Raw genomic sequence first — 50856 nt, forward strand, 5'->3', positions numbered from 1 at the left:
CGCGATCAACAACCTGTTTGACTGCTTCAATTTTAAACTCTTCGGGATAACGCTTACCGCTCATGGGCACCTCTCTTTAAGCCATCTTAAATGACTCTGAGGTGTCTGTTAAACCCGTGGCGATTCATTTCATTTAGCCATCCCTTACTCCCTCGAGTTATGAACCAGCCATTATTTGAACGTATGTCGTTGTTAGCCGTTATTGTATTTCCTGCGGTGACGTTTGAACCGGCAGTAACATTCTGTCCTGTAACAGTTCCATTCGCAGTTATATTTCCAGTGGCCGCCACATCGCCACTGAAATTACCCGTTACGGCATTAATCGTGCCTGCGTTATTAAGATTGTTACCTCCCATATCAATACTGGTATGCATCGTGTTGAGGTCTGGCTTGCCGGTTACCGAAAAACGATAAAGGCGATCATTTTCACCGCGAGCAGCGCCCAGTTCATCTGTGGTCAGTAAAGCCGCAATATGTCCCTGAGTTGTACTTATCCCAAACTGTGAAAGAGGAATAGTCCAGCTGCCCATAGCGCCGGTAGCAGTTCCTGATGTCCATATATAGCCGCCCATACCAGAGGTGATATCCATTGATATCTGGCGCAGTGCGAGAAAAGGCAGTGCCGCGCCGTTTTGAGTGTAAACCAGTGCCTGCAGCTGATCTGTATTAGTGGCATTACGAACAACAGCAGCCAGGTAAGCCTGTCCGTCTACTGTCGTCTCGCTGAACCCCTGCTCCAGAAATCCGGTGTTTTTCAGCATAGCGGGTGTAACCGTAACCGGGGTCGTGGTGGTGGCACTTGAAAGCAAAGTATCGTAATAACGGCCAGTGTAGCTCTTCACAGCTTGTGTGAAGCGAGATACCTGTGACGCGGTATTCAGCCAGGTCCGTTTTTGCATCCAGTCACTGATAAGGGTAAAGCCCCAGACGCTGACCACCAGGAGAATAATCAATGAAGCACCAGTGCTGAGGATAGCCCAGCCCCGGTCAGTCGTTTTATATGTGAACACAGGCATCACCATGTAATAAGCGGTTGATACAATTTAAACAGGGTCACAGAAATCGCGCCGGCGCACAGCCAGGGTCCCATCGGCCCTCCTTCAGTTATGCGACGAACAGATATCTGCCAGAGCACAAAGAGCACCACGCCGATCAGCAGAGCATAAAGCCCCTCTCGCCCTCCCAACCAGGCCGCAATAGCACCGGCCAACCAGACATCGCCAAGCCCCAGACACTCACGGGCATGAATCCTAAAGGTGACATAACGCCAGACGCCAAAAATCACCAGCGCAGTGGTAGCTGTGAGGAAGTGCCCTATAAAGCCGGGAGCGATAAGAGCGGAAACAAGACCGGCAATAAGACACCTTATCGTCAATTCTCGGGGCAGAAATCCTGTGAACGCATCGGTAAGCGTCAACCTGAAAAGAAAGAGGCAGAACAACAGAGACATCAGTCGCTCCAGTAGCGGCACAGGGGACAGCATCATGCCAGTTGCCGCTGTAGCGTAAAGCCAGATGAAGCCGGTGGATGCAGGGGCGAAAAAAACAGCAAACCATTCCTGATCATCATCCAATATCATCAGGCTGAGACGAACCAGGCTCCTCATAAAACTGAATAAGCTGAGGCATAGAGGAAAAATGATAATGACAGTTGGCCAGGGCATACTCAGCGTCAGCAGTGTCACAGTTTTATTCCCCGTTCATTAAGTAAAAGCCGACGATAAATGGCATAAATCCGGTTGGCATAGGACTCGCGAGTTTCATGCCGGTCCTTACGAAAACCTGCGTTATAAGAGCCAAGACAGTTCCAGCTTATGCCGCATACCTGAAAATGCTTCGCCAGTATCCAGGTACCTATCTGAACGTTGAGGCACGGACGGTTCAGGAGGTCCTGTGAGCTGCGAATGTAACCCTGCGCTATCAGCGAAGCGATATGCGATGAATTGACCTGCATCAGTCCATAATCGGTACTGAGTGCCTGCCCGGTCTTTTTGTCACGATTAATATTTGTGACATCCGGTCGCAGGCTGCTTTCACCTATGGCTATTGCCTTAACCAGTAGCGGGTCAATGTGGTATTTAGCGCCCGCCGATTCAAAGCAGAATGCATCCACCCGTGGGCAAACCAAAATCAGCAGCAGAAAAGCGGACAGGCGCAGCATGTCATCAGCCGTTATGGGTGAAGACCAGTGTATTGTTACCTGTCATTCCGCTGTCTGATGAGCAGGTTTTGCCTGCCTCTTCTGCACTGACCAGACCGTCACTGTAATCAGTACTGTTAATGGTGATAGCACTGAATGCTCCACCGGAACCGAGCTGTGTAGTGATAGAGATGCAGTCTGCCTGCGGAACTTTCTGCGTTGTAACTGAAAATCCATTGTTAAATCCATTCGATGCCACAGGAGCCAGAACGACCTGACCACCATAACCGTTCCACATCGTAGCGGTACCGGAACTGGCTGTTCCCTGGATAGTCCAGCCAGCCTTTGGTGCGCCCCCCTGCTGGATAAGCGTTCCCGTCATAGTTGTACCGCTCGTAAAGTTATATCCCCCCTGCGCCTGCTTAAGCGACTGCGCGTTTGTCACGACGGTCTGGAGATTTGAAACCTCAACGGCAACGGACTTTTTCCCCCAAAGACTCCAGACCAGAGCACCAACCAGAGCCAGTACGATAATCGTCCCGATCGCAATGGTACCGTGTTCAAGAATGCCCCAGCCCCGGTCAGGCTGATGTTGGCGATGTGGTAATGTCTGAGCTGACATGGCGGTTCCTTAATGTAAGTTGAAAGTGTTCATGTCCTGAATCTGCATCACCATCATCAGGATGAGTAAGAAGAAACTCATAATCAGAACGAGAGAAAAGAGTTTGGTGGCATTCGCCCGACGCGCGACGCGCGCGAGCGCCTGCTCCAGCCAGCGGTCCGCATAATTGGTGATGAGCGAAGCAGCACCATCCCCCTTATCCAGAAGAGAGAGATAGTTCACAGCCTCACGGCTCGGAAAATCATATCCGCTGTTACGCAGAGCTCTGCCAAGTGAATCGCCTTCACTCATGCACTCCATCGCGGCCTCGATGCGTTCCTGCAGCCAGGGCGGTGCAAAACCGTTAAGGATCTGCAAAGCTTTGAGTTCCTGGACACCCGAACCAAGAAGCGCGCCAATATTCATAAGAAATACAGCTCCCTGCAGGTCTTTATAAACAGACCATGGTAGTAACCAGTCAGCACAGCGCCTGAGACGGCCGCGCCAGCGGGGCAGCGACCAGAAAGACAGCAGCACAAGCCCTGCGGCTGTAGCGGCAGAAGCAACACCCCACTCGGAACTCCACTTCGCTACTCCATTCATAAACCCGAGTGCACCGGTCCAGCGAGCTGGATCGGACATTTTGCTCATGGTGGGAACAAGTGCGAGATTGTTGGCCAGTAGTAGCCCCGTACTCAGGATGGCAAGCGCGGCAGGAAATACTGAGGCAAAAATTACCTGCCCAAGAATTCGCCGACGGGCAACAATCAACTTATCAGCCTGCATCAGCGCGGCAGGAATATTACCGGTTTCCATCCCGGCGCTGATAAGCGCGGCCTCTTCGTAAGGTGCCCAGGCAGCCAGAACATCCTGCAGCGCGCGGCCAGGACGGTTGTCGTTCACACCCTCGATGCAGTCCTGAACAAGTTCATAATAAGGATGCCAGCGCCTGCCAAAATCAGTATGTACATCGCCGATCATGGTCAGCGCGTCTTTCAGGGCCTTACGGTTTTCAAGAAGAAAGCGCAGCGTTTCGTAAAATGGCTGGCGGTATTTCCCAGTAAAAGTGGCTCTGACAAGCCGGTAGCGAATCCTTTCAGGGAACGACATTTCCCGGGATGGATAAAAATGGCTGTCACTTTCCATCAGGCACCTCACAATCCATGATGTCATCCTCATCCAGCGGACAGATGAGATCGCCTTCCAGCGGATCAACAAGACCCTCTGCCAGATAACGCAACAGATGCATGCGGCGAGTAATCCCACCCTGGTTTACCCAGTACTTTCTGGCAACTGAAGGCCCATGTGAAAGCCAAAGTTGCATCAGGCGAGCATCTGTCCGGACAACTTCGGCAATAGCTGTTCGCCCTGTAACGCCACGACTGATAATGCGTCCGGTCAGTGGTACCGTTTTCCGGCAGTGTTCACATCCCTCATAGTTGCGGAAGAAGAGATTTTTCGGTTCGCACAAGCCCGCGACAGAACAATATTTTTCGAGACGCGCGCGGGTTTCTTCATCAAGCTCAGGGACTTTGACTTCCCACGGTACCCGGCAGTGTTCACACAACAGCGGCACCAGACGCTGGCCAATCAGGCCAGTGATGAGTGCAGCATCCGCCAGAAGGTGGCGATCAATACCGAAATGCTCCATACGACGCAGGGAGCCGATAGGGCTCTGGGTGTGCAGGGTCGACAGCACCAGGTGGCCGGTTTCACTGGCGAAAATGGCGGCGAGAAGGGAATACAGGTCACGGATCTCACCGTTCAGGATGGCATCCGGATCGAGACGAAGTGCAGAGGCGTTTCCGTTACTCCAGGCGCGGCTGATGGCCTCCGGTGAATTGTCTTCCGGCATAACGGGGGTCTGAATACCACCCGGAATACGCCCCTCGGGCGGGTTTTCCAGCGTGAGCAGGCGCTTTTTACCGCCGGTCAGTTTCAGCCAGATATCACTGAACACGCGCAACGTGGCGCTCTTCCCTGAACCAGTAGGCCCGGTCAGCAGCGTCATGCCTTCCGGCATACGCAGGATCTGCAGGATGAGCTTAATCTGCTCAGGCAAAAAACCCAGTTGCGGCAGCGTCGGTATATTGTCCCCGTCATCCGGGATCAGACGCATGACCACTATCAGCCCATCCGGAGTAGGACGGTGTTCGTAGCGGGCGCCATAGAGGCCGGCGCGGCGGGCGAACTTTGCATCGATGCGCCCTGACTGCTCACGACCGGCAAAGAATGACTGCTCGCGCACGTCGCACATGGAAAGATAAGATGTGGAGGCCAGCGTCATACCCTCCACATCTTTCACTTCATCCACCACCTCCAGCTCGCCGTGAATACGCAACTGAACGATGCAAATCTTGCGATCACCGCTTATTTCCATATGAATATCAGAGGCATTAAAGTCGTTACCCAGCCTCATATAGCTGATGACCTTATCCTGCGACACACTGACGTCACGGTTACTTAGATCCGCCTCGCTCACACCCTGGTTAAGCCCACGGCCCTGACGTTCTGCCACTTCACGCCGCCGGTTCAGTTCGCTGAGTGTAACAAACTCAGTTTTTGCATCAGCCCATGTCCGGGTGACATCCATAACCCAGCGCTGTATGCCAGGGTCTTTTCGCCGGTTGCCGTCGATGAGTAGCGTAACCCCTCCAGACGGATGCTGCTCGGCAAAGACAAAATCCATGATTTCTTTATCAGAAGACATCATCACCTCAAAATGAAAGTTCAGAATTGTCGCTGAGGCGTACGATCGTGGAGGTAACCTCCGTGACCCGCTTTGAGGTTCCGGGAAGCTGATCGCCTTTTGCTACTTCTGTGACTCCGCCATCCGGCAGAACAATGCGTGCACGCAACTGCGAGCCACGGCCGTAAATCTCCTGAAGGCGCACACCACCGGTCCGCTTTTCACCGACTGCACTGGCAGTCTGTTGTGAAGGAGCTGGCTGCGCCATAAGCGGCATGGCAGGCTGGGCGGCAGTAGACAGATAATTCCTGTCAGTACTCTGTCCGGACTGGCTTTCACGCAGCTGCTGCTCCAGACGCGCCGTCTGCACTTTCTGCTCCAGAATGAGGTTGCGCGCCTGAGCTGCTTCAAGTTCGCCAAGCGTAACGTTCGGCGGAAGCGCATCACTGGTTACGGTTGCCACTGCCTGCCCGCAGAACAGAGCGGACAGCAGCAGGCCCGTTCCCGCGGGATTAATTCTGCGCATAAATGCTCCCCTTCATGGTGTAGTCGAACTGCCCCTGCGGGCTCATGGTGATTGACACGCTGTTCAGGCGGAGCCCGGTCGCATCAAAATCCTGCAGCAGACGTTCAGGCTGCAAACGCGAGCTGACAGTAAAAGTGAATTCGCGCCAGTCCTGTACGGGCATGGTTTTCTCTTGTCCTGGCGCGACCGCTGGCGGTTTCACTTCACTGAACTTGACTTCCAGGTTGCGGCGCTGCAGGTGCGAAATGAAACGTATCAGTTGGGCATCCGCGCCAGGCAAGGCCTCGTCGGTATACTCACTTACGCTGTATTTCCGGAAGGGAATGAATACGTCGCCGTTTTTACCTCCTTCCTGAAGGTTGAAAACAGCAGAATGCCCAAGAAGCACCCTTGCGCGGTGGGAGAAATCCTCCACCGTCGCACCAGGTGTGGCGAGGTAACGCAAGCGCAGGCCTTCAGGGACACATTCACCGTCCGTAAAGCGCCAGCCAGCCACCGAGGCGAAAAGTGGTTCGCGTGTCAGCCAGCAATTACCAAGTAAAAGCGAAACTGGTGGCTGAGAGGCCCACGGATGCGGCGCTCGGGCTGGCGCAGCTGGCTTATCAGCAGACATCGCCATTCGGGCGCGAAACTCTGCCATTGCAGCAGCCTGTTCCGCTTTTTGCTGAACGTCGTCGTACCAGTAAATTCCTGCTGCTGCCACGAGTGTAATAAGCGCAGCAGGCATAATGAGAGACATCGTCGTCAGGCGCTTACCCAGGCGGCAACGCTTCAGTTGCGAACGGTTCAGCCTGTCAGTGAGCGAGGTTGCATCACAATTATCATCTGCGGTTGCAGCACAGCGCAGACCCGGTGTATCAGCATCGTTAAAACGCAGGAAGTTTTCTGCTGCTGATTCTATCTTCGCGCGTGAACCGGTCACATCACCCATGACAGAAAGTTGCCCACCGCTGGCTGCAAAGAAAACCCAGAGATCTTCGTTGTGGCTGAGACGGTATATCCCCCATGTATTTCCCCCTTCAGACAGCAGGAATGCTACTGCAAGAGAGTAAGGGCTCCGTCGCACACGCCCGGGGGAAACGACCCCCATCATTGATGCGTTACGCCTGCCGGCAACTACTACATGCGTGTCAGGTGAGGCTTTTCCCCGGAATCGCGTTAACAGTGCGCTCCGCTGCTGCTCCCAATGAAGTCCTGCCATCCAGTCGCGACGGTGGTGGGTGACTCGAATGCCGCTACGGAGTGAAGATTTTTTCTTTGATGACATGGATTACCTCAGCAGAACAGGGGTGATCATAATCACGAGCGTGTTACGACCGCGCGTACCGTTCTGGCCACCGCCCAGGATAAAGTTGTCGGGTGTGAATGTTCCCTGCTTGTTTGCAGAAAGGTTCTGTTGCTCAGATCCGGTTAATACCAGTGTCTGGCCTGAGCGCAGGTTAACTTTACGTGCCAGCCCCTGTGTCGAGGTATTCGGTATATCGTTACGGGTATTCCCGTCCCTACTGATAAATTTCTCTATCTGCGGTGGACTGGTATAGCTAAAAGCGAACTGCAGTTGCACGTCACCGTTTTCCTGGATGAACGGCAGCATGGTCATGAACAAACCGGTGGTGATTGTGGTTACGGTCTGTGAGGAAGTAACCCCGACGTTAGCTGTTGCAGTTGAACTGGAACTTGTCAGAACGCCCTGTTGGTTTGAGAGCTGATAAGCTACCGGCGTCAGATTTGCTGTTGGGTCGGTCTGGTTCAGCGCCATGCTGACGTTGCCCTGCTCGGAAAGCGCTTTAATCAGCAGGCTGGAGCCGGAAAATTTGGCGGCATTGCCTGTTGCCGTGTCGAGAATCGAAATGCCGGCACTGCCTGCTGAAGTCGAAGCATTGGCCATTGAACCGGTCAGAGTGGCGCCAAAATTGTGCAGGGATTTGTATACGAGCCCCCAGTCAAGACCCAGTTGCTCATTACGCGTCTGGTTGACGCTGACAATCTGTATGTTGAGCTGGACCTGCCTGCTTAGAACCTTATTCTGATACTCAATGTAACGACCAATACGATCCAGAACGTCCGGTGTGTCAGTAACACTCAACGTGCCAGTAGCTGCTGAAAGCCAGAAACGACCAGATTTTGGCGTCAGCATCTGCTCGATGGTTTTACGAATGTCGTCGTACAGGTCGCTGTTCATGCCATAATCGGTCTTCTGATTAGAGCTAATGTCTCCGCTCGTCCCCCCCGATGTGCCGCCACCGCTGCCCAGCTGATTGCCAGAGCCGGAGTTAATTGATGCGCTACTGTTTACTTTCGTATTCAGGATAACGAGCTGAAAAGTGCGGGTATCCTGTCGATAAAAATAAACTCCGTTTCCGTCACTGCGCCATGACAGCCCGTACCCGCTGGCTTCGACATCGAGCAGATCACGAACATCTCCCTGGAATTTAAGGCCACGCATGAGCGCCGGTGATGGCTGAACGGAGACGGGCTGAGCTGACGTAGCCCCCATCTGTGCCAGGGGAACCCGACCATTGTCATCCGGCGCCGGCAGTTGACCACTCATCTGAGAAGTTACCACGCTGCCGGTACTCACGTTGCTCAGCGCAGCAAATGCATCTGGTGTGATGGAGACTCGTATACCACATAGCGCAGTGATGCGCTGTCCCAGCTCAGGCAGTGAAATGCCGTCAGGACGATTAATCGTTATCTGACAGGGAGGCAGATTCTTTTCGTCCGGAGTGGAGACCACCGGCGTGACTGGCTGCAGGTTTACCCAGGGCTTATCCATCCAGACAACAGTTGGTTGTGATATGGACTGACGACTCTGCAACACTCGCTGAGCCGTATCGGCCTGCCCAACGGCTTCCTTGTCTATTTTGCTGATTTCATTCAGCGAACATGATGACAGCACAAACGCAGCGGTAAGTACTGTCAGGCAGAAAGGTATACGCGGCATCCGCAGCTCCCTGATTCTGTTAGTTAAGATAAACAATGCTGCCTTCCGTCACACCGGACGGCAGAGACAGGTTCATATCAGTGCCATCCGCCATCCGCAGATGACCGCCGCTTACGGTCAGGGCAAGCGCAGAAGTCACTGAGCGGGCGCGCAACGCGGCATAAACACCGTCTGTTTCAGGTACCCAGATCCACAGGCGACCGTTCTGAATAATGCTTTTGATGCGACTGTCTGGTAACGGCAGCATTCCAGTCAGTGCGGTTGATACGGGGCCATCTGTTATGGACCGCCCGTGACGCCAATTATTTACGACATCAGCAGTCCGAAGCATGTCTGCTGCAAGCTGTTCAGGCTGAGTCTGCTGCAGCGCAAGCCGTACATGCTCTGATGAGTGGTGCTGTGCATCACCGGCTATCAAGATGATGACAAGACAAAGCGCGAAAACTGGCAGCGCATATCCCATATCATTTCCCGTCCTGAATCGGCTTATCGTCCACGAATACCAGGCACTGAAGACGATTTGGTGCTGCATAGAGGGGTTTTTCTGCAGGGCGATATAACCTAAACAGCTGCACGATAATCGACTCGAAATTACCGCGCAGCGTAAATGGTACATCGATGCGGTAGTTCACAGGCGTTGGCCAGATAACTACCCAGGTAGGACTACTGCCACTCTCACAGCGAACCGATGTAGCCCATTGGATCAGAGTCTCTTTTAACGTAGTGCCTGCCTGCGCGGTCCAGGCCTGTCCGTCTGGTAACGAGGAAAGCAATGCTCCCGGAGTGAAAACAGTTTTTCCGCTGACCGGAGCAGTAGGAGAGATGACAGTGGACGGTGGATTACTGTTCTGAACCGTTCCACCTGGTTTCACTGCACCAGATGGAGTTAAAGGCACACCAAGTGCAGCTTTATTCAGAGGTGTTGACGCAACTGACAATGCTGACGGCGCAGGCGCAGGAGCCAACTCTGTTGATGGTTTTACCTTGCCAGATGTTAACTTAGCTGCGGGACCTGCCTGTGTTTTCTGCACCGGAACCGTAGATTTTTCCCCAGGCTCGCTGGCAGAGAACGGGTTACGAGGTGTTTTTGCTGTCGTTGCAACAGATAAAGGGGAAACAGCTTGAGAGGTAACTTTTGGTGTCCCTGGTGACAAAATGGAACTTTCTGGCCGAGCCGGAGGCAACGGATAGCTATTATTTCCAGTACCAGAAAGTCCCTTAGAACTGTTAAGTAGTGTGCCTGTAGAAGCAGATTTCCCTGTTCCATGACTTGCTACACTCGCCTGCAAGGGACCTGTTGTTGAGAGGGCAAGATGTCGATATTCATCACGCAGAACAAAACAAATTTCTCGATTCAGGTCATCTACGCGCATACGCCAGGCAGGCCCGGCGAGGATTTGTAAAGCATCTCCAAGCTTCACAGGTCCTATTGAACGCTGCACAGCCGGTAATGGTTTAACGAACAATTCAGAGAATACACCCGGTTCGCCTGAACACAGTGAATAACCTGATTCAAGCATCACGTATCGCATACCTTCCCCAATGGTATTCACCATCTGCAAAGGCATCCTGATATCGATAATCTGATTCAGTGGGTCACGCTGAGCATCTACAGGTCGCGTACTCGCAAGTATGTAACGATCGTATCGAACAACTTCAGGGGAACGGTTTTGATAAAGATCCTGAACACGGGGAGAGCCCTGAAGCCTGCTCATGGGTTCAGAGCGAGAACTAAAGTCTGTGCAGCCAGCGGCAAGCAGACAAAGCGTGATGGCCCCAAGCCGATAACGTGTCTGCAGGTTTATTTTTACCATCAGGAATCCCCAGGAGTTGTCCGAAACAAGTCGGATATTCTGGCGGGGATGCCTTTTCGGACAATGCAAAACTATTACTGCGAACTGAAGAAAATTTCCTCGGTGGGGCAACCGCGAAAGACCAGGATATCCAGTTTCAAGGGTTATCACCGTATTCGGGCGCAGGGAAAGGAGCTACACGAGACCGATTTATCCAGCCAGTTGGCAATACCTTAAAAAGAAAAGCGCCGGAAAATCCGGCGCCTTAGTCTGCGACTTTATGATTATCAGGCTACGCGATGTGGAACATGGGTCACGTCACCACGGCCAGCGAGCAAGCCATCGACTGAGATATCCTCATCGAGATTATCCCAGTGAATACCACGTTTACTCAGTTCATAGTCATTACGTTCTTTGTCTGTGGCATTCAGCAGACGAGGAAACCAGGCGATTGGTACGCCCATCACCCTGCCATCGTTTAATTCGACCCACATGGTGGTCTCATCAAATCGTACATTTTTAGCTGAAATAGTCATTCCAGGCCTCCACAAACATCGTCTGGTTATGTTGAACCATCTTAGTCAACTCTTTAAGAGTCCGGGCATCGAAGCCATCGTTCCTGCTCAGTTTAACTTCATTTTCAAGCCAGAATTTCGCTTCACCATCAGCGTTACGGACATGAATATGAGCGGGTTCTAGAGGATTTCCCTCGTTCGAGTAAAAGAAAAATTTGAATCCGTTAATTCTCAGTATAACTGGCATTAAAAAAGTACCCCGCTCCTGCCATGATTATCTTGAATAAAAAAGCGCCAGTCAAACTGGCGCCTCTGTAAAATCCAATCAGGAAATGGCGTAGATCGCTTTTCGGCAGATCCCATAACCATGCCCCAGAAACGGTATGTCATCATCAAAATCCATCGGAGGTTCATTAGCAGGATTGTGTGGCGCAGCTGACTGCTGAGGCTGAGGCTGCTGAGGCTGCCCCCAACCTCCTTGCGCCGACCCAGGCTGCTGAGCATTACCGGTACCTGCTGGAGCATTACGACTACCCAGCATCTGCATCGTACCGTTCACACCAACCACAACTTCTGTTGTCCAGCGTTCAACCCCGCCGTTATCAGTCCATTTGCGGGTCCGCAGATGGCCTTCAATGTATACCTGTGAACCTTTTTTCAGATATTCACCGGCTATTTCGGCGAGTTTGCCAAACAACACAACGCGATGCCACTCAGTGTTTTCCTTCATTTCACCGCTTTGTTTATCACGCCATGACTCCGACGTTGCAATACTGAACCCTGTAACAGCTGTGCTATTGGGCATATAACGTACTTCGGGGTCCTGACCGAGATGGCCAACGAGAATAACTTTGTTAATTCCGCGACTTGCCATGATGTAATCTCCTGTACCTAATCATATTCACGCTGCGTCCATTCCCCTTTTTCAAGAGCAATATCGGCCTGCAGACTGGTTTTGTAGTATTCGACTGACTCACGGGACACGGGTCCCATTTCGTTCGCGGTTCCGATATAAAAACCGCGCTGACTGGACAGAACCTGGATCTGTAATTGATACCCAGCTTCTGAAGCCAGTAAACCGAATGGATTTCCCATGCGAGAGCTCCGTTACGTTATCGAGAGAGGTAAATCTCCCGAAAGAGATTTACCGGATGTAAGAAAAAAGAATTAAAACGAGTTCGGATCGTAGTCTTTAGGAGCCGCAGAACCTTGTTCCGGGGTTTGAGATGCATTTGGCGCTGTGTAAACGACTTCCTGGCCTTTCTTAATGAACTCGACCTTAATCAGGCGAGCCTTCAGAGAAGGTCTGGATTCACCGGAATGTTCACCCGACTGAAGGGTAAACACGTCAGCTTTCAGGCCGCTCAGCACAAACCCCAGCAATACTTTTTCCTCTTCATCCACGGCCTTCTGGCAGCGGTTGATGAGTTTTGTAGCCTCTGGGCCCGCAACAGTGACATCGAAACGAGTGTATGACGCATTGTCGGTAGGACCAGTCAGGGCATTAATGACAGCGCAGGTAAATTCACCGTTTTGGCCCTGTACACGACGAATCGAGCTCAGGTAGCCGATACCGCTTACGTTAAGATTGAAATACTCTTTTTTCTGGCTGGCAGAGGAAGAGGTGGTGGAAGAAGATGCAGTTGTAGTAGCAGTCATGATGTTATCTCCGGAGTAAAAACTAAACTGGTAGCGGAGAAACATCTATCCCTTGCGGGATAACGTTTCCCGCAGGGAAGTCAGCAAATTATTGCCGACTGGCTGTATTTGTGAAATGGACCTCAACTCGCCAGGAGTACCTGTTCTCAGAGGTTAAACAGGTTTACCACCCGAAGGCGCCACTCTCAGGTTTTATGTGGCATTGGCATGTGATTACCCGAAGGCGCCCTTCTCAAATCACCAGGGCATTGGCAGTTGTCGATGACAACGATTAGCCTCTTTATCATTTATTCAGACGCAGCAGATGTCAACGCCGGTGTGCGTAAAAAATCATCAATGCCAAAAAATAAAAAAAGCGGCACCTTTCGGCACCGCCTGTGAGGTCTGCACCATTAGACCTGATGTTGACCTGCTTACGCAGTTGCTCCGGGGGTGTGTTCAGGACCCGGCACGGTTTCACGGAGTTTTGTGCCTTTTTGACTCACGTTCAGGTGTGGACGCGGCCAACAAGACTGTATCCTGCAAGCACTGCATTTGATGCTCACAGGACCCGCAGTCACGAGGTGCGGCTTCAGAGCCGTCGCAACAATAGCAAAGGCATCCTGTCCCCGCAATGAGAGACAAGGAATTAATTATTCTTTGGTTTTACAGCCTTAGAGCTACGCGCGCTTTTACGTTTCTGGGTGTCGTTGTTGATGATTCCTTTGCAATCAGGATAACGAGTACACCCCCAAAACTCTCCTTTCTGTCCTTTTTTTAGGCGAGTTTTCCCCCCACATAAAGGGCACGATGGTGTGGGTGGTATTCTAATGCTCACCCGCTGCTGTCCTCCCATGCTGACAAGGTTACGGGTCCATCCGACCTGTCGCTGCAAAAAATCATTCAGGGTAAGGCGTCCTTCTGCTACTTCATCCAGAGCCTGTTCCCAAAGTGCAGTCATTCCGGGGTCGGTTAACTGCGAGGGCAGAGCATCAATGACATCAGCACCAAGATCAGTCGCGCGAAGCTGCTTACCTTTACGCACAATAAATCTGCGGTTCAGCAGTTGCTCAACGATACCAGCGCGGGTGGCTTCCGTGCCTAATCCGGCGTTGTCCTTCAGTACCTTACGAAGAGCAATATCGGTAACAAACGCTGACGCGTTCATCATAGCGCCGATGAGTGTTGCGAAAGTATAGTGAGCCGGCGGACGAGTCATTTGCTGCACGACCTCTGCACCGTTTACTCCGCAACGGTCACCCTTCCTGAGAGGAGGAAGTTCAATACTGAGATCATCATCCCCTGCACTATCCTCTTCCTCCTTACTGAACAGGACCTTCCAGCCCATTACAATCTCCGTCCTTCCTGTTGTGCGGAACAGTTGCCCGCCAATGTCAAACTGCAGACGAGTAATATCAGATTCGTGCAGGGGAAGAAATTGTGCCAGATAATTTCGGCGGATAAGGGTGTATACCCTTCGCTCTGCCTCACTTAACGCAGAAAACTTAAACGCGTTTCGGGTAGGGATAATGCCATGGTGAGCTGTGATTTTTTTGTCGTTCCATATACGCGAAACAAACGAAGTATTTAGACCTGAAAGAAGAGAACTACACTCTGGATCAGACAGACCAATAGCGGAAAGAACCGAGGGGATTTCCTCACGCATAGACTCAGGAAGGTATCCACAATCAGTTCGTGGATAAGTGGTTGCCTTGTGTTTCTCATAGAGGCTCTGTGCAGTGTCAAGCACCTGCTGGGGTGACATATCCCAGAGCAGGCCACAGGCCTGTTGTAAAGTGCCGAGCGAAAAAGCCAGCGGCGCTGCCGCTTTTTCACGCTTCGTCTCACATTCTGTTACGGTCGCTGCTCCAGCCTGCCGGCAAAGATGCGCTACCTGCTGCGCTATATTTTGGTGTACACAGCGTTTTTCTTCGTCGGTATAAACCTTTGCAGGTACCCATTGCGCCGGAAAAGTTCTCCCTCCCGCACTCAGAAGCGCCTTAACCTGCCAGAAAGGTTTTGGGACGAATGTCGCTATCTCCCGATCACGCCGGACAACCAGTGCCAGGGTGGGAGTCTGCACCCGCCCGACAGAAATCACACAGTCGAATCCTGACTGTACTGCAAGCAGTGTATACAGACGGGACAGATTCATTCCAATGAGCCAGTCGGCACGAGCGCGACCAAGTCCCGCATGATACATTCCAAGAGTTTCGGCACCCGGTCGCAGATCCTGGAGAGCTGCACGGATGCTCATTTCATCAAGGGCAGAAAGCCAAAGCCGCTGTACAGGACCGTCCCAGCGGCAGTATTCCAGCAATTCACGGGCAATTACTTCTCCTTCCCGGTCCGCATCAGTGGAGATAACCACATCATCGACCTGGCGCAGCAGCCGCTCAATAACCTTGAACTGAGACTGCGTCTCCTTTTTTACCACCACCTGCCATGGGGAAGGCAGGATCGGCAGAGCAGAGAGCGACCATGGTTTGCCATACTGTTGACCGTATGCTTCAGGCGGTGCGGTCTCCAGCAAATGCCCTACTGCCCAGGTAACAGTGACGCCAGGGCCAGTTAGAAAACCGTCGCCACGTCGGGTGGCACCCAAAACATTCGCAAGATCTCGCCCCTGTGAGGGCTTTTCGCAGATAAACAACCGCATGGTGGTTCCCCGGTCAGGCAGCCCGATATCGCATACGAAGCAGGTTTACGCTCGATTCATTAACCGGCGGTGAGAAAGCTGAGCGCTTTTCACCAAGAAGAACAGACAAATCTGGCTCTCCCGCCACCTCGCATGCTTGTTTCCATGTTTCGTTGTTTTCCACAGCATCAAACCGGGTAGCATCAATACGGCGATAAGATAAAACAGAGCCATAGATCTGACGAATTAATCTGCCACCTTCGCTAAGATGATGATCACGGCGAGAACGTGTAATTAATCCATAATGCGATGCTTGTAGTGCCTTTTTCGCAAACTGATCGAATCCTACTAACAGAAACACACACCTGTAACCCAGAGGGGTTCGTGTAAATACCTGGATATCGAGTGGCTCAACAGATGCAACTTCTGTCAATGTAATACCAGGCGGCAACATTGACATCTCAGCATCAAGTTGCTGTATCAAAGCAGTCATAGAATCTGATGCAACCTTGATCTTTTCTTCCAGGTTAAACATAGCAACATCAGCCCATGGATTATTTCGCAGGGAATCCTGGTTAATCAGAGTCGCACGGTGGAAAAACTGAGGCATACCGATAATTCCATGCCTTGCAGGCTTTTCACCGTCCTGTTTTTCAGGCTGACGCCCCTGCCATAGCCCGATTGCGTAATTCGTATGCAGTGCGATCGTCATTTCAGACTGCAGCGCACCAGTTCTTTTCTCATTTTTTTCTGCCATCGTTGTCACCTGTGCTCAGTTAAGATGAGCAGGCATAGTCCTGAAACACCGGTATCTCCAACAACGCGAAACTCATAATTCCAAGAACGAAATTGTAAGTTGGTTAAAATTTGTACTTGCTGCGCCCCGCAGCAAGCTCGTTTTTTAACCAACAGCAATACTTTCCCGCAAGACCCCAACCACAACACATCGAAACCTGATTCTTTTTTGTACTTGTTGCGCCCCGCAACAAGGTCATTTTTTAACCACTATTGCGCCCAGTAGTTCTGCTCATTTTTTGTACTTGCTGCGCCCCGCAGCAAGCTCACTTTTTAATCAAAAACAGATTTTTGATGCCATAATCATTTCTGGACCTGTTGCCGAATAGCCGCAATCATAGCCCTTACCTGCCCCTGAGACGGGCGTTTCGCAGGTTGAACAGGGACGTTGGCTGTGGGTACAGTACGTGATTCAACCGGGTGGGAAATTGTTCCACCAGAACTGGCAGTCGCCGTATCCTCTGAAATTTTCAGCTCACCACTTCGCGCCCTGCGAAGCATAGAGAACATCCAGCCCACCGGATTGTTGAGCCTTCCAAGGGCCTGTTGCTCACGCAGCATGTCAGCAAGGGCCTTTGCCATTGTCTCCGGAAGCGAAGCCATCTGCGTACTCAGCATCTGCCTGTCTTCACTGTTCAGAGCGTTCAGAAAATCATCTGGCAGGAATTGCTCACCACACGGTACGTACGTTTTTTTATTCACACTGTGTGTGAAAGAACGTACGTTACAGTCCGAATTTCGGACTCCGGCGTAAGTCCTTGATTTTTTACTGAGTCCATTTTCCGGATTCTGTGAATTATCAGGTTTAAGGGAACTGAGTCCGTTTTCCGGACTCAGTGAATTCGGGCTGTTTTTTATGCGTTTTTTACTGAGTCCTGATTTCGGACTCGGTTGCACAGCCTGTCGCTGACGAGCCATTTGTTCTGGTGTGGCAGGTGCACTTAGCCGGCTCTCAATAATGGCCAAGCGGCTGTGACGGTGGCGCATTCCCGGATCATGAAGGATGTCATTGACTACAGCCAGCGCCGTCATACGGACGGCTTTATTCCTGCTCAGGCAACTCTCTTCAACAAGGGTCAGCCAGCCCGGATCAAAAGTCTCAGCATCACGGTAGCCCAGCGGCTCATCATGCTGTGCATAGATATTGCCCCGCACACGACCATGGTCGTCGCGAACACGCTTACACAGGCTGAGCCAGCCTGTAAGACGCAGCATCAGCAGAACGCGGCTGACCGTATCTCTGGAGGCCTTCTCTGAATGTGCCGACGCCAGTTGAACCTGGAGCTCATCATAAGTCGGGAAAACAGCACCTTCATTCTGCTGTGCATACAACCGGATCATCACCCAGGCGGTTTTATCCAGTGGCGAAAGACGGGTATCCAGAAACAGCTGTCGGGGAAACGCATCATGTACATTTCCCATAAAAAGAAGCCCGCTGCGCTCCTGACCGACATCACCAGTGTCTGTACGCCGTTCGAGACTACGCTGCATCCTGGACAGTGTATGAGCAACTATGCTGTCTGCCGGAATGGTCATTTTCTGCTCTCCTCTTCAACCTGAGACAGCACAATGCCGGGACAAACCCGGCACTGTACGGTCAGCAGCGGCATTCCGTTACCGCCGTATTTCACGGTTATAGGTCTCATGATCCATAAGCCACCAGTGTTTACCTCCATCCTTACTGAGGATGCGCCAGAACGGCCCAACATCTATCTTGAGATAGCCGTTCATCGTCAACCGACGGAACACCTTCTCACCGCAGCACACTGCGCTGAACAGCCGTTGCGCCCTGCGACGAACCGAGGGGGAAACGTACTGACGTGAAGAAAAGTCGGTCATCTGCATCATGCTTCCTTGCGCTGTTGTGATTCACTCTTGCGGGATGGAGTTGTCTCCCGGCACCACTGGCAGACCCTGCTCCAGACTGCGGTCAGTGACAGGCCATGCTGCTCAGCGGCAAGCATCATCGCTTCCAGAGCCTGATGAGAGTCCGGGGATGATAGCCCGGCAGCCTTCCACTCGATCCATAGTGCCGAATCCTGTGGCTCCGTCAGAGACTGTGTGCGGCCCTGGCGAGACTCTATCCCCATCAGACGACGCCGTGCGCTAACCTCTGATGGAGACAGGCCGAAGTATTTATCAATCAGTTCCATTGAACCGCCAAGCTCAAGCGCCCGGTCTATCATCAGCATTCGTTTCTGCTCATTACGTGCCTGGTTGAGCATCAGCCAAAAATTTTCGTGATTCAGGCTAACATCAAGCACAGAAACGTGTGACTGGCTCAAATAATGCAGCTCATCAAGGCTCAACTGACTCAGTGCGCGTATCTCCTCGAGTGACATTCCCAGCGACTCACAGCGGCGAATATTGCCGTTTTTAACATCCATCAGCAGTGATGAAAGGATGGCCGTGGTGGCCTGTGAAAGGTTGTGCTGGCTCATAGGGCCCCTCCTGATATCATCTGATCGGCAACAAGCAGAACATCAAAAAGCCAGCCCGACAGGCAGGCACTCCATAAAATAATGTTACTCATGTGTACAGCCTCCCGCCGTAATCTGCTGTTGAGCCTGCGCACCAGTCAGGCCTTGATGAACTTCGGTATCCCGCCCCGCGAGCCAGCCCGCTACGCGTGCTGCTCTGTCGCCACGGCATTTACCGGCCACCCTGACGTTTACAGTCCCCAGGGTGTCGCCGGTGTGACGCTGGGCAAGCCAGCGCTGAAGCATGGAATTCTCACATTCTGAAGGCGCGAATGACTGCAGTACCTGCCAGACGCCAGATACCCACCCTTCACGAAACTGATCGGCTCTGCGACGAAGCGTGTTCTTAAGAATACGGCGCTTCCGGTATCCGGCAATCTGACCGTCAGTGTCTGCACGAAGTTGCCGCTGTAAAACGGTATAGATATAGAGCGCAACTTCGGCTCTCCCGCTGAAACCATAAAAGTGCAGAGATCGGCGAACGCTTTTTACACCACTGCAACTAGTGTGAATATGCCAGCCAAACCAGCAACGGCAGCCCGTGGCCATGCATACCACTGTTGCGAGTGAACTTAGCCAGGCTGGCACTTTTTCTGCATTACTGGTCAGGTTCTGACAGACGGATTCCTGGATATCATGAAGAGAAAGCATGTCAGGGGTCAGGCCATGACGCTGCATCAGCCGTTGAGCCAGAGCCACTGCACGGGCCGCCTCGTGTGGATTACTGTTCCGGGTACCCAGCGCCATCAGTCGCCGGATACGTGCAATCACTTTTGTAGTTTCAGACATGGTGTAGCCCCCTGCAGCCGGCAGCACGGTGAACATCCTGCTTCTCCTTCACATCCTGACAAGCAGCACACAACTCTACGCCCGGCACTGCCAACTGACGGGCAGCGGGAATGTCCGCGCCGCAGCACTCACAAATTTCTTTTGACGGGCGTAACGAGTGCACTTTTGCCCTGATAGCATCGATGCCGCGCTGGGTGAAAATAGCGGTACTGGCCTGAGCCATTTCATCATTCAGGTCCTCAGACATTTTCCCCTCCCTTCACAGCCAGACGCTGCAGCTCACGCAGACGCCGTATAACGCGGATAAGGCGCATTGTTTTTACAACAGTGACATCATCGAAAACGGCAGTATCTGCAGGTTCCTGAGAGCCAAAAAAATTCAGGCAGAACATGAACATATTGAACTGTTTGTTAGGCAGTGAACCTGATAGCCCGGCGAGGAAAAGAGTAAACTCGCTGGCGTTCTCTGAAATGGAGAAACCAGCTGAATGATGGTCTTTATCCTCCCGAACACAGTCCGCGCAGCCCATCGCTTCGGCAATTTCGAAAGTAAGCCGATAAGCCATATCCTGCAGGTGCTCGATGTCGTCCTGTAATGCGGAGATGTGCCAGATATCATTGACCGGTTCCAACCCGGTTGCGGCGAAGGCCACTGAGCTAACTGAAGGTGTGGAAGTTTCATCCTGTTCGCCAAAAGCAGAAACGAGCGCGTTGGCATTAACATCTGACTTAAATTGCCACTCTCCATCGTTATCAGGATTCTCTGTCTGACCGGTAATCACAGGATTTCCGCCAAACAGGTCATTCTGAACTTCACGACGCGGCTCACTTCCAACAGACATACCGCCGGGAAGTGCAGTATTGTCCTGAAGTTCTGGTACAGCTTCCGGACGCCCTGGAGTAGTCAGCGTACCGCTACGCAGACCAGTAACAGGGGGCTGGGATGAAGTATCTGCTGGCAGAGTCGTAACTGGTGGTGTTGTGCGTTCCCGACCACCTGACTGTTCAGACGCGGGTGTAGGTGCTGGCAGTGGAGGCGGCTCGCCAAACTGTTCCCTGCGTTTTTGCTCACGAGGATCAAGTTCAATTAACCAGCGGTCATAATTCAGGCTTGGATGGGGAAGAGCCTTAACCAGTTGACCGATAAACTCATCCCTAAAAATATCAAGGGCATAGCTTTCAGGTTCATCAAAACACCGGCAAACTGCACCAAACACATCATCAAGAGAACATTCTGGGTTTACGTCACCGCTGAAAGATTTCCAGACCTTCATAGCTGAAGAACGAAGGCTCAGGAGTGGTGTTGCCTGACCACGGCTCATGCCACTCTCAAGCAACTGGGGCATATGTGGATACAGGTAATTAAGCGTATCTTCCATCCGGCTTACGCTGGAGTTATCAATAGGATAACCTTCCTTACCCAACAGATCCGAAAGTTCTCGTAAGGTAACACTCCGGCCCAGTTGCTCTTCATAAATTACACGCGCTTTATGAACACCGAATGCCTTTTCTATATAGGTAAGATCCCCCCTGACCTCATTCTCAGCCAGGTGACCAACCAGACATTTTAGACGTCCAGGCCAGGGTTTGAAGATCGTGTGAACGCGATAAAAACGTTCATCACCAGTCTCCTGCCAGAGATCGCAGAGTATCTGATACCGGGTATTTCCCCCGTCACTAAAGATATAAACATCATCACCATCCGGATCACGGGTCACTTTTGGAATCGAATCCAATCCTCGTGCACGGACGGAAGCTTTAATTTCCTCAAAACGAGGATTGCGTCCTTTGCGCGGGTTATCCGGATTCGGGCGAAGCTGGTCAAGGGTAAGAACCATTGCCATTTCGTTTACTGGCTGGGTAACGGTGGGAGTATTATTATCAGCAGCCTGAGCCGGTGATTTTCCACGCTGCAACATGGCGTCGCCAAGGTTAAGACTACGGACGTTGCTCATGCAAACCTCCCGGTATGACCAGGGTTAGCAGAAAAACGCGTATAACGGCCTTCGTATTGCAGTCGGATCGTACCAATCGGTCCCTGACGCTGTTTGCTGACAATAATTTCAGCAACCCCCTTGTCTTCAGTGTTTTCGTGATAGACCTCATCACGATAGATAAAGACAATTACATCAGCATCCTGTTCCAGGGCACCGGAATCACGAAGATCGCCATTGTTCGGCCGTTTATCAGCACGACTCTCTAGTTGACGATTCAACTGCGAAAGGGCAACAACCGGACAACCCATTTCTTTCGCCAGCGCTTTGAGTGACCGCGAGATTTCAGCAATTTCCTGTGTGCGGTTCTCCTGATCCGGACAACGCATCAGTTGCAGGTAATCAAGACCGATGACTGAAGGGTGACCATAACGGCGGGCGTTACGACGGGCGCGAATTCTGAGCATGGCGGGGGTCAATGAGCCAGTGTCATCTATGATGAGGCGGTCTTTAAGGTCACCCATCAATAGTGAAGACGCGTTTGAAACACGCGCCCAGTCCTCATCATCCATCTGGCCATTTTTTAAATGTGTTAAATCTACACTGCCAAGTGAAGCGACCATACGCATGAGGATCTGCTCGGTGGGCTGCTCAAGGCTGTAAAACTGCGCATGTGTATCGGCTTTTTTCAGAAGTGAATTCAAAATCAGGCTGATCAGAAAGGCAGTTTTCCCCATTGAAGGCCTTGCTGCTATAAGTATCAGATCAGCTGCCTGCAGCCCGCTGGTCATGGCATCAAAATCTTCAAATCCCGTAGGCGTACCAGTAATACCATCGGGCACATTGCAACGACGTTCCAGCTCTGTAAGGAGTTTTTCCATGCCGTCAAGCAGCGTCACGGCCTGCTGTGGTTCTGAACGTTCTGCCAGCCGGGTAATTTTTTGCTCTGCGGTTTCCATCACCGCCCCGATATCAGCACCGGATGCCTTAACAGTTTCGGTTATCTCAGCACCAATGGCGACCAACTGTCGCCCCTGGCTGTACCTGGCAACAATGTCACAGTAAGCGACGATATTGGCCGCACTTGGAGTATTTTTTGAAAGTTCGGCCAGATAGGCGAATCCGCCAAGTTGCTCAAGCGCATCCTTACCACGGTTTTCAATGCTCTCAGCAAGTGTGATCAGGTCAATCGGACGCCCTGCTGCAACCAGACGCGCCATTTCATGAAAGATGACCTGGTGAACCTTGAAATAAAAATCATCGGTATCGAGACGGAGCGCCACTTCATCCCAGCAGTCGTTATCCAGCATCAGGCCACCAATGACGCTCTGCTCAGCATCCTGAGAAAACAGCCCCGAAACATTTCTGCGGTTGTTAGAGGTCATTCCTCGCCCCCCGCATTAGCTAACGCATCAAAATTCGTTTTCCACTCTGGGAAAAGTTCACAAGCCAATTGATACATTGACGTAAACGCTGAGTCGCTTTTACGTCGGGTATTTTTTTCAAGACGATGTACCGGTACGCCCTTAACATGCCCAAGAACATAGACAGTCAGGTCATAGATACATGTCTCCAGCAGGTCGATATGAATTTTGTCTGCATGGGCGCTGTAGCGTTTATCTTCAACGATCGCTTTGACTTCAGCGAGGGTCTCAACAGACAGATTGTCGTATTCCATACAGTTGATGAGCAATTTTGTGACTGGAAGCTGAATGCCAAACGCACAATAAGGCAGCAATTCTTCCATCAGCGCGACTGTTCCGCGCATGAACTCCCTGACATCAGGAAGAATCGGTTTGGCAATACCCACCATGGTTCCGGTGGAGGCCAGGATAATTAACTCAGACATCACTGACCGTGAGCCTTGTGAATCGACAATAATCACGCCATATGAATTAAAAAGGGGATGTGAAAGAGCATTTCGGAGGCGAACTCGCCCATCAGGCGCATTCAGCATTGCAGTTGGGAGAAAATTACGAGGATCGTTGGAAACGATAATGTCCAGATTATTGATCGACGTACGGGAGATCAGATTATCGGGATTTGAGAGATCAACTGTCTGCATCAACAGTTCGTACAAACCACCAGGGGCTTCATATTCAAGCGGGAATATACTGCTGGCCGTTGGCTGAGCATGGTCGCCATCAATCAGAAGTGTTTTGATACCTGCATCGGCCAGAAATCCTGCAAGATTAGCTGACTGAGTAGACTTACCCTCGCCCCCCTTAGTGGAAACAACAGGTATAATACGAGGCTTAACACCCAACGTTGGATAATCGATTGATTGTAAATGCATTTTAGCACCTGAAAATTAATCAGGATGCGATTCAACAAATACCGATCATTCTTCTATGGAATTTAACATTTTGTCACAGGGATTGAAAATCCCCGTGTCCTTGGTTCGATTCCGAGTCCGGGCACCACTAATTTATATTAACGGACCTTCACGGAGGTCCGTTTTTGCATTCTAATCCCGCCAGAATCTATGCTTCACATCTAACGCAATTCCACCGTACGCTATCTACTTCGACCCACAATAAGTCGCTTATGCGGGTACAAACGAGTATACAGGCTGATTCGATAATTTGTTGCCCTCACATCACTCAGACTCTCCTGTTATAGCGCTGACTGACGCGAAAAGCCGGAGCACCAAACCGACGTAAACCTCGACAAAAAAGGCGACACCGGCAATATGTTCTTCCTCGCCATTCTAACGGTTACAGATACTGATAATTGCGTTATTGTCACCCTGGGGAAGAGAAAACACTAGCCTCTGGTCAGTATCCGGAAATCTCATTTTCAACGTTCCGTGACAGCCGTGATCCTACTAACTGGAAGAGGGCCCAGATGCACTGCCACCGTTACAGGGGCTGGCCTTCGGGAGCAGTAGCTCCTGTCAATTGAGTTCACCGGAATCTAATCTAACACCGATCGGAAGTCGACAATACGTCGTTCAGTGTCCTGAACACAGGGGTTAATCCTGACCCGCGAGTCCTTTCTTTGAAAGCCTCAACAAGAGCAATACTGCAAGCGCAATAGGAATAAAAGTGAGCCAATTGAGGTTTATCCAACCGAGAGAGTGATACAACTGTCCGGATATCAGCGAGGCGATAGCAGAGGCACCAAAAACCAGCAGGTCATTCAATGATTGTACTTTACTGCGCTCACTTGCATGGTAGCACTCTGTCACCAACGCGGTCGCGCCAATAAAACTGAAGTTCCAGCCCAGCCCCAGTAACGCAAATCCACTCCAAAAAATGAATACGCTGTTGCCGATAAAATAACAAACGCTTGAGAGAGCAATAATTAGAAAACCAAGTATGGTGACAGGCAACTTACCATAGCGGGTCATGATCTTACCGGTAAAAAAGCTGGGGAGATACATCGCTAAAATATGCCACTGTACGCCCAACGTTGCATGATTGATTGAATGACCGGCGTCGACTATAGCCATCGACGTTACCGTCATCATAAACATCATCAAACCATAAGATGTTAATCCGGCAGTCACGGCGACAATAAAGCGGAAACTTTTTATAATCTGCAGAATTGTTCTTGGTTGCCTGGGAACGTTATTTTCCTGTCTTTCGCTTTGCTCCGTGATTTTATCCTCTTCAGGTACAACAAGCCCTGTCGTCAACCGGCCCACAGATAAAATCAAAATTATAGCGATGAGTGCCAGCACGGACTGGCTGAGAAAACTGCCGACCAAAGGAACGTCCAAAATGTCCTGTCCCAAAATAACCAGCTGCGGCCCTAATACAGCAGCAACCAGTCCCCCCTGCATCACCCGAGAAATCGCTTTTGGATGTGCCCATCCAGGAAGATAATCAATAGCTGCAAAACGGTAATTTTGTACGCAGGCGCCGTAGCCTCCCGCCAGGACTGCACCAATACAGAAATTCAGAAAAGAAGCGCTGTAAACGCCATAGGCTGCAAAAAGCCCTCCAATAGCAGCAATCAGCGCCCCCATCAGGTAAGTAGATTGCCGGCCAAAACGAGCAATTAAGTAGCCAACAGGCAAGGTTGCTAGCGCCATCCCTATGCTATAAAGTGAAACGGGCAATGTCGCTAAAGAAGGCGTGCTTGAAAGCTTTGCACCCACCATGCCTCCTAAAGAAATGATAATTGGGGAAGAGGATGCGCCAACTATCTGCATCAGGAATATCAGGTTTACGTAGTGCCATGCTCGTTGATCTATTTTCTCAGTATTATCCATGACCGTTTACTTAAAGTTAACACTTTAGACTATTCCAGATGAAAGTTAACCACAGACAACCGTTTTCAAGAAGTACCAGTTTGAGCAAATTTTAATGGAACCAGTTGGGGAAAGTTCGAATGCTATACATTAAGTTTGATAGAATTCATGGTCATTCTTATTCAAAAAATATTTACAAGGATATACGCGAAAAGATACTTTCTGGTAACTTACGTACTGAAGAAAAACTTCCATCAACACGTGAGTGTTCTAAAAATTTGTCTGTTTCACGAAATACAATATTGACGGCTTATGAAATGTTAATTTCAGAAGGTCTTGTCGTGAGTAAGCCCGGGTCTGGTTTTTTTGTCAGTTCAGACATTATTGCTAAGAAACACCCCTTACAGGTTAGTGATAGTTGTACCGCCTCGTTGTCAGATATATCAATACCCACGAATGCGATTAACTTTGACAGTGGGCTTCCTGCTTTAGATTTATTTCCCAAAAGAAAATGGAGTAAAGCGGCAACAAAAGCGCTAAAAGAGGCGCCGATATCTGCATTAGGTTACGATGATCCTCAAGGTAGGTCAGAGTTTAGAGAAGTACTCAGAAAATATCTTCAACGCACACGAGGCATCGTCTGTGGTGCGGACCAGATTATTGTTACCAACGGAACGAAACAAGGTTTAACATTGGTGGCAAAATGTCTGCTTGATGCACAAAGTGAAATCTGGATTGAAAATCCGACTAACGACAATGTCAGGCAGATATTTTCTTATCACACGAATAATATCACGCCTTTTGAAGTCGATAAGGATGGTATACAACCTTGCTTATTTTTCAAGAACAATAGCCCTACATTGATATTTATGACACCATCTCACCAATTTCCAATGGGGGGGAGGTTACCCATCAAAAGACGTCTGGAAGTGATTAAATTCGCCAGAGAGAATGACTGTTTGATACTAGAAGATGACTATGATAGTGAATTCACTTATGAGGGTTCACCTGCCAATTCATTATTTGAACTTGATCCACAGCATGTGATTTACTCTGGCACGTTTAGTAAAGTGTTGTTCCCTTCTATACGCCTCGGTTATCTTGTAGTCCCGCGTCATCTTGTAAGCAGAATTCGGGAAATTAAACGACTAGCGGATCATCATTCAAATTCAATAACCCAACTAACGCTGATGCATTTCATCGAAAGTAAAGAACTTGAACGTCATATCCGACGAATGAAAAAAGAGTATAGGAAACGACGAGAACAGTTACTTTTTCTCTTACATAAATATTTTGGAGAAAATATTAAAATACACGGCGATCGGGCCGGGATGCATGTTGTGGCAGAATTTAATGGTGTTATTTTTACGCAAAAAACCCTTCAACGATTGCAAGAAAAAGGTGTCTATGTTGTTCCTGTGGAAAAACACTCCATGTTAAAGGGGAAACATCAAAGTAAAATAATTTTGGGTTATGCACATCTTTCCTGTGAGATCATGGAAACCGGATTGAATATAATCAAAGCGGAATTAAACCTCAGCGAGAGTTTATAAATTGCGGATTAAACACTTACTGTTTCAGAGATAATCGTTAGGATCATTCACCTCAAACCCTTCAGGATACATTGATGCAAATCCACTCTCCGGATCAGACAAAATCGATATAGATAAATGAGCCTTATTGCAATTAATTACTCTTTCATTAATTTCTCTTTCATCTATTTATTTTCCATCTATTTGTCATTCATTTAACATGACAACATTGGCAATCGCTATTTTAGTGACTGTGATCATTTACTATGCCTTATAATAATATGATATTCACCTGTACTGTATGGACAGAAAAAATTTAATGCCCCTGGAAACATAACTGTAATCAGGAGAAAGATAAATGGACGAAAAAATATTTTTTATCGCGACCGGGCAACATCGAAGCGAATATCCAGATCCTATCACATTCACAAGAGGAACCCCGCTTATTGTTGGGGAAAGATATGAGGGTAATGAAGGATGGGATAACTGGTGTTTTTGTATAGCGTCGGGTCATGCAGGCGGGTGGGTTCCTGAACAACTGATTGAACGACGTGCCGAGTCGGATCATGGGGTGGCAAAAGAGGACTATTCTGCGAAAGAGCTTGACGTGAATGAGGGTGATGAGTTTCAGGCAATAAAAGCGCTGAATGGCTGGCTATGGTGTCGACGGCTTACAGATAATGATATTGGATGGGTGCCGATGAATATTCTACGGAAAATAGCATGAATTGCATCAGGTAAAAGACGTTGTGAGCGAAACTGCTATCGCTTAGGCCATGTCCGGACACCACGGTAAAAAGAAACCGCAACGCTACGCATTGCGGTCTTTAGTTCCTTACGCGAAATAGCCGAAGGGATCACCCCTTCAGTACTATCAGCGGTTCGATATCGCTCTCTTTCCTAATAACCAGCGATTCGTCGCCGCGCAGACAGGTGCCGCCGTAGTTTCCACCGACGGTAAAGGTGCACACCTGAATATACTTACCGGCAACGTTTGGCAGACACCATAGCTGCTGATAAATGTTTTTCTGTTCAGCAAATTTCCCGCTGGTTTTATCCAACAGCTCTTCCTGATGGCTGACCAAATCGATATTGCTACCACAGCGACCGGCAATCGGTTTCACCGCATACCCGGTTTGCGCCAGTTCATCATTGACGATGAAATCAGTATCCAACAGGTAACGATGATGCGGGAAAAGTTGCCAGAGGATCGGCAGAATCGCTTTGTTACCCGGGATCACCGTCCACAGTGGCTCAAAGACCAGCACTTCCGGGCGCAGCAGCACATCAATCAGCCGTACGTCCTGATCGGTATGCCCGGTACGAATCGGCACAGCGGCATACTCGGTTTCGCTGACTTCACGCACCTGCTCAATGGCCGTTTCCCATGCCCAGGTTTTCCAGACGCAGTTCACCAGGCGTCCTTCGCCGTCAATCAACTGACCAGCATCATCCCAGCGTAGTTCATCCAGCCCACGCAGGATCTTACTTTCAAACCCGGCCTGATGCAGCGCCTGCTGCATAAATTGCGCGTGGTAGTTCTCCTCAATATCCTTATCCTGCATGATGTGCACAAAAGGACGCGCGTGGCTGTGTTTCCAGGCTCCTGCCAGCTCGTTAATCAGTCCTTCTGCCGGGTTGTGCCCCTGCCCTTTATAGCCCTGCTCCGCCCAGCGCTCGAGGATTAGCCCCGCTTCGGTATGACACGAAGCGGAATCGGCATTGTATTCGTACACCTTCAGCCCACGCTCATCCATACAGAAATCCATACGACCGGTGATCATATGGTGGCGGCGACGCTGCCAGGAGAGACGCAAACGCGGCCAGAGGATTTTGGGAATGTCGAACAGCGCCAGCAGGTTATCATCTTTCAGCACCTTGTCTGTGGCGTGCAGATACATCAGATGCAGCTCGTTGGTCGCTTTGATCAACTCCTGCTCGGCACTCTCTGTAATCGTGAAATACTGGTATGGATCCTGATTGATCACGTGACCGTTTGCCGTTACATAGGCTTTTTGCAGCGGATCCTGTTCGTCCAGCCACTTGCCGTCAAACTGACCCTTTTCTTCCAGTCTTGCCGCGCCTATCTTCAGCGAATCATTGGCGATCCCCGGCTGCGGCAGGCTGTGCCTGGTATCGTCGGTCTGGATCATCCAGCCCAGAATGGTGGTGTCGTCAAAAGTGTCTTTCAGGGTATAGCAGCCATTTTCCACCACCATCTCCAGCTCACGCGTCCACTGCTGTCCGGGAGGAAGCGGAGTGTGAATGACATTCTGCTCGGCAATGCGGATTTTGTTGTCCAGCAACTGAGTAATAATCGCGACGTGGCCGGTGTCTTTAAATTCACCGCCTTTTTGCCAGATGAGCAACGCCCCGGCGACCGGCGCGCGGGGCGATCCGTTAGGAAACGCCTGCAACGGCAAAATGTTGTCGTTCACCACTTCGCGCAGGAAACGCAGCGAGAAGATCTCCCACGCCATACCGACATCGGTAAACACCGCACCATAATTCAGGAAGAGGAAACGGCGCGCGAATTCAACGCACTGCCATTTGTGGCCCATATATTCATTGTCGATATAGCTGCGAAATACAGCATCATCGTCATAGTCCCGTGGGTCGAGGGAGCTGTAATCTGAAGAGTAGATCGCTACACCACCGGGGGCATAGCCCAATAATGTCCCGAACGGGGCATCCTGACTGGTCGTTCCTTTGCTCATGCACCTTACCTCAAAACTATACAGCTGAGCAGCTTCTGCTTGCCTGCTCTACACCGCCGACCATCATACACCTCAACGCAGCGGGAGCGCGCGCAACAACAAAAAATAGCCAGGCGTAAATGTGCCAATCTGTTAAATGCGCGGGTGGTGACCTGCTACACTGCTTCAACACAACCACTCAGAAGGCAGGTCAACATGTCAGATAACACTTATCAGCCCGCGAAAGTCTGGACGTGGGAAAAATCCAGCGGCGGTGCATTCGCCAACATCAACCGTCCGATCTCCGGTTCAACTCACGACAAAGTGCTGCCCGTCGGTAAGCACCCGCTTCAGCTCTATTCACTGGGCACACCGAACGGCCAGAAAGTCACCATCATGCTGGAAGAACTGCTGGCGCAGGGAGTGAGCGGCGCGGAATACGATGCGTGGCTGATTCGCATTGGCGAAGGCGATCAGTTCTCCAGCGGCTTTGTGGAGGTTAACCCGAACTCGAAGATCCCGGCATTGCGCGATCATTCGCAGAATCCACCGGTGCGCGTGTTTGAGTCGGGATCGATCCTGCTGTATCTGGCGGAAAAGTTTGGCTATTTCCTGCCGCAGGATCGCGCAAAACGTACGGAAACCCTGAACTGGCTGTTCTGGCTCCAGGGCGCAGCGCCCTTCCTCGGCGGCGGTTTCGGCCACTTCTATCACTACGCACCGGTGAAGATTGAGTACGCGATCAACCGCTTTACGATGGAAGCCAAACGCCTGCTGGACGTGCTGGATAAGCAGCTCGCGAATAACGCTTTCGTGGCGGGCGATGAGTACACCATTGCCGATATGGCTATCTGGCCGTGGTTTGGCAACGTCGTGCTGGGCAATGTGTACGATGCGGCGGAATTCCTTGACGCAGGCAGCTACAAAAATGTGCAGCGCTGGGCGAAAGAGGTCGCTGAACGTCCGGCCGTTAAACGCGGGCGGATTGTGAATCGTACCAACGGGCCGTTGAATGAGCAGCTTCATGAACGTCATGACGCCGGTGATTTCGACACAAACACCGAAGATAAACGCCATCCGGCATAATGCTGCCTGATGGCGCTGCGCTTATCAGGCCTACCCTATTCCAACCGTAGGCCTGATCATACGCTGATGCCGCCCTCTGACAGTCAGGCGAATCCATGCTGACAAAGAATTAATCTCGCCTCAGGTGATAACAAAAAATCGGCGAACGGCTTTCCCTTGTCACTCAGGCAGGCAAATCCATACTCCGCGACCGGATTATATGGCTCCGGTATTTCTACCACCGTCAGCGTCTCAATCAGTCTGAGCCTCGGGGCATAGCTGGCATATCCAATGAAGACATCGGTGTCATCATTGCTGATTAACCACTCGGCTGCCAGACTTCCCGCCGGAAGGGGAAGCGTATCTCTGCCGCCGACCAGCGCCACCGCCCGTTCCCGGGCGCGCGTTCCCGCATCGCCCATCCGTGAAAAAAGCTGCTGCGTATAATCACCGGACGGATCGCATCCCGCTGTCGACGTGCCAATCCGCAGGTCCGGACGCGTTAACAGCGATAACCAGTCATCGCCTTCTCGCACTGCATCCGCCCGCACGGTAAGACACAGGCGATTGGTCGCGAAGGGAGCCACGGATTGTGCACGACCGGCGTCCAGCAGCGCTTGTGGATGCGCCATATTCGCCGAGGCAAAAAAGTCACAGGGCTCGCCAGCTTCAATCCGTTCGCGCAGCAACCCCGCCGGACCAAAATCACAAAGCACATCCTTCTCCTGAAAACAGGCCATCAGCGACTGCCATACCGCACGCAGACTCCCCGCAGCGAGGATGCGCATCAGTCAACGCCCTGATAGTCGGTGCGATAAAAACGCTGATACCACTCATTCGCCACATTGCGCATATCAATGTCCGTGAACTTCTGGGGGTACAACTTTTTCGCCATCCACAGTTCACCAATCCCCATCGCTTCCGGCATCGGATAACCCCAGGCTTTCGCGTAATCAGGCATCAGATAAACACGATGATTTTTCACTGCATCAATCACCTGCCACTGCGGGCTTTGCAGGATCTCATCAACCACTTTTGGATAGCGATCCTGCACAAAAATGACCTGCGGATTCCAGGCAATCACCTGTTCCATCGCCACCGGTTTGAAGCCCTTAACGGTTGAGGCCGCAACGTTCAGCGCCCCAGCGTGCGCCATCATCAGGCCGGTATATTTTCCTGAACCGTAGGTAGTCAGATCCGGGTTGGCCATATAGGCGCGAACGCGTTGATCTTCAGGGATCGCCTGCAAACGATCGCTCACCAGCTTGCGTCCTTTATCGGTGGCGTCAATCAGCGCTTTCGCCTCTTGCGGTTTATTAACAATATCGCCGATAAGCGTGATCCCTTCCCGCAAGCCCCGCTCGTAAGCCTGTTCCTCATCCGCCATGGTCGGATTCAGTTTGGCTTGTTCCCCTGCCGCGTCATGGCGCAGAGAGACTGCCACCACTGGAATGCCGAGACTGCTGATTTTGTCGATCATCTCCTGCGGCGCGTAGTTTGTGACAAACACGACCTGCGGGTGCAGCGCCACCAGCTGTTCCGGATCCACGTGGGTTAAATCGCCCAGCGCGGTTTTCTGGGCCAGTTCCGGCGCCAGTCGCGCGTAGCCATCACCCAGTTGTTGCTTCCAGTTCGCCATCACGCCGACAATTTTGTCGGTCGCATTCATCTGCACCAACAGATTGAGCGTCTGATGCTGGAGCACCACAACGCGATCCACCTTATCCGGCACGGTGACCTGGCGGCCAATTTGATCGGTAAAGGTACGGTCGGCTTGCGCCATGAAGGGGAGAGGGAAAAGTAACGCCAGCAGGGAGAGCTGGCGTAAGAATTTAAGCATGAGTGTATCCTCGCATTCGGTGTATAATTAAGTATACAGCGATGAAAGAACACTTAACAGACTGTCATCAGGGGTTATCAGGCGCTGGTCACGTCGTACTCCATACGGCGTAGCGCATCCAGCGTGGCTTTGGCTTCTTCTTCATCAATGATGCTCATCGCAAACCCCACATGCACTAACACCCACTGCCCGACCAGTTGTGCAGGACTGTCTTCACAGATTAGCGCAATATTCACATCACGTTTGATGCCGCACACTTCCACCTGCGCAAGCTGGTGAATATCTTCACCGACGGCCAGAACCTGGCCCGGAACGCCTATACACATATCTGACTCCGCCCCATGTCACATCACGGGTTATTCAACTTCAATACTTTTCACTTTCAGCGAATCGCCGGTATCAACACGCAGACGATCGCCATGACAACGCGGACACTGTGCATCGTGCTGAGTGATTTCAACTGCCTGACTGCAATCCCAGCACCATGCCTGTGCCGGTTTGTAGTCGATGTGCAATTCACAGCCTTGCGCCACCGTCCCCTGGCAGACAATGTCAAAACTAAAACGAACCGCGCTCTCTTCAACACAGGACAGCGCGCCAATCTCCAGCCACACGCCGGTGACGCGCTTTACGCCATGCTGTTCAGCCTGCTGTTGAATGATTTCAACCGCACTCTGACAAAGAGACAGCTCATGCATTCTGTAAGCCCCGACGCCCGAACAGCAATGCGCGACGGCTTGTCTGCGGCGCATCCGGATCGCTGACCGGCAGCGACAACAGCATCCGCGCGCAGTCATCGGCCAGACGCACACCCTCCTGTGCCGACAAACTGTGATTGAGCGGCGACATCAGGGAACAGCCGAGGTATTGCGATACGCCGTCCAGCTCGCCCACGGTGAACGTCATCGTGCCATACGGCAGACGCAGCCCGAGCTTTTCACTGACTTTACGCACTGGCCAGAGCTGGTCTGGCCCGGGGAAAATCAGCGCACTCAGCATCCACGGCGTAATCACGCATCCTGTCCACTGCCCTTCAAACAGGGTAAAGTCAGAGACATACACCGGCATATCAGGATGCAGGAAGGACAGATCGTGCATTGAACGCTGCGCAATCGCTTCAAACGCGGCCTGAACCTGTGCCTTTGGAGCCGTCTGGAACCCGGAGATCTCCTCAGACATGCGTTACCTCCCGTGGGATCGCTTCAACGCCCGACTCACGCAGCGCGGCCAGAACCTGCGCAAGCGCAGGTTCAATCATCGCTTCAACCGTTGGCGTTAAGCCAATGTTCGGCTCCAGCGATTCCGGAATGACGCCAATCAACGTCAGTTTTTTCGGGAACTCACCGGTGAAGCGAAGGGCCGACAGAACGTCGGCCAGGCCCAGCTGATGCGGGGAGATCTTGTTGGTAAACAGCGCCGGCACCTCATCATCCCGCAGGATCATCAGCGTACCCGGGGCGTTTTTTCTCGAGACAATGGCATCCGCAATGATCAGATGATCCCGGTTTGCCATGTCGCCGAGCAACTCCATGCCCGCCGTACCGCCATCAAGGATTTCAACGAAATCCGGCAATTCATATCGCTGCTCTAAGGCTTCAACGATACGAACGCCGATGGCTTCATCGGTCAGCAAAATATTGCCGACCCCTAAAACTAAAATCCGCATCACAGAACCTTTACAGAGACAACTTCGTTCCCGTCAGCGTCAACAACATGCACTGCACACGCCATGCAAGGATCGAAAGAGTGAATAGTACGTACCACTTCCAACGGTTTTTCCGGATCGGCAATCGGCGTGCCTACCAGCGACTGTTCGTACGGACCGACGTCATCGTTGAAGTTACGCGGACCGGAGTTCCAGGTTGACGGTACTACCGCCTGGTAGTTGCTGATAATGCCGTCTTTAATCACCATCCAGTGAGAGAGCATCCCGCGCGGTGCTTCAAGGAAACCGACGCCTTTAAATTCACCCGTCGCCGGAATATTCGGTTTCACGAACGTGGTGTGGTCACCTTTACCGATGTTGGCAATCAGCGCACTGTACTGGCTCTGCAGGATACCCTGTAGTTCACAGCAGTGAACGGTACGGCCAATAATACGCCCCAGCGTGGAGTGCAACTGCGCCACTTCCAGCGTTTTACCGGTCAGCGCCTGATAAATCGCAATGATTTCATTCAGTTTTGCCTTCGTGGACTCACGTCCGGAGGCCAGTTTCACCAGCATATTCGCCAGCGGTCCCACTTCGACGGTTTTACCGTAGAACGTTGGGGATTTCACCCATGAATATTTGCCGTCATCTGACCAGCCGTTATAGTCCGGAATGGTCGTCCCTTCCCACGGCGCCTGCGGGGCTTCGTCTTTATACCAGGCGTGTTTGGCGCTCTCCTGAATCCCTTTGATCAGGTACTCGTCGGAGTGAGAGGAGATCGGGCGATAGCTCGACAGATCCGCATTTTCGATATAGCCACCCGGGAACAGGAAGCTGCCGTTCTTACCGTCGGTCGGGAATTCCGGCGCAGCCAGATAGTTAACCGCCCCTTTACCATGTTCCAGCCAGTCCGGATAGAACGCGGCAATCACCGCCGTATCCACCTTGTAGACCTGTTCAACGAAGTCGCTCAGTTTGTCGATGAAGGACTTGATGTACATCAGGCGTTCCAGGTTCAGTACGCCCAGGCCGTCGAGGTTGATCGGGTTGGCAACGCCACCCACCGCCAGGTTCTGGATGTGCGGTGTTTTACCGCCCAGCAACGCCACCACGCGGTTGGCATCACGCTGACATTCCAGCGCCTGCAGGTAGTGAGCAACGGCGATCAGGTTCACTTCCGGCGGCAGTTTCATCGCCGGGTGTCCCCAGTAACCGTTGGCGAAAATCCCCAACTGGCCGCTGGCAACCAGGTCCTTGATCTTATTCTGAACTTTCGTGAACTCTTCCGCGCTGTTCAGATGCCAGGTCGACACGCCGTTCAGCATCGCTGACGCTTTTGCCGGATCGGCTTTCAGCGCAGAGGTGATATCCACCCAGTCCAGCGCCGAGAGCTGATAGAAGTGCACAATGTGGTCATGAGTGGTATGCGCCGACAGAATGATGTTACGGATATACTGGGCGTTAACCGGAACGTCAATGTTCAGCGCGCTTTCTGCCGCACGAACGGAGGCAATCGCGTGCGTTGTCGTACAAACGCCGCAAATACGCTGCACAATCATCCACGCGTCACGAGGATCGCGATTCTTCACGATCTCTTCCATACCGCGCCACATGGTGCCGGAAGCCCATGCTTTTGAAACAACGCCGTTTTCGATTTCGCAATCGATACGTAAGTGCCCCTCAATACGGGTTACAGGATCAATAGTAATTCTCTGGCTCATGCTTTGCTCGCCTCATGACGATTGTGATCGTTTTGTTTTAAAGGAGGAAGTATCGGCAGTAGACGAATGAGTACGATGTAAGCGCAAATCTCAATAGCCACAAAACCAATAGAAATCAACAGTTCTTCCCAGGTCGGGAAGTAGTGGTAGCCACCACCTGGATTAAATGCCACCAGCGAATAGGACAGACGCCATGCAGCACAACCCAGCAGCGCACTGAGCGCAGACAGGTACAGCATACGAGAGTCATTGCGCAGTTTCGCCACGCGCAGCACCACTATCGGGAAGACCATCAGCACGACTTCAAGCCAGAACATTGCTGAGTAGAAATCGCCGGCAAAGGCATATGACAGCTTGTCCCGGTAAATCAGTTCACCAAAGCGCAGAACGACAAAGATCGCCAACATCACGCTGATGGTGTTCGTCAACTTGATAAACAGGTTCTTCTCATCCGGACCGTTTCCTCTCAGGCCAGCCTGAACCAGCGAACCTTCAAAGATGACGATCGAGAAGCCCATAATAAAGGCGGTCAATACCGAGAACAGCGGCAGCATTTCATAGCTCTGCCACAGCGGATGCACCTTATAGCCTGCCGAGATCATCAGCGAGCCCATGGAGGACTGGTGCATGGTTGGCAGCAGCGCGCCGAGGGCGATGATGAAGAACATCAGCTTGTTCAGACGCTTCAGCGACACCTTCCAGCCCAGACGTTCAAACAGCGCAGGGGCAAACTCAAGCGCCATCACCCCAATGTAGATGGTCATACAGACCGCCGTCTCGAACAGAACCGAGTTCACGTTGAAGTGACCCGGAATGTAGAAGTACGGCAGGTTCCAGTAACGACCCACGTCAATGGTGATAGACAAGCCACCCAGAGAATAACCAAACAGGCTCGCCAGCAGCGCCGGACGCACCAGCGGATGGTACTGTCCCCGGTTGAAGACATATACCGCCCACGCCAGCGCCCAACCGCCACAGGCAAAGCCGGTGCCGATTAACAGGTCAAAGGCAATCCAGACGCCCCACGGGAAACCGCCGTTCAGATCGGAGACAGACCCCAATCCAAATACCAGACGCTTCACAATAAGGAGCATGCAGAGGATGATTAACGGCCCGAAGATGATGACCGGTTTGCTGATAATTTTGCCGCCCAGCGGTTTAGGATCATGACTCATGATCGTCTCCTCCGTCGTGATGGTCGTTTTTGGTATTACGACGAACCAGCACGGTCAAGCCCGCCAGCACGGCCAGTGGTAGCATCATGCCTTTATACAGGGTGTGTTGAACATGTTCGGAACGCGCGCCGGTTGAAATCTCATCCAGCTTCGGCATATCCAGATTCTCGTAAGGCACCCCGGTCAGTACTAACACCTGCGTTCCGCCGCCCTCTTTCTCACCGTAAAGATGCGGATAGTACTTCGGCACGGTATGCACGTAGGTATCGCCCGTTTTCACGGTTTGACGCGGATAGTGGTATTCACTGCCAGGCTTCAGCGCCAGGCGTTTTTGCGCCTCGGCCATCAACTCTTCGCGGGTACCAAAAATAACCGCACCGGCAGGACAAACCTCAACACAGCCTGGCAAGCCGCCCTTATCGAGACGCTCAACGCCTTTCTGGTTACACAGTTCACATTTGTGAAGCGCACCAAACGGGTTGTTGTAGTCGTACTTTGGCACGTTGTACGGACAGGCAACCATGCAGTAACGGCAGCCAGTGCAGACGTCTTTGTTGTAATGAACGATGCCGGTTTTCGGATCTTTTTTCAGTGCGGAAACCGGGCAGACAGAGACGCAGTTGGGATCGACGCAGTGCATACATTGTTTTTTGATGTATGCATAGCCATTCTCTTCCTGATCTTTATTCACGCCTGTACCGCTACGCCACACTTGAATGATGTTGTTGGTATACGGTGACAGTTTGTCGTTGTTCGACCAGGTCTGCGCCCCTTCAGGGTTACGCATCGGGAAGTTGATATCCTGACACTTGGTCACACAGGCCTGACAGCCCACGCACAGCGTCGAGTCATACAACATACCCAGAGAACCGGGGATGGGCGGGCGATTTTCTGCAGCCGCGTGGCTGATAGACGGCGCAGCGCCTAACAGCAACGCCCCGCCGGAGGCTGCTTTGATAAAATTACGTCTGTTCACGGTTATTCTCCCCGTGAGTCAGCGTTATCTTTCTTTTGCTGACGCCCCAGTTCACGTACCGCCATCACGCTGACACCGGCCACCAGACCGACAACGCCGCCAAGCAACCCGATAGCGCCGGCAGAGATGTTGCCGCCCTCTTTCATGTTCACATCAGGTTTTTCGGAGCGCGGTGTCTGATTTTCCACATGGGCAAGTTGGTGAATGCCCTTATGGAAACCAACGCCTTCTTCGTTACAGCCATAGCAAGGATGACCAATCGCCACTGGCCATACGCCGCCAACGTCGCAGAATTGCAGCGTGGAGCAGTTGCCCCAGGTTTCGGGTCCTTTACAGCCGAGGTGGTAAAGGCACCAGCCTTCACGGTGACCTTCATCGCCGAATTCTTTCGCAAAGCGACCGGCATCGAAGTGTGGACGCCGTTCGCAGTGTTCGTGAATCAGGCGGCCATAGGCAAAGGTTGGACGGTTTTTCGCATCCAGTTTCGGCGGTTTGCCCCAGGTGATGATATGGGCGACTGTCGCCAGGAAGTTATGCGGGTTCGGTGGGCAGCCTGGAATGTTGATAATGGTTTTACCTGGCAGAACTTCCTGCAGGCCAACTGCACCGGTCGGGTTCACGCCGGCAGCGGCGACGCCGCCCCACGCAGCACAGGAACCGATAGCGATAATCGCTGCCGCACCTTCTGCCGCTTTGCGGATATGATCCACAATCGGCTCACCGGCAACCATACAGTAAATACCGTTATCTTTTAATGGGATAGAACCATCAACAACCAACACATACTGCCCTTTGTACTTCTCAAGCGCATTGTGTTTGTTCTCTTCAACCTGGTGGCCGAAGGCGGCGGAAAGCACCTCATGATATTCCAGAGAGATGGTCTCCAGAACGAGGTTTTCTACCGTGGGGTGGGTCGCGCGAAGGAGGGATTCGGTACACCCTGTGCACTCCTGAGCACCAATCCAGACAACCGGTGGGCGCTGCGGACGGGATACCGATTCAGCCATTTCGGCGGCGGCTTTGCTACTGAGCCCCATCGTGGCGGCGAGTGCTGCACAAAGCTTCATGAAATCACGACGGTTTACGCCATGGGAATTAATGAGAGTGTTATCTCCAGTCATTTTATAGTTATTCCGTTACGAAGACCTGGCTCTTATTTTGCAACAATCACAAATCCGTAACTGCGATCGCTGCGCCATTTACCACACTTTTGTTATGGTTATGTAGCCTATGATACTGCGAGGGAATAACAAAACGAAGGGAGTAGTGGCTAGTGTAATTAATTAAAGCAAGATAATACCCCCTTTGGATCAACCTTCGAGCCGATAGCCGGCCATGAAAAAGCGAATTGTGGTGCTGGACTGATTTTCCCGAAAGAAGTCCATCACCATCTCTTTATCCAACCCATAGCGGCGCGTCAGGATCCCCGCTTCCCAGGCGCTAAGTTGCCTGTCGCCGGTTTTTTCAAACATGCGATGCGAGAATCCTAATACGAAGCCGCGTTTATAATCCGAACAAAAATCCGCCACATTGCGAGCGCTGTCAGCCTGCGTGGCGCTTAATCCGGCCATCAGGCCCTTGCCAAAATGATTGTTCATGACCCCTCCTTAATCGCTATATAATAAATTATATAGCGATCTTTTAAGCAAAGGCCAGAGGGTTCAGAGACTTTTTTACTGTTCCTTAAAACGCCACCCACTCATCACCTGGCGCAGCGGGTGCCTGGCGTCGCTGAGCGACGGGAGCGGCACTTTTGGCGGGGTGATTGGGCGTGTCATTTTGCGATAACCGGAACTGTTGCACAGAACGTTGTAAATCTTCCGTTTGTCTTTCCAGTGCCGCAGCGGCGGCAGAAACCTGTTCCACCAGCGCGGCGTTTTGCTGCGTGACGCCATCCATCTGGGTAATCGCAACACCCACCTGAGAAATCCCTTTGCTCTGTTCTTCCGACGCTGAGGCTATTTGTTTCATGATGGTATTGACCTCCGTCACGCCGCTCAGGATCGCCTCCATCGTTGAACCGGTATCCTTCACCAGTACCGCTCCGTGGTCGACGCGGCGAGCGGATTCGGCAATCAGCGTTTCAATTTCTTTTGCCGCGTTCGCGCTGCGGCTCGCCAGATTACGCACCTCGCCGGCGACAACGGCAAATCCACGCCCTTGTTCACCCGCACGCGCGGCTTCAACCGCCGCGTTTAATGCAAGAATATTGGTCTGGAAGGCAATGCTATTAATGACGGTCGTAATTTCAGCAATCTGCTTCGAGCTGGCGGAAATACCGTCCATTGTCTCGACCACTTCAGACACCAGCGAACCGCCTTTACCTGCTGTGCGTGATGCAGACTCAGCCAGAAGGCTGGCCTGACGCGCGTTATCCGCATTCAGCTTCACCGTGGCGGTAAGCTGCTCCATGCTCGCGGCCGTCTCTTCCAGCGCAGCGGCCTGCTCTTCCGTTCGCGATGAAAGATCGTTGTTGCCGCTGGAGATTTCAGTGGCCCCGCGCCAGATGTTGTCGCTACCGGAACGGATCGTGTTTACCGCATCGCGCAGGCTGTCCTGCATCGTGCGCAATAAAGGCACCAGTTGACCGACACAGTTGCGGCCTATGTCGTCAATCGGCTGACTGAGGTCGCCCTGGGCTATCTGGCGAAACTGTTGGCGAATTCGCGCCAGCGGTTTCACCAGCATGGTCACCAGATAGCGATCGGTGAAGAAGAGGATCGCAATGCCCAGGATCACTGCGCCGATGATCAGAGTACGGATGATCGACGTTTTGCTATCCACCATCACGCGGGTTTGATCAAGCATCACACCCGCGGCTTTATTAAAGCGTTCCGCACTGGCACCAAACGCCCGGCTCAATACTGGCGTCACTTTGTTTGCCTGTTCGCTCCAGGCGCTCTGAGTCCCCTGTTGCGCCAGCTGCATTTGCGGCGTGACGCCTTTGTCGAGGAGATCCTGCCAGCTCGCCAGCACCGCGGCGGAGACGTCGGGATCCATCGGGCCTGGCGAAAGGGTTTTCATCTCTTGCAGATTTTTGCTCATGTTATCCAGCGCCTGCTGGACGGGAGCGAAATCCGGCGTGCCGCCGCTGGCTTTCAACTCCATCGCGCGGCTGAGTCGGGTGACAAAGCGGAAATACTGATCGTTGCCCTGGCTGAGCACCGTCATCTGACGAACAAGATGGCGATCGACTTCGTTACCATCAGCGACACGAGAAAGAGACCAGGTGCTGTACAAACCCACACCCATCCACATTAAACAGAAAATACCAAGGATCGTCAGCATGACGACCCGGATGGTGAAATTACGCAGTATGTACATATATGTTCCTTGCCGTTAGGGAAAAGTCGCCCAGAGGCGAGTCTTAATCTCGTTATCGGCAAGGAATGAAGAATATATACTGACTTTTGTTTTTTTTACTTTCATAAACAATATCCCCGTTTCTTATATTCCTATAATTAACAATGAAAAACACCGGGAATATTACCTAACTAATGATTATCCTGTTATTTATGATAAATATTTTTCGAACCATGCCAGCGTTCTTTGCCAGGCCAGCTCAGCAGCGGCCTGGTCATACCGCGGCGTAGAGTCATTATGAAAGCCATGATTCACGCCGGGATAAATATAAGCTTCATAAACTTTATTATTCTCTTTCAACGCAGCTTCATACGCCGGCCAGCCCTCATTGATATTTTTATCCAGCGCCGCGTAATGCAGCAATATCGGCGCCTTTATCTTCGGCACATCCGCCGCGGCAGGCTGGCGGCCATAAAACGGTACCGCGCACTCCAGTTCCGGATAGGCTACGGCCGCCGCATTCGAGACACCGCCACCGTAGCAAAATCCGGTGATCCCCACTTTCCCGCTGGCCTCAGGGTGTTGTTTCATAAACTCGACGGCGGCGAAAAAGTCATTCATCAACTTCGTCGGATCCACTTTCTGCTGCAAAACTTTCCCTTCTTCATCGTTTCCAGGGTAGCCGCCCACCGAGCTTAAACCGTCGGGTGCCAGCGCAATGTAGCCCGCTTTCGCGACCCGCCTTGCGACATCTTCAATATAGGGATTCAGGCCCCGGTTCTCATGCACCACTACCACAGCAGGCACGTTGCCCGTCGCGTTGGCCGGTTTCACCAGATAGCCGCGCACGTTGCCATGACCGTTTGGCGACGGATAGTGAATATACTCAGGCAAAATATCGGGATCGGTGAATTTCACCTGTTCCGCCAGCGCATAGTTGGGCTTGAGCATATTGAACAGCGCCAGCGCCGTCACCCCGCCAACGGCGTACTTTGCCGCGAGATTGAGGAACTCTCGTTTCGAGATTTTCCCGTGTGCGTAGTAGTCGTAATAATCGAGCAACTCCTGCGGAAAATCTTTGGCTGTCAGACGCGTCATCGCATATCTCCGGAATTTGTGATTTTATAAGCATAGAATGAAAACGCTGTTTCGAAAATTCATCACCTGAAAGGAGACATCATGTCCTGGAACGCCTCCCCTGACCGCTATGAGAATATGCAGTACCGCTACTGCGGTAAAAGCGGCCTCCGACTGCCCGCGCTATCACTCGGTCTGTGGCACAGCTTCGGTCACGTTCAAGCCCTCGACTCGCAGCGCGCGCTGCTGCGAAAAGCCTTTGATCTCGGCATTACCCACTTTGACTTAGCCAACAACTACGGGCCGCCTCCGGGCAGTGCGGAAGAAAACTTCGGCCGCCTGCTGCGCGAAGACTTTGCCGCCTTGCGCGATGAGCTGATCGTCTCGACCAAAGCCGGTTACGATATGTGGCCAGGCCCCTATGGTTCCGGCGGCTCGCGGAAATATCTCCTCGCCAGCCTCGATCAGAGCCTGAAGCGTATGGGACTGGATTACGTCGATATTTTCTATTCTCACCGCGTAGATGAGAACACACCGATGGAAGAAACGGCGTCCGCGCTGGCTCACGCCGTACAAAGTGGTAAAGCGCTGTATGTCGGCATTTCGTCTTACTCGCCGGAGCGAACGCAAAAAATGGCTGAGCTTTTGCGCGAGTGGAAAATCCCGCTGCTGATCCATCAGCCTTCTTACAATCTGCTGAACCGCTGGGTAGATAAAAGCGGTTTGCTGGATACGTTAAAAGCCAACGGTGTCGGCTGTATCGCCTTTACACCACTGGCACAGGGGTTGCTCACCGGGAAGTATTTGAACGGCATCCCGGACGGCTCACGTATGCAGCGCGAAGGGAAGAAAGTACGTGGTCTGACGGAGAATATGCTGACGGAAGCGAACCTCAGCAGTCTGCGTCTGCTTAATGAGATGGCGCAACAGCGCGGTCAGTCAATGGCGCAAATGGCGCTCAGTTGGCTGTTGAAAGACGATCGCGTCACCTCGGTATTGATTGGCGCAAGCCGCCCGGAACAACTAGAAGAAAACGCTCAGGCGCTGAAAAATCTGTCGTTCACTGCTGAAGAGCTGGCGCAGATTGATAAGCATGTCGCTGACGGTGAACTGAACCTCTGGCAGGCGTCGTCCGATAAGTAACGCGCAGTGCCGGGTAGCGACAGCGGCTACCCGGCCTGTTCAGTCAGTGCTTATGGCGGGTTAACCTGTCGAGATAGCCCATCACAAACGCCGACAAGACGAAGGTGAGATGGATAATGACGTACCACATCAGCTTGTTATCCGGCACGTTCTTCGCGTCCATAAATACGCGCAGCAGATGAATGGAAGAGATAGCGACAATCGAGGCCGCGACTTTGTTTTTCAGTGAGGTCGCATCCATCTTCCCCAGCCAGTTCAGCTTTTCCCGCCCTTCGGAGATATCCAGTTGCGAGACGAAATTCTCATAGCCAGAAAACATCACCATCACCAGCAGTCCGCCGACCAGGGTCATATCCACCAGCGACAGCAGCACCAGAATCAGGTCAGCTTCTGCCATCGAAAAGATATTGGGCAGCACATGAAAAATCTCCTGAAAGAATTTCAGCGCCAGCGCAACCAGTGCCAGTGACAAACCAAAGTAAACCGGGGCCAGCAGCCAACGAGACGCGTACATGGTGTTTTCGAGAAAGCGTTCCATAATTTCCTGTGATGTAGCAAAAACCGGGCGACAGTATATCCCAACTGTGCAACATCAGATCAACATCCCCGTCAAACTTCGTCGGGATTGATCCACGGGCGCTGATACTCAGGCCACACCAGCGCTACCAGTGACGGATACGCCTCGACGCTAAACTCCCGGAAACACTGGCGTAAGTTGAGTACGTCGAGATCGGAATGGGGAACTTTTTCACCGTTGAGACAGCGCTTTTTTATCGTGTCGTAGTATTTATACACCGCTGAATTGAGATCGCTGCAACGCCGTTGGGCATCAAACAGTCCTGGGGTGTCATTCAACTGCGCCATCGTCATGCGTTTTATCGTTGCGTGAAGGAAATCAATATATTCGTGATTGACGCGCCAGTACCATATCGGTGTAATAGCATTCATCAACGTGGAAAAATGATCCTCTCCCTCTTCTTTGGTCAGAGGTGTTGATTGAGTCGCAGAGGCCAGTTCTTCAGCGTTGCGCGGTTTATTAAACTCACGCATTAATAAAAGCACGCCGCCGGTCAGCAATAACAAGGTAATGACAGAATAAAAAATACTGTTCATAGCATGACTCCATTTTTTTTGATTCTAAAATTACCCCATGTTATTGTCAACGCGACCTGCCAAATAAAAACAACTATACTTTTGATATTAAAGGAAATTGCGACATGCTTCCTGAGCACCTTGTGCCACCGCGTTTTCATCTGTCACCCGCAGGTCAGGCGGAAGGAACAGCAGAAAACGATGAGAATTTAACTCAGAGCAAAACAACCCTCAGCGATTATGAAGCCGATATCTTAATTAGCGCAACGCCCACAGGGCAATCTAAAAATATTCTGCTCGAAGAACGCGATCGTCATTTTAAAGAACGCCTTGAGCGGGTGGCAAAAATTGAGACTTTCGCTCGGGTTATTAATGCGTTACAGGCTGAAGGCGATATTGACGCCCAGACCTTAAGTAAAATAATCGCTGAAATGACCGCGCATATAAATGAAAATGGTAATGAAATTTGGCTTAATTTAATTACCCGGGAGAAAGACTCGCCCCTTTTCTATTCTCTGGATGACGAACAATGATTAAAGATGTTGAAGATAATAATGTCTATTTGGCCCTGGATGATAATAAAAGCGATCAATTTATCTTAAAGCAGAATATTGCCGCGCTTATCGCCAATAAAAATGCCGTCCTCGAAAGTGTGGCGCAAGAAGTGACGTCCATCCCGGCGGCGCTGGTTCGTCTGAAATGGCAAAACCGACGGGAAATTTACGCGCTTCAGGTGAAGGAAGAGATTTATGGCGCGGCGATCAACGCCATTATCAGACAGACCCCGGAGCTGCATGACAAAATCATGGCGCGGCTGGAGAGCACCTGGCAGTATTTGTTGGCTCGGGAGACGGCCACGCTGCGACTGACGCGCAAACTTGCCGACGGGAACTACCGCACGATCGCGATCACCACCGTCGCGCTCAATGAACGCCTGGTACAGACCCGGAGCGACAGGCAATAAAAAAGCCGGGTAGCAATAACGCCTTACCCGACCTTTTCTCTCATCGTGCCCGGGGCGACAACGATTATTTCGCTTTCGCGACCTCTTCGCCGACCAGGCCAATCTTCAGATACCCCGCCTGATGCAGCGTGTCCATCACCTTCATCAGGGTCTCATAGTCGACGGTTTTATCCGCGCGGAAGAAGATCGTGGTGTCTTTCTTCCCTTCAGTCAGTGCCGTCAGTTCTGCCACCATGGTCTCGTCCGTCACCGGATCGTTACCAATAAACATGCTGTTGTCCGCTTTGACCGACAGGTAAACGGGTTTTTCCGGGCGCGGTTGTGGCGTACTGGAGGAAGCAGGCAGGTTTACCTTCACATCCACCGTTGCCAACGGCGCGGCCACCATAAAGATGATCAGCAGTACCAGCATGACGTCGATAAACGGCGTCACGTTGATTTCATGCATTTCACCGTTATCGTCCAGATTTTCATTAAGACGCATTGCCATGAAACATTACCCTACACGTAATTTCTGCGCGGTGCGTACCGGATGAGCGGATGCGCTTGCATCCAGATCCAGGTCGCGACTTTGCAGTAACAGCACCTGTGCTGCCACATCGCCCAGCATCGCTTTAAGACCGCCAATCTGACGGGCAAAGATATTATAGATAACCACGGCTGGGATGGCGGCAACCAGACCGATGGCCGTCGCCAGCAGTGCTTCTGCGATACCCGGCGCTACGACGGCGAGGTTAGTGGTCTGCGTTTGCGCAATCCCGATGAAGCTATTCATGATGCCCCAGACCGTACCGAACAAACCGACAAACGGTGAAATCGCCCCGATGGTCGCCAGGTAGCCATTTCCGCGCCCCATATGACGTCCCACCGCCGCAACGCGACGCTCCAGACGAAAACCAGTACGCTCTTTAATCCCTTCGTTGTCTTCACTGCCCTGAGACAGTTCCAGTTCGTTCTGCGCTTCATTGAGCAATTGGACGCTTAAGCTTTTAGCGCCAAAGTTTGCAGCGATATCGCTTGCCTGATCCAGAGAGCGGGCTTCCGCCAACAGTTGCTGTTCGCGCTTAAGCCGACGCTTCTGAGAGAAGAACTCAACACTCTTACTGAAGAAGATAGCCCAGGTGACCACTGACGCCAGAATCAGACCAATCATCACGCACTTAACCACGATGTCGGCGTGCTGATACATACCCCAGACGGAAAGATCCGTCTGCATCAAATTATTACCCACTCTGTATCTCCAGGACGCAAATCACAAATTCTGAGCGTAATAATATCAAAACGACGTCGAATTGATAGTCGTTCTCATTACTATTTACATAGTGCCGCACCTTTGGTTTCTTTTCCTTGCGCTTACGCAGTAAAACGTTACGGGAGGGAATTTTAAGAAAATATTGTGCTTTATCCTGTTCCCCGGGATGCGCATTTTGCCATTCGTGGTAGTTTAGACATCCAGACGTATAAAAACAGGAAACACAACATGGCAGATAAGCAACTGGACACCAAACTGGTCGGTGCAGGACGCAGTAAAAAATACACGCTGGGTTCGGTGAATAGTGTGATTCAACGCGCTTCTTCGCTGGTTTTTGAAACGGTCGAAGCCAAAAAGCACGCCACCCGCAACCGCGCCAACGGCGAACTCTTTTACGGACGCCGCGGCACGTTGACCCATTTCTCGCTGCAGGAAGCGATGTGCGAGCTTGAAGGCGGTGCCGGCTGCGCGCTCTTCCCCTGCGGCGCTGCGGCTGTCGCCAACACCATTCTGGCCTTTGTCGAACAGGGCGACCATGTGCTGATGACTAACACAGCCTATGAGCCGAGCCAGGATTTCTGCACCAAAATCCTCGGCAAGCTGGGGGTGACCACCGGCTGGTTCGATCCGTTGGTCGGCGCTGACATTGTTAAGCATCTTCAACCCAACACCAAAGTCGTTTTCCTCGAGTCTCCGGGTTCCGTCACCATGGAAGTCCACGACGTACCGGCGATTGTCGCCGCCGTCAGACGCGTTGCGCCAGACGCCATCATTATGATCGACAACACCTGGGCTGCGGGCGTGCTGTTTAAAGCCCTCGATTTCGGCATTGATATCTCGATTCAGGCCGGGACCAAGTACCTGATTGGTCACTCCGACGCAATGGTTGGTACTGCCGTTTCGAACGCCCGCTGCTGGGATCGGTTGCGTGAGAATGCCTATCTGATGGGGCAAATGGTCGATGCGGATACGGCCTATATGACCAGCCGCGGGCTGCGTACCCTGGGTGTGCGCCTGCGTCAGCATCACGAAAGCAGTCTGAAGGTTGCCGAATGGCTGGCTGCCCATCCGCAGGTCGCACGAGTGAATCATCCGGCATTGCCGGGCAGTAAAGGACACGAATTCTGGAAACGTGACTTTACGGGGAGCAGCGGTCTGTTCTCATTTGTGCTGAATAAAAAGCTCAATAATGACGAGCTGTCCGCTTATCTGGATCACTTCAGCCTGTTCAGCATGGCCTATTCGTGGGGCGGGTTTGAGTCGCTGATTCTGGCCAATCAGCCTGAACAGATTGCGGAAATTCGCCCGGAAGGGGGCGTGGATTTCAGCGGCACGCTGATTCGTCTCCACATTGGTTTAGAAAATGTTGACGATCTGATTGCAGATTTAGCCGCCGGATTTTCTCGCCTCGTGTAAAATTGACGCTAATGGACAGCTATGCAGACACGTCGAGCGAAATTGTCTGCATTTGTTGCGCCCGGGATCAAGTCATCCGGGCCCGTTCAGGAGTACAATAGGGTCATTAAGGCGTAAACGCTGTTCCACAGGAAAGTCCATGGCTGTCATTCAAGATATTATCGCTGCGCTCTGGCAACATGATTTTGCCGCGCTGGCGGACCCACATGTTGTTAGCGTCGTCTACTTTGTGATGTTCGCCACGCTGTTTTTAGAGAATGGCCTGTTACCGGCCTCATTTTTACCCGGTGATAGCCTCCTGCTATTAGCGGGCGCATTAGTCGCGCAGGGCGTCATGAGCTTTGTCCCTACTCTGGTGATCCTGACGACGGCGGCCAGCCTCGGTTGTTGGCTTAGCTATATTCAGGGACGCTGGCTGGGCAATACTCGAACGGTAAAAGGCTGGCTGGCGCAACTTCCGGCGAAATACCACCAGCGCGCGACCTGCATGTTTGACCGCCACGGTCTGCTGGCACTGCTGGCGGGACGCTTTCTGGCGTTCGTACGGACCCTGCTGCCAACCATGGCGGGGATTTCCGGCCTCTCTAACCGCCGTTTCCAGTTCTTCAACTGGCTGAGCGGTCTGCTGTGGGTCGGCGTGGTCACCAGCTTTGGCTATGCCCTCAGCATGATCCCGTTTGTGAAGCGCCATGAAGATCAGGTTATGACCTTCCTGATGATCCTGCCACTCTTCCTGCTGGCGGCGGGTTTGATCGGCACGGTTGTGGTCGTTATCAAGAAGAAATACTGTAGCGCCTGATAGGTTGATTGCCGGATAGCGCTCTGCTTATCCGGCCTGCGCCGTCCGTCAACTCCCCTGCATGGTGCGGATCCGCGCCGCATCCTCTCCCGGCGTCACGCCGAAATAGCGCTTAAATTCGCGACTGAATTGCGACGCACTTTCATAACCCACCCGCATTGCCGCCGCACTGGCCTTCATGCCGTCGTGAATCATCATCATCCGCGCCTTATGTAACCGATACGTTTTCAGGTACTGCAACGGCGATGTGCTGGTGACTGACTTAAAATTATGGTGGAACGCAGAGACGCTCATGTTGGCTTCTGCCGCCAGTTGCTCGACGTTGAGGTTTTCGGTGTACTTATTTTCAATACGCTTGAGCACGCGGCTAATCAGGCTGAAGTGGGTCTGACGGCTCACCAGCGCCAGCAGTGCGCCACCGCGTGGCCCGGTCAGAACGTGATAGAGGATCTCGCGGATAATCTGTTTACCGAGAATTCGCGCGTCCAGCGGTCTCTCCATGACGTCGAGCAGACGTTCTGCCGCGCAGAGGATCTCCTCAGAGAGCGTCGCGGAGTTGATCCCGCTTGCCGCCATCGACGGCTGAAAGCGTTCGTCTTCGCCGATGTCCATCAGCAGTTCCTGCAATTGCAGAATATCGACATTGATGCGAAATCCGGCGAGCGGCACGTCAGGTGTCGCATAGGTTTCACATTCGAAGGGTAAAGGTACTGTCAGCAGCAGGTATTCATTGGCGTCGTAACGGAAAACCCGCTCATTGATGTAACCGATTTTATGACCTGAAAAGAGAAATATGATGCCGGGATCGTACATGACGGGTGTACGTAAACCCGGTTCAGTACCATACAGCAGACGGATGTCTGGCAGCAGTTCACCGGGCTTATGTTCATTGTTTTTCAACTGCTTAACTTTATCCGTCAGCAGTAAACAGATCTCTTCGCGGTTCATGGCAGAAATTTTTCTCAACGTATGACGACGCCTTGATTGTGCGCAAGTTTATCGTTTTTCTCCAGCACTCTGGAGAAATGGGCAAGACATTGGCAGAAATGAGCATTGAGAGGATAGCCGCGCACGACCACAATGTTCTCCATCCGGCAGACCCCGCCTGCCCTCTTTTTTTTACCCACATAAGGGAACGAGCAATGAACAACTTTAATCTGCATACCCCGACTCGCATTCTGTTTGGTAAAGGTGCGATTGCTGAACTGCGCGCACAAATCCCTCAGGACGCACGCGTGCTGATCACTTATGGCGGCGGCAGCGTGAAAAAAACCGGCGTGCTGGCGCAGGTACAGGACGCACTGAAAGGTCTGGACGTTCGTGAATTTGGCGGCATCGAACCTAACCCGTCGGGTGATGCTGCCAACTTACTGATTTAGTGTATGATGGTGTTTTTGAGGTGCTCCAGTGGCTTCTGTTTCTATCAGCTGTCCCTCCTGTTCAGCTACTGACGGGGTGGTGCGTAACGGCAAAAGCAC

54 protein-coding genes and 2 pseudogenes are annotated in these 50856 nt (G+C 51.9%); 10 read left to right on the plus strand and 46 right to left on the minus strand.

Features of this window, described 5'->3' with window-relative positions; translation table 11 throughout:
• Positions 1-110: 110 nt before the first annotated feature.
• From pilV to QQZ17_RS14570, 27 genes and pseudogenes are all read right to left on the minus strand, one after another.
• Positions 111-1016 (minus strand): annotated as a pseudogene (pilV, locus tag QQZ17_RS14440) (shufflon system plasmid conjugative transfer pilus tip adhesin PilV); the annotation flags it as partial.
• On the minus strand, positions 1016-1684 hold the full coding sequence (locus QQZ17_RS14445; protein ID WP_000173819.1) for a prepilin peptidase: 669 nt from the start codon (positions 1682-1684) through the stop codon (positions 1016-1018). The pseudogene pilV and the gene QQZ17_RS14445, both read right to left, overlap by 1 nt.
• Entirely contained in the window at positions 1681-2160 is a 480-nt protein-coding gene (locus tag QQZ17_RS14450; RefSeq protein WP_032676569.1) for a lytic transglycosylase domain-containing protein, read from the minus strand. The genes QQZ17_RS14445 and QQZ17_RS14450 overlap by 4 nt, the downstream gene beginning before the upstream one ends.
• A 4-nt stretch (positions 2161-2164) precedes the next feature.
• Entirely contained in the window at positions 2165-2761 is a 597-nt protein-coding gene (locus tag QQZ17_RS14455) for a type 4 pilus major pilin (protein ID WP_038162015.1), read from the minus strand.
• A 9-nt stretch (positions 2762-2770) separates the two neighbouring features.
• A complete protein-coding gene (locus tag QQZ17_RS14460) occupies positions 2771-3886 on the minus strand; it encodes a type II secretion system F family protein (protein ID WP_032676566.1) in 1116 nt (371 codons plus the stop codon).
• Positions 3876-5450, minus strand: coding sequence for a GspE/PulE family protein (locus QQZ17_RS14465; protein WP_046497107.1), 1575 nt, complete (start codon positions 5448-5450; stop codon positions 3876-3878). The genes QQZ17_RS14460 and QQZ17_RS14465 overlap by 11 nt, the downstream gene beginning before the upstream one ends.
• Before the next feature lie 7 nt (positions 5451-5457).
• Positions 5458-5955 carry a type IV pilus biogenesis protein PilP gene (gene pilP, locus QQZ17_RS14470; RefSeq protein ID WP_001252747.1) on the minus strand — a complete coding sequence of 166 codons (498 nt, stop codon included), beginning with the start codon at positions 5953-5955 and terminating at the stop codon, positions 5458-5460.
• A complete protein-coding gene (pilO2, locus tag QQZ17_RS14475; RefSeq protein WP_181899699.1) occupies positions 5942-7222 on the minus strand; it encodes a type 4b pilus protein PilO2 in 1281 nt (426 codons plus the stop codon). The genes pilP and pilO2 overlap by 14 nt, the downstream gene beginning before the upstream one ends.
• Before the next feature lie 3 nt (positions 7223-7225).
• On the minus strand, positions 7226-8899 hold the full coding sequence (gene pilN / locus QQZ17_RS14480) for a PilN family type IVB pilus formation outer membrane protein (protein ID WP_046497099.1): 1674 nt from the start codon (positions 8897-8899) through the stop codon (positions 7226-7228).
• Between the two features lie 19 nt (positions 8900-8918).
• Entirely contained in the window at positions 8919-9362 is a 444-nt protein-coding gene (pilM, locus tag QQZ17_RS14485; protein ID WP_046497095.1) for a type IV pilus biogenesis protein PilM, read from the minus strand.
• Between the two features lies 1 nt (position 9363).
• Positions 9364-10713 (minus strand): PFGI-1 class ICE element type IV pilus protein PilL2, encoded by a 1350-nt coding sequence (gene pilL2 / locus QQZ17_RS14490; RefSeq protein WP_046497092.1) that lies wholly within the window; start codon positions 10711-10713, stop codon positions 9364-9366.
• Positions 10714-10979: 266 nt separating this feature from the next.
• Positions 10980-11228: a DUF2442 domain-containing protein gene (locus QQZ17_RS14495; RefSeq protein ID WP_000155614.1), complete on the minus strand. Its 249-nt coding sequence runs from the start codon at positions 11226-11228 to the stop codon at positions 10980-10982.
• Positions 11212-11454 (minus strand): DUF4160 domain-containing protein, encoded by a 243-nt coding sequence (locus tag QQZ17_RS14500; protein WP_046497089.1) that lies wholly within the window; start codon positions 11452-11454, stop codon positions 11212-11214. Before QQZ17_RS14500 ends, QQZ17_RS14495 begins: the two co-directional genes overlap by 17 nt.
• A 78-nt stretch (positions 11455-11532) precedes the next feature.
• Positions 11533-12081 carry a single-stranded DNA-binding protein gene (locus QQZ17_RS14505; protein ID WP_032676553.1) on the minus strand — a complete coding sequence of 183 codons (549 nt, stop codon included), beginning with the start codon at positions 12079-12081 and terminating at the stop codon, positions 11533-11535.
• Between the two features lie 17 nt (positions 12082-12098).
• Positions 12099-12302 (minus strand): hypothetical protein, encoded by a 204-nt coding sequence (locus QQZ17_RS14510; protein ID WP_032676552.1) that lies wholly within the window; start codon positions 12300-12302, stop codon positions 12099-12101.
• A gap of 72 nt (positions 12303-12374) precedes the next feature.
• Positions 12375-12866: an STY4534 family ICE replication protein gene (locus QQZ17_RS14515; RefSeq protein ID WP_032676551.1), complete on the minus strand. Its 492-nt coding sequence runs from the start codon at positions 12864-12866 to the stop codon at positions 12375-12377.
• A 628-nt stretch (positions 12867-13494) separates the two neighbouring features.
• A complete protein-coding gene (locus QQZ17_RS14520; RefSeq protein ID WP_046497084.1) occupies positions 13495-15504 on the minus strand; it encodes a DNA topoisomerase III in 2010 nt (669 codons plus the stop codon).
• 13 nt (positions 15505-15517) lie between these two features.
• Positions 15518-16240 carry a PFL_4669 family integrating conjugative element protein gene (locus QQZ17_RS14525; protein WP_046497081.1) on the minus strand — a complete coding sequence of 241 codons (723 nt, stop codon included), beginning with the start codon at positions 16238-16240 and terminating at the stop codon, positions 15518-15520.
• A 341-nt stretch (positions 16241-16581) separates the two neighbouring features.
• A complete protein-coding gene (locus QQZ17_RS14530) occupies positions 16582-17814 on the minus strand; it encodes an STY4528 family pathogenicity island replication protein (RefSeq protein ID WP_046497077.1) in 1233 nt (410 codons plus the stop codon).
• A gap of 78 nt (positions 17815-17892) precedes the next feature.
• Positions 17893-18123, minus strand: a complete 231-nt coding sequence (locus QQZ17_RS14535; protein ID WP_001178480.1) for a ParE family toxin-like protein — start codon at positions 18121-18123, stop codon at positions 17893-17895.
• Positions 18123-18719 (minus strand): DUF2857 domain-containing protein, encoded by a 597-nt coding sequence (locus QQZ17_RS14540; RefSeq protein WP_000077899.1) that lies wholly within the window; start codon positions 18717-18719, stop codon positions 18123-18125. The genes QQZ17_RS14535 and QQZ17_RS14540 overlap by 1 nt, the downstream gene beginning before the upstream one ends.
• Before the next feature lie 84 nt (positions 18720-18803).
• Positions 18804-19547, minus strand: a complete 744-nt coding sequence (locus tag QQZ17_RS14545) for a DUF2786 domain-containing protein (protein WP_000005470.1) — start codon at positions 19545-19547, stop codon at positions 18804-18806.
• Positions 19540-19794 carry a TraR/DksA C4-type zinc finger protein gene (locus QQZ17_RS14550; protein ID WP_046497070.1) on the minus strand — a complete coding sequence of 85 codons (255 nt, stop codon included), beginning with the start codon at positions 19792-19794 and terminating at the stop codon, positions 19540-19542. The genes QQZ17_RS14545 and QQZ17_RS14550 overlap by 8 nt, the downstream gene beginning before the upstream one ends.
• Positions 19787-21502, minus strand: coding sequence for a ParB family protein (locus QQZ17_RS14555; protein ID WP_046497064.1), 1716 nt, complete (start codon positions 21500-21502; stop codon positions 19787-19789). The genes QQZ17_RS14550 and QQZ17_RS14555 overlap by 8 nt, the downstream gene beginning before the upstream one ends.
• Positions 21499-22866: an SPI-7-type island replicative DNA helicase gene (gene dnaB-PI / locus QQZ17_RS14560; protein WP_000203356.1), complete on the minus strand. Its 1368-nt coding sequence runs from the start codon at positions 22864-22866 to the stop codon at positions 21499-21501. The genes QQZ17_RS14555 and dnaB-PI overlap by 4 nt, the downstream gene beginning before the upstream one ends.
• A complete protein-coding gene (locus QQZ17_RS14565; RefSeq protein ID WP_000550614.1) occupies positions 22863-23777 on the minus strand; it encodes a ParA family protein in 915 nt (304 codons plus the stop codon). The genes dnaB-PI and QQZ17_RS14565 overlap by 4 nt, the downstream gene beginning before the upstream one ends.
• Before the next feature lie 678 nt (positions 23778-24455).
• Positions 24456-25700 (minus strand): MFS transporter, encoded by a 1245-nt coding sequence (locus QQZ17_RS14570; RefSeq protein ID WP_152406014.1) that lies wholly within the window; start codon positions 25698-25700, stop codon positions 24456-24458.
• A gap of 119 nt (positions 25701-25819) precedes the next feature.
• Here QQZ17_RS14570 and pdxR point away from each other — a divergent pair, with 119 nt between their 5' ends.
• The gene (gene pdxR / locus QQZ17_RS14575; RefSeq protein WP_152406015.1) at positions 25820-27232 is read left to right on the plus strand and encodes a MocR-like pyridoxine biosynthesis transcription factor PdxR; all 1413 of its coding nucleotides are present in this window, start codon (positions 25820-25822) and stop codon (positions 27230-27232) included.
• Between the two features lie 337 nt (positions 27233-27569).
• A complete protein-coding gene (locus QQZ17_RS14580) occupies positions 27570-27938 on the plus strand; it encodes an SH3 domain-containing protein (RefSeq protein WP_152406016.1) in 369 nt (122 codons plus the stop codon).
• Positions 27939-28068: 130 nt separating this feature from the next.
• On the opposite strand, the gene gss is transcribed toward QQZ17_RS14580, so the two are convergent.
• Positions 28069-29928, minus strand: coding sequence for a bifunctional glutathionylspermidine amidase/synthase (gss, locus tag QQZ17_RS14585; protein WP_152406017.1), 1860 nt, complete (start codon positions 29926-29928; stop codon positions 28069-28071).
• Between the two features lie 195 nt (positions 29929-30123).
• On the opposite strand from gss, the gene yghU reads away from it, so the two are divergent.
• Positions 30124-30993 (plus strand): glutathione-dependent disulfide-bond oxidoreductase, encoded by an 870-nt coding sequence (gene yghU / locus QQZ17_RS14590; RefSeq protein ID WP_152406018.1) that lies wholly within the window; start codon positions 30124-30126, stop codon positions 30991-30993.
• Positions 30994-31076: 83 nt separating this feature from the next.
• Here the strand turns inward: yghU and QQZ17_RS14595 are convergent, their stop codons facing one another.
• The 13 genes from QQZ17_RS14595 to yghX form a co-directional block, all read right to left on the minus strand.
• On the minus strand, positions 31077-31760 hold the full coding sequence (locus QQZ17_RS14595) for a molybdate ABC transporter substrate-binding protein (RefSeq protein WP_152406019.1): 684 nt from the start codon (positions 31758-31760) through the stop codon (positions 31077-31079).
• Positions 31760-32812: an ABC transporter substrate-binding protein gene (locus QQZ17_RS14600; RefSeq protein ID WP_152406020.1), complete on the minus strand. Its 1053-nt coding sequence runs from the start codon at positions 32810-32812 to the stop codon at positions 31760-31762. Before QQZ17_RS14600 ends, QQZ17_RS14595 begins: the two co-directional genes overlap by 1 nt.
• A 77-nt stretch (positions 32813-32889) precedes the next feature.
• Entirely contained in the window at positions 32890-33138 is a 249-nt protein-coding gene (gene hybG, locus QQZ17_RS14605) for a hydrogenase maturation factor HybG (protein ID WP_042324176.1), read from the minus strand.
• Positions 33139-33168: 30 nt separating this feature from the next.
• Positions 33169-33510, minus strand: a complete 342-nt coding sequence (gene hypA / locus QQZ17_RS14610) for a hydrogenase maturation nickel metallochaperone HypA (protein ID WP_042324177.1) — start codon at positions 33508-33510, stop codon at positions 33169-33171.
• Positions 33503-33991 carry a hydrogenase-2 assembly chaperone gene (hybE, locus tag QQZ17_RS14615; RefSeq protein WP_152406021.1) on the minus strand — a complete coding sequence of 163 codons (489 nt, stop codon included), beginning with the start codon at positions 33989-33991 and terminating at the stop codon, positions 33503-33505. The genes hypA and hybE overlap by 8 nt, the downstream gene beginning before the upstream one ends.
• Positions 33984-34478, minus strand: coding sequence for a HyaD/HybD family hydrogenase maturation endopeptidase (locus QQZ17_RS14620; protein ID WP_152406022.1), 495 nt, complete (start codon positions 34476-34478; stop codon positions 33984-33986). Before QQZ17_RS14620 ends, hybE begins: the two co-directional genes overlap by 8 nt.
• Positions 34478-36181 (minus strand): hydrogenase 2 large subunit, encoded by a 1704-nt coding sequence (gene hybC / locus QQZ17_RS14625; protein WP_152406023.1) that lies wholly within the window; start codon positions 36179-36181, stop codon positions 34478-34480. Before hybC ends, QQZ17_RS14620 begins: the two co-directional genes overlap by 1 nt.
• Entirely contained in the window at positions 36178-37356 is a 1179-nt protein-coding gene (gene hybB, locus QQZ17_RS14630) for a Ni/Fe-hydrogenase cytochrome b subunit (RefSeq protein ID WP_152406024.1), read from the minus strand. The genes hybC and hybB overlap by 4 nt, the downstream gene beginning before the upstream one ends.
• The gene (gene hybA / locus QQZ17_RS14635; RefSeq protein WP_152406025.1) at positions 37346-38332 is read right to left on the minus strand and encodes a hydrogenase 2 operon protein HybA; all 987 of its coding nucleotides are present in this window, start codon (positions 38330-38332) and stop codon (positions 37346-37348) included. Before hybA ends, hybB begins: the two co-directional genes overlap by 11 nt.
• 2 nt (positions 38333-38334) lie before the next feature.
• Positions 38335-39453, minus strand: a complete 1119-nt coding sequence (hybO, locus tag QQZ17_RS14640) for a hydrogenase 2 small subunit (protein WP_042998143.1) — start codon at positions 39451-39453, stop codon at positions 38335-38337.
• Positions 39454-39642: 189 nt separating this feature from the next.
• Positions 39643-39930 carry a DUF2623 family protein gene (locus tag QQZ17_RS14645; RefSeq protein ID WP_042324192.1) on the minus strand — a complete coding sequence of 96 codons (288 nt, stop codon included), beginning with the start codon at positions 39928-39930 and terminating at the stop codon, positions 39643-39645.
• Between the two features lie 85 nt (positions 39931-40015).
• A complete protein-coding gene (locus QQZ17_RS14650; protein ID WP_152406026.1) occupies positions 40016-41656 on the minus strand; it encodes a methyl-accepting chemotaxis protein in 1641 nt (546 codons plus the stop codon).
• A gap of 189 nt (positions 41657-41845) precedes the next feature.
• Positions 41846-42733: a YghX family hydrolase gene (yghX, locus tag QQZ17_RS14655; protein WP_152406027.1), complete on the minus strand. Its 888-nt coding sequence runs from the start codon at positions 42731-42733 to the stop codon at positions 41846-41848.
• A gap of 81 nt (positions 42734-42814) precedes the next feature.
• Here yghX and QQZ17_RS14660 point away from each other — a divergent pair, with 81 nt between their 5' ends.
• On the plus strand, positions 42815-43855 hold the full coding sequence (locus QQZ17_RS14660) for an aldo/keto reductase (RefSeq protein ID WP_152406028.1): 1041 nt from the start codon (positions 42815-42817) through the stop codon (positions 43853-43855).
• A 43-nt stretch (positions 43856-43898) separates the two neighbouring features.
• Here QQZ17_RS14660 and QQZ17_RS14665 read toward each other — a convergent pair whose 3' ends face one another.
• Both QQZ17_RS14665 and QQZ17_RS14670 read right to left on the minus strand, forming a co-directional pair.
• Complete coding sequence (locus tag QQZ17_RS14665; RefSeq protein ID WP_152406029.1) at positions 43899-44393, minus strand: TIGR00645 family protein; 495 nt, start codon at positions 44391-44393, stop codon at positions 43899-43901.
• A gap of 71 nt (positions 44394-44464) precedes the next feature.
• Complete coding sequence (locus tag QQZ17_RS14670) at positions 44465-44968, minus strand: ESA_00282 family adhesion-associated protein (RefSeq protein WP_152406030.1); 504 nt, start codon at positions 44966-44968, stop codon at positions 44465-44467.
• A gap of 104 nt (positions 44969-45072) precedes the next feature.
• Here QQZ17_RS14670 and QQZ17_RS14675 point away from each other — a divergent pair, with 104 nt between their 5' ends.
• Both QQZ17_RS14675 and QQZ17_RS14680 read left to right on the plus strand, forming a co-directional pair.
• On the plus strand, positions 45073-45480 hold the full coding sequence (locus tag QQZ17_RS14675; RefSeq protein WP_152406031.1) for a hypothetical protein: 408 nt from the start codon (positions 45073-45075) through the stop codon (positions 45478-45480).
• On the plus strand, positions 45480-45911 hold the full coding sequence (locus tag QQZ17_RS14680) for a cytoplasmic protein (protein ID WP_152406400.1): 432 nt from the start codon (positions 45480-45482) through the stop codon (positions 45909-45911). The genes QQZ17_RS14675 and QQZ17_RS14680 overlap by 1 nt, the downstream gene beginning before the upstream one ends.
• 64 nt (positions 45912-45975) lie before the next feature.
• On the opposite strand, the gene exbD is transcribed toward QQZ17_RS14680, so the two are convergent.
• Both exbD and exbB read right to left on the minus strand, forming a co-directional pair.
• The gene (exbD, locus tag QQZ17_RS14685; RefSeq protein WP_152406032.1) at positions 45976-46401 is read right to left on the minus strand and encodes a TonB system transport protein ExbD; all 426 of its coding nucleotides are present in this window, start codon (positions 46399-46401) and stop codon (positions 45976-45978) included.
• Between the two features lie 6 nt (positions 46402-46407).
• Complete coding sequence (exbB, locus tag QQZ17_RS14690) at positions 46408-47142, minus strand: tol-pal system-associated acyl-CoA thioesterase (protein WP_152406033.1); 735 nt, start codon at positions 47140-47142, stop codon at positions 46408-46410.
• A gap of 249 nt (positions 47143-47391) precedes the next feature.
• Here exbB and metC point away from each other — a divergent pair, with 249 nt between their 5' ends.
• Positions 47392-48579, plus strand: a complete 1188-nt coding sequence (gene metC / locus QQZ17_RS14695) for a cystathionine beta-lyase (RefSeq protein ID WP_152406034.1) — start codon at positions 47392-47394, stop codon at positions 48577-48579.
• 139 nt (positions 48580-48718) lie between these two features.
• Entirely contained in the window at positions 48719-49378 is a 660-nt protein-coding gene (yghB, locus tag QQZ17_RS14700; RefSeq protein WP_152406035.1) for a DedA family general envelope maintenance protein YghB, read from the plus strand.
• Between the two features lie 48 nt (positions 49379-49426).
• Here the strand turns inward: yghB and QQZ17_RS14705 are convergent, their stop codons facing one another.
• Entirely contained in the window at positions 49427-50326 is a 900-nt protein-coding gene (locus QQZ17_RS14705) for an AraC family transcriptional regulator (protein ID WP_152406036.1), read from the minus strand.
• Between the two features lie 194 nt (positions 50327-50520).
• Between QQZ17_RS14705 and QQZ17_RS14710 the strand changes: the two are divergent.
• Positions 50521-50730 (plus strand): annotated as a pseudogene (locus QQZ17_RS14710) (iron-containing alcohol dehydrogenase); the annotation flags it as partial.
• 55 nt (positions 50731-50785) lie between these two features.
• A partial coding sequence (locus tag QQZ17_RS14715) for an IS1 family transposase (RefSeq protein WP_001568368.1) occupies positions 50786-50856 on the plus strand: 71 nt, incomplete at its 3' end.

It is taken from the genome of Citrobacter sp. T1.2D-1, from assembly GCF_950098555.1.
In the GTDB taxonomy this organism is placed as follows: domain Bacteria; phylum Pseudomonadota; class Gammaproteobacteria; order Enterobacterales; family Enterobacteriaceae; genus Citrobacter_A; species Citrobacter_A telavivensis.

Excerpts from the sequence above, each read along its gene's own strand:
- QQZ17_RS14450 (WP_032676569.1), bottom strand. The coding sequence starts at position 2,160 with ATGCTGCGCCTGTCCGCTTTTCTGCTGCTGATTTTGGTTTGCCCACGG.
- QQZ17_RS14455 (WP_038162015.1), bottom strand. The coding sequence starts at position 2,761 with ATGTCAGCTCAGACATTACCACATCGCCAACATCAGCCTGACCGGGGC.
- QQZ17_RS14460 (WP_032676566.1), bottom strand. The coding sequence starts at position 3,886 with ATGGAAAGTGACAGCCATTTTTATCCATCCCGGGAAATGTCGTTCCCT.
- QQZ17_RS14465 (WP_046497107.1), bottom strand. The coding sequence starts at position 5,450 with ATGTCTTCTGATAAAGAAATCATGGATTTTGTCTTTGCCGAGCAGCAT.
- pilP (WP_001252747.1), bottom strand. The coding sequence starts at position 5,955 with ATGCGCAGAATTAATCCCGCGGGAACGGGCCTGCTGCTGTCCGCTCTG.
- pilO2 (WP_181899699.1), bottom strand. The coding sequence starts at position 7,222 with ATGTCATCAAAGAAAAAATCTTCACTCCGTAGCGGCATTCGAGTCACC.
- pilN (WP_046497099.1), bottom strand. The coding sequence starts at position 8,899 with ATGCCGCGTATACCTTTCTGCCTGACAGTACTTACCGCTGCGTTTGTG.
- pilM (WP_046497095.1), bottom strand. The coding sequence starts at position 9,362 with ATGGGATATGCGCTGCCAGTTTTCGCGCTTTGTCTTGTCATCATCTTG.
- pilL2 (WP_046497092.1), bottom strand. The coding sequence starts at position 10,713 with ATGGTAAAAATAAACCTGCAGACACGTTATCGGCTTGGGGCCATCACG.
- QQZ17_RS14495 (WP_000155614.1), bottom strand. The coding sequence starts at position 11,228 with ATGACTATTTCAGCTAAAAATGTACGATTTGATGAGACCACCATGTGG.
- QQZ17_RS14500 (WP_046497089.1), bottom strand. The coding sequence starts at position 11,454 with ATGCCAGTTATACTGAGAATTAACGGATTCAAATTTTTCTTTTACTCG.
- QQZ17_RS14505 (WP_032676553.1), bottom strand. The coding sequence starts at position 12,081 with ATGGCAAGTCGCGGAATTAACAAAGTTATTCTCGTTGGCCATCTCGGT.
- QQZ17_RS14510 (WP_032676552.1), bottom strand. The coding sequence starts at position 12,302 with ATGGGAAATCCATTCGGTTTACTGGCTTCAGAAGCTGGGTATCAATTA.
- QQZ17_RS14515 (WP_032676551.1), bottom strand. The coding sequence starts at position 12,866 with ATGACTGCTACTACAACTGCATCTTCTTCCACCACCTCTTCCTCTGCC.
- QQZ17_RS14520 (WP_046497084.1), bottom strand. The coding sequence starts at position 15,504 with ATGCGGTTGTTTATCTGCGAAAAGCCCTCACAGGGGCGAGATCTTGCG.
- QQZ17_RS14525 (WP_046497081.1), bottom strand. The coding sequence starts at position 16,240 with ATGGCAGAAAAAAATGAGAAAAGAACTGGTGCGCTGCAGTCTGAAATG.
- QQZ17_RS14530 (WP_046497077.1), bottom strand. The coding sequence starts at position 17,814 with ATGACCATTCCGGCAGACAGCATAGTTGCTCATACACTGTCCAGGATG.
- QQZ17_RS14535 (WP_001178480.1), bottom strand. The coding sequence starts at position 18,123 with ATGCAGATGACCGACTTTTCTTCACGTCAGTACGTTTCCCCCTCGGTT.
- QQZ17_RS14540 (WP_000077899.1), bottom strand. The coding sequence starts at position 18,719 with ATGAGCCAGCACAACCTTTCACAGGCCACCACGGCCATCCTTTCATCA.
- QQZ17_RS14545 (WP_000005470.1), bottom strand. The coding sequence starts at position 19,547 with ATGTCTGAAACTACAAAAGTGATTGCACGTATCCGGCGACTGATGGCG.
- QQZ17_RS14550 (WP_046497070.1), bottom strand. The coding sequence starts at position 19,794 with ATGTCTGAGGACCTGAATGATGAAATGGCTCAGGCCAGTACCGCTATT.
- QQZ17_RS14555 (WP_046497064.1), bottom strand. The coding sequence starts at position 21,502 with ATGAGCAACGTCCGTAGTCTTAACCTTGGCGACGCCATGTTGCAGCGT.
- dnaB-PI (WP_000203356.1), bottom strand. The coding sequence starts at position 22,866 with ATGACCTCTAACAACCGCAGAAATGTTTCGGGGCTGTTTTCTCAGGAT.
- QQZ17_RS14565 (WP_000550614.1), bottom strand. The coding sequence starts at position 23,777 with ATGCATTTACAATCAATCGATTATCCAACGTTGGGTGTTAAGCCTCGT.
- QQZ17_RS14570 (WP_152406014.1), bottom strand. The coding sequence starts at position 25,700 with ATGGATAATACTGAGAAAATAGATCAACGAGCATGGCACTACGTAAAC.
- pdxR (WP_152406015.1), top strand. The coding sequence starts at position 25,820 with ATGCTATACATTAAGTTTGATAGAATTCATGGTCATTCTTATTCAAAA.
- QQZ17_RS14580 (WP_152406016.1), top strand. The coding sequence starts at position 27,570 with ATGGACGAAAAAATATTTTTTATCGCGACCGGGCAACATCGAAGCGAA.
- gss (WP_152406017.1), bottom strand. The coding sequence starts at position 29,928 with ATGAGCAAAGGAACGACCAGTCAGGATGCCCCGTTCGGGACATTATTG.
- yghU (WP_152406018.1), top strand. The coding sequence starts at position 30,124 with ATGTCAGATAACACTTATCAGCCCGCGAAAGTCTGGACGTGGGAAAAA.
- QQZ17_RS14595 (WP_152406019.1), bottom strand. The coding sequence starts at position 31,760 with ATGCGCATCCTCGCTGCGGGGAGTCTGCGTGCGGTATGGCAGTCGCTG.
- QQZ17_RS14600 (WP_152406020.1), bottom strand. The coding sequence starts at position 32,812 with ATGCTTAAATTCTTACGCCAGCTCTCCCTGCTGGCGTTACTTTTCCCT.
- hybG (WP_042324176.1), bottom strand. The coding sequence starts at position 33,138 with ATGTGTATAGGCGTTCCGGGCCAGGTTCTGGCCGTCGGTGAAGATATT.
- hypA (WP_042324177.1), bottom strand. The coding sequence starts at position 33,510 with ATGCATGAGCTGTCTCTTTGTCAGAGTGCGGTTGAAATCATTCAACAG.
- hybE (WP_152406021.1), bottom strand. The coding sequence starts at position 33,991 with ATGTCTGAGGAGATCTCCGGGTTCCAGACGGCTCCAAAGGCACAGGTT.
- QQZ17_RS14620 (WP_152406022.1), bottom strand. The coding sequence starts at position 34,478 with ATGCGGATTTTAGTTTTAGGGGTCGGCAATATTTTGCTGACCGATGAA.
- hybC (WP_152406023.1), bottom strand. The coding sequence starts at position 36,181 with ATGAGCCAGAGAATTACTATTGATCCTGTAACCCGTATTGAGGGGCAC.
- hybB (WP_152406024.1), bottom strand. The coding sequence starts at position 37,356 with ATGAGTCATGATCCTAAACCGCTGGGCGGCAAAATTATCAGCAAACCG.
- hybO (WP_042998143.1), bottom strand. The coding sequence starts at position 39,453 with ATGACTGGAGATAACACTCTCATTAATTCCCATGGCGTAAACCGTCGT.
- QQZ17_RS14645 (WP_042324192.1), bottom strand. The coding sequence starts at position 39,930 with ATGAACAATCATTTTGGCAAGGGCCTGATGGCCGGATTAAGCGCCACG.
- QQZ17_RS14650 (WP_152406026.1), bottom strand. The coding sequence starts at position 41,656 with ATGTACATACTGCGTAATTTCACCATCCGGGTCGTCATGCTGACGATC.
- yghX (WP_152406027.1), bottom strand. The coding sequence starts at position 42,733 with ATGACGCGTCTGACAGCCAAAGATTTTCCGCAGGAGTTGCTCGATTAT.
- QQZ17_RS14660 (WP_152406028.1), top strand. The coding sequence starts at position 42,815 with ATGTCCTGGAACGCCTCCCCTGACCGCTATGAGAATATGCAGTACCGC.
- QQZ17_RS14665 (WP_152406029.1), bottom strand. The coding sequence starts at position 44,393 with ATGGAACGCTTTCTCGAAAACACCATGTACGCGTCTCGTTGGCTGCTG.
- QQZ17_RS14670 (WP_152406030.1), bottom strand. The coding sequence starts at position 44,968 with ATGAACAGTATTTTTTATTCTGTCATTACCTTGTTATTGCTGACCGGC.
- QQZ17_RS14675 (WP_152406031.1), top strand. The coding sequence starts at position 45,073 with ATGCTTCCTGAGCACCTTGTGCCACCGCGTTTTCATCTGTCACCCGCA.
- exbD (WP_152406032.1), bottom strand. The coding sequence starts at position 46,401 with ATGGCAATGCGTCTTAATGAAAATCTGGACGATAACGGTGAAATGCAT.
- metC (WP_152406034.1), top strand. The coding sequence starts at position 47,392 with ATGGCAGATAAGCAACTGGACACCAAACTGGTCGGTGCAGGACGCAGT.
- yghB (WP_152406035.1), top strand. The coding sequence starts at position 48,719 with ATGGCTGTCATTCAAGATATTATCGCTGCGCTCTGGCAACATGATTTT.
- QQZ17_RS14705 (WP_152406036.1), bottom strand. The coding sequence starts at position 50,326 with ATGAACCGCGAAGAGATCTGTTTACTGCTGACGGATAAAGTTAAGCAG.